This is a genomic window from Hymenobacter aerophilus DSM 13606, assembly GCF_000382225.1.
Classification (GTDB): Bacteria; Bacteroidota; Bacteroidia; order Cytophagales; family Hymenobacteraceae; genus Hymenobacter; species Hymenobacter aerophilus.
The window spans coordinates 1-56,670 of the sequence record NZ_KB907817.1 but is presented as its reverse complement, the minus strand read 5'-3'; the positions used below and the strand labels follow the sequence as shown (position 1 = coordinate 56,670).

Below are 56,670 nucleotides of genomic sequence, written 5' to 3'. Positions count from 1 at the left end.
TTTTTGAGGGCGCCCTTAGCATTCCGCTGCCCGAGCTGCGCGAGCGGGCCCACGAAATTCCGACCGACAAGCCCGTGCTGATTCACTGCGCCGGCGGCTACCGCTCGGCGGCCGGCACCAGCATTGTGGCCCCCGTGCTGGCCGGCACCCAGGTGTTCGATTTGGGCGAGGCGGTGAAGTCGTTTCAGTCGGCCACGGCCCGGCACTAACGGCCACTACTGATGCTGCCCATCTTTTTGCAGCGACGGCCGCTGGCTGTGGCCGCCGTGCTTTTCCTTCTCATTTCCAGTTTACTGATGCTCAACTTCTTTAAGTCCTCTCCCCCGGCCTACGATAACCTGACGCCGGCCCAGTTTGCCGAGGCCCTGCGCCAGCCCGGCGCGGTGCTGCTCGATGTGCGCCGCCCCGACGAGTTTGCCGGCGGCCACCTGCCCGGCGCCATCAACATCGACGTAACGGCGCCCGACTTTGCGCAGCGCGTGGCGGCGCTGGATAAAACCCAGCCCACCTACGTGTACTGCCGCAGCGGGGCGCGGTCGGCCAAAGCGGCGGGGCAGCTTAGCCAGGCCGGTTTCACGTCAGTAGCCAATATGCTGGGCGGCGTGCTCGACTGGTCGGAACCACTGGAGCGCTAACCGGATGGCTACTTCAACTTCGGCCGGCGGCAAGCAGCACTGGGAAACTGTGTACGACACCCGCCAGCCCCACCAGGTCAGCTGGACTCAGGAGGTGCCCGCCACTTCGCTCGAATTTATCCGCGGCTTTGCGCTGCCCCGGCAGGCGCCCATTATCGATGTGGGCGGCGGCGACAGTAAGCTGGTGGATTTTCTGCTGGCGGAGGGCTACGAGAACCTGACGGTGCTCGATATTTCGGGGGCGGCGCTGGCCCGGGCCCGGCAGCGGCTGGGGCCGGCGGCGGCCAGCCGCGTGCAGTGGCTGGAGGCCGACGTGCGCGACTTTCAGCCCCCCCAGACCTACGCCCTCTGGCACGACCGGGCCGCGTTCCACTTCCTGACGGCTGCCCCCGACGTGGCGCGCTACCTGGCGCTGGCCCGGGCGGCGGTGGTGCCCGGCGGCTACCTCACCATGGGCACGTTCTCGCCGGAGGGGCCCACCAGGTGCAGCGGGCTGCCCATCCGCCAGTACAGCGAGCAGCAGCTAACCGAGCAGTTGCACCAGGGTTTCCGGAAGCTGCGCTGCCGCACCGAAGACCACCACACGCCGTTTCAAACCACCCAGAACTTCCTCTTCTGCTCCTTCCGCCGCCAGTTGGCCGCCACGGGCTGAGGCTTCGCTTTCCTGTTTTCTTATGCTTGAATTACTTCGTCAGCCCTGGCCCTGGTACGTGGCCGGGCCGCTGATTGGCCTGACGGTGCCCGCGCTGCTGCTCATCGGCAATAAGGCGCTGGGCATCAGCTCCTCGCTGCGGCACGTGTGCGCCGCCTGCGTGCCCGCGGGCATCCCGTTTCTCAACTACAACTGGCGCGCCGAGGCCTGGAACCTGTTTTTCGTGCTCGGCATCGGCCTCGGCGGCTTCATCAGCTACCAGCTGATGGGCCACCCCGACACGGTGGCTATTTCGGCCGAAACCGTGCGCGACCTAAAGGCGCAACTGCACCTGACCGACTTTTCGGGTTTGCTGCCCCGCGAGCTGTTTGCGCTGGAAAACCTGGGCAACTGGAAGGGCTGGGTGTTTCTGGTGCTGGGCGGCTTTCTGGTGGGCTTCGGCACGCGCTACGCCGGCGGCTGCACCTCGGGCCACGCCATTTCGGGCCTCTCCAACCTGCAGTGGGTGTCGATGGTGGCAGTTATTGCCTTTTTTGTGGGCGGCCTTTTGATGACCTGGGTGCTGTTCCCGCTGCTGTTCTAACGCTTGTTGCTCGTCTGATGAAAAACCTGAAATACCTGGTGCTGGGCGTGCTGTTCGGCATCATCCTCACCAAAAGCGAAGTGGTCAGCTGGTGGCGCATCCAGGAGATGTTCCGCTTCCAGAGCTTCCACATGTACGGCGTCATCGGCTCGGCCATTGTGGTGGGCCTGCTTTCGATTCAGCTCATCAAGCGCAACCGCCTGAAAACCATCAACGGCGAAGAAATCAGGCTGGCCGATAAGCAGTACACTCACGGCACCTGGATTGGCGGCACTATTTTCGGGCTCGGCTGGGCCCTGACCGGCGCCTGCCCCGGCCCCATGTTTGCCCAGCTGGGCAGCGGCGTGGCCGGCGCCGCGGTGCTCATTCTGGCCGCGCTGGCCGGCACCTGGACCTACAGCGCCCTGCGCGAGCGGCTACCCCGGTAGGGTGCCCGTTGCCGGACTAACCTTTCTTTAAGCCTCGTATGCCTCCCCTCCCGCCACCCCTGCCGACCGTTACCGCCCCGGCCCACCCGGCCCGAAAAAAGCTCTCCGGCCTCGACCGGGGCCTCACGCTGTGGATTTTCCTGGCCATGGCGCTGGGCGTGGGCCTGGGCTATTTCGTGCCCGGCATCAACGAGGCGGTGAACTACTTTTCGGTGGGCACCGTGAACGTGCCGCTGGCTCTGGGGCTGATGCTGATGATGTACCCGCCGCTGGCCAAGGTGAAGTACGAGCAGCTGCCCACGGTTTTTCGCAACACGCGCATCATTGGCCTCTCGCTGGTTCTGAACTGGCTGGTGGGGCCGCTGCTGATGTTTGGGCTGGCCGTGTGGCTGCTGCCCGACAAGCCCGAGTACATGGTGGGCCTGATTCTGATTGGCATTGCCCGCTGCATTGCCATGGTGCTGGTGTGGAACGAGCTGGCCGACGGCAGCCGCGAGTACGCCGCCGGACTGGTGGCGCTCAACTCCATCTTCCAGGTGCTGTTTTATGCGGTGCTGGCCTGGTTGTTTATCACCGTGCTGCCGCCGTATTTCGGGCTGCCGGGCTATGCGGTCAATATCAGCATCGGCGATATTGCCCAGAGCGTACTCACGTACCTGGGCATTCCGTTCGCGGCCGGCTTTCTGTCGCGCGCGGTGCTGCGCCGCCTGAAGGGCGACGCGTGGTACGAACAGGTGTTCATTCCGGCCATCAGCCCCATTACGCTCGGGGCGCTGCTGCTCACCATTGTGGTCATGTTCAGCCTGAAGGGCGAAACCATCGTGCAGCTGCCGCTCGATGTGCTGCGCATTGCCCTGCCGCTGGCATTGTACTTCGGCATTATGTTTCTGCTCAGCTTCGCGGCCGGCAAGTACCTGGGCGCCAGCTACGCCGAGAACACCTCCATTGCCTTCACCGCCACCGGCAACAATTTCGAGCTGGCCATTGCCGTGGCCATCGGCGTGTTCGGCCTCAACTCGGGGCAGGCCTTCGCCGGCGTCATCGGCCCGCTCATCGAAGTGCCCGCCCTCATTGCTCTCGTGAACGTGGCCTTCTGGCTGCGGCGCCGCTGGTACCCGGCTACGGCACCCGGCCGCTAGCCTTTCTCCGGCCTAATCAGGCCAGAAACGCGGTCAGCGGGCCGGTGTGCGTGAGCGTGAGCTGGTGCATGGCGCGGGTGCAGGCCACGTACAGCATGCTCTGGTCCACTTCCGTCCGGTAGTTTTGGGCGGACACAAAGGGCACAATTACCTCGTCAAACTCCAGCCCTTTGGCCAAATGGGCCGTGGTGATGACGACGCCTTCCTTGAAAGCCGAGGACTCATCGGTCAGCAAATGCACGTCCGGGGCCTCCAGAGCCTCAAACACCAGCTCGGCCTGCGGCAGGGTTTTGCAGATGATGCCCAGCGACTGGTTGCCGGAGTTGCGGTAGGCCGCCAGCAGCTGCCCGAGCTGCGCCAGCTCGTCGGCGGGGCCGCTGCAGCGCACAATGGCGGGCGCGGGGCCGTGCCGTTCCAAGGGCAGGATGTGGGGATTGGGCACGATGCGCTGGGCGAAGGCCGTAATTTCCATGGTCGAGCGGTAGCTGCGGTACAGGCGCACCACTTCGGCCTGCGGAAACACCCGCTCGATGGTTTCGGCCGAGGACGCGCTGTAGGGGTTCACCGTCTGGCTCACGTCGCCCAGAATGGTTTTGCGGCAGCTAAACAGGCGCGACAGCACGGCGTACTGCACGGGCGTGTAATCCTGCATTTCGTCGATGAGCAGGTGCTTTACGTGGGCGTAGGCACTCACGCCTTCCAGCCGGATGCGCAGGTAAATCAGGGCAAACACGTCGGCGTACTCCAGCTTGAGGCTGTGGTTTAGCTTGAGCAGCTCGGGCCGGCCCACCCAGCGGTAAAAGTCGCGGTAGCTGTCGAGCACCGTGCGGAACGGGAACAGCCGGTCCAGGGCTTCGCTGATGGTGGATTTTTCGCGGCCGCTGAGCTTGCGGCCGACGGCGTGGCGCACGTAGTCGCGCACGTCCTGGGCGGCCAGCGCGAACCGCTTCAGCAGCGGCACGCGGTGGTAAGTGCGGAATTTCTGCTCGATAACCGCCTTCGGCACCACCGTGCCGCCCACCCGCAGGTCCTGAAACCGGAGGCCGTTGTTCTCAATATCCAGCAGGTACTGGTTGAGCTGGCTCAGGAATTCAAACGACGATTTGAACTGAATCCGCTCGATGAAGGCCGGGTCGGGCCGCTCCAGCAAAGCCGACACCTGCTCGAAAAACGTCTGGAACGGCTGGTTGTTTTCGAGCAGGTCGGCCGCCAGCTCCTCCATCACCAGCTCCGGAATGTGCTCCTCGCCCAGCTCGGGCAGCACGTTGGAGATGTAGTCGGCAAAGACCTTGTTGGGCGAGATGATAAGGATGTCGGAGGCGGCAATGGTTTCGCGGAAGCGGTAGAGCAGAAACGCAATGCGGTGCAGGGCAATGGAGGTTTTGCCCGAGCCGGCCACGCCCTGAATCACCATCACCGGGGCCTCCTCGTTGCGAATCACCGCGTTCTGGTCGCGCTGAATGGTGGCGACGATGTTCTTGAGCTTGTCGTCGGACGATTTGGCCAGCTCGCGCTGCAGCACGTCGTCGTGGATGTTCACGCCGCTGTCGAGCATGAATTCCAGCCGCCCGTCGCGGATTTTGTACTGCCGCTTGCGCCTGATTTCGCCCCGCACTTTGCCCCCGGGCGTGGTGTAGAAGCCTTCGCCCAGCTCAAAATCATAGAACATCGACGAGATGGGCGCCCGCCAGTCGTAAATCAGGTTGGCCCGCCGCTGCTCATCAAAAAACGAGTAGATGCCGATGTACACCGGCGCGGCCTCCTTACCGGCCGGCGCGAAATCTAGGCGGCCAAAGTAGGGCGACTGGCCCAGCTTGAGCAGCTTGCGCTTGCGGCCCACCGCCGCCTCGCCCGTAAACGCCATCCGGTTGATAGACTGGCCCGCGGCCACCATATCGGCCCCATCCATGCCCGACTGGTGCTCGTGGATGTACTCCTTTTTCTCGCGCAGCTCGTCGGAAAACTGCTTCACCGAGCCATCCACCCGCCGGATGGCCAGCGTGAGCTGCTCCTTGATTTCTTCCAGGTATTCTTTCTCGTCTTGCAGGGTTTCGTTCGTCACGGCCGGGCGCTTGGGGAATGAGCTGCAAAGGTCAGCGCAAATTCCGGCTCTTGGAAGCCGCCGCGGGTTTTAGCCGGCCGGCCAGCTCACCCCACAGGCCAACGCACCGCCCAAATGCTGCGTAAACCGGCAAACAGCCCGGGCCGCGCCGCCATCGGCACCTGACGAACATCATGCAATAGGCTGGTGAAAGTCAGGGCCCCGGGGCGGGCGGGGCGCCACCTTTGCGCAAGTGCAGCGCCCGGTGCCCCGCTGGCCCGCGGCTGCATTTGCTACTTTTTAACCCTCTACCGATGAAGCCCGAAACCCGTAAGAAAGCAACCGGCAAAGTATTGCTCACCTCCCTGGCCGGCGCCGGCGTTGGCGCCGTGGTCGGCATCCTGCTGTATTCCAAGCGCAGCACCGAGCGTCGCCGCCAGTTCCGCGACTTCCGCACCGACCAGCGCCTGCGCCTGCTCGGCGACTGGAACAAGCTCAAGGCCAAGCTCCAGCACGCCTACACCCAGCTCACCGACGAGGACCTGACGTATATAGAAGGCCGCGGCCACGAGCTGGTAGAGCGGCTGAAAGCCAAGCTCGGCAAAAGCAAGCGCAAGGTTTTCAAGCTGCTGATTTCGCTATAAGCCCTTCTGCGCGCCCCGGCGCGAATCAGCTGCTTGCTTAAAGCCCCACGGGCGGCCCCGGTTGTTTAAACCAACTGAGGCCGCCCGTGGGGCTTTTTCATTCAGAAAGCACCCTACTACCGCTCCGCCCCGGCGCGGCCGTCGGCAGAAACTGGCGCGTAGTCGGGATGGGAATTTAGCGGCACGGCGGGGTCCCCAATCGGCTTTTGGGCGGCGCGCAGGGCCAGCAGCAGCGCCCCGACGGGCAGCAGCAGCGTGGCCAGCAGCAGCACCGTGTGGTAGGCCGGAATGAAGCTCCAGTCGAGCCAGAGCATGAGGCCCTGCAGAAACAGCAGCAGCTCCGTCAGCACGAAGCCGGCCAGCAGCAACCAAGCCCCCAGCCGCGCCCCCCGGCCGCGCAACGAAAGCAGCCCCTGCCCGTGCAGCAGCGCCAGCAGCGTGAGCGTAGTGGCCCCCAGCGTTACGAGGTGCACAAACCCAATCACGAAGTTGCGCACCGTAAACGACATGATGGCCACGTAGGGCACCGCCACGGCCGCGTGCACCAGCGCCTTGAACGCCAGCGAGCCAATGCCAAAACCCCACAAGCCGCGCAGCAGCGGCGAGAGCGGGGCCATGAGTTGCTGCAATGCGGGCCACACTGCCCGCAGCCACTGCACCACGCCCAGCAGCTGCAGCAGCACGCCCAGCGCCGTAATGGCATACACCGCAGGATGCCGCTCGGCCCAGGCCACCGCCAGCCCATACGTTGGCAGCAGGCTGCAGAGCAGCAGCCCGAACGCCTGCCGCAGCCGGGCCGCGTGCAGGGGCAGCTGCCGCCGTTCCAGAAAAGCCACCACCAGGCCCAGCGTGCCAAACATAAACCAGCCGTTGAGCTGCCCGTGCAGGAAGAACTGGATGGCCAGGTAAAACAGCGTCATGTTGGGCGGCCGGGAGCTCATAATAGCCCCCAGCGCCCACAGCCCCAGCGTGGATAGCACAATGCTGCCCAGGCCCGCCAGCAGGTAGGGCAGCGCGGCCGTACCGGCCAGCCGGCGGCGCAAATCGGGCCAGAGCAGGGCCACGGCCACGTACGAGAGCAGCACGTGCAGGCAGGTAACGGCAATGGAAGCCGCCGAGTAGCCCTGCAGCGCAAACAGCCCGAAAATGGCCACCACCGTCAGCTGGGTGGCCCAGAACAGGTAGGTGTAGGCCCGCCGGGTGGGGCCGGCCAGCACCACGTAGCCCGCAAACAGCGCCAGATACACCCAGCCCAGCATGGCGCCGTGGCTGTGCGCGTGCATAATGCTGCGGTACTCCACGCCCGGCACTTCCCACAGGAAGATGTAGCGCATCAGCGCGCCCAGCAGCGCCGCCACGGCCAAGTTGATAAGCGCAATTTGGATCCACCGACGAGCGGGCGGCCAGGAATCGGGCATTGATTGCATGCGGGGCGGGATAAGGAGGGAAACGCTGGCAGTAAAACTATTCTGATTCCTGGACGGGGCTTCTGATTTCTATCATCCAACTGTATGATTTTCATCATAAGACGCCCGAGCCTCGCACCCTAGATTTGACGCATTACCCACTGCTCCTGGCTGCTGCCAGCGGGCCTGACCCGGGTAGCAGCCTTAAAATCAAGCATTCGACTCCTTCAGCCACTCCTTTGCTCAGCCGCCCGCGCCAGGGGCCAAATCGTTCGGTGAACGGTCGGGGCCGGGCAGCCAGAGGAGTGCCGACAGCCGCTTTTTTCTTTTCCATTCACCTTTTTTCCCCCTTACCCCTTTTATGGCATTTTCAACCACACCCCACTCCCTCCGCTCGCTGGTGCTGGCGGCGGCGCTGCTCGCGGGCGGCGCGGCGTTCAGCGCCTGCGGCGGCAGCGACGCCCCGGCCGAAGACACGACGGCCAGCTCGGGCAGCATCTACGACACGCCGGCGGCCAAGGACGCCATGGCCAAGGCCGACGCGGCACCGGAAGCCGGCGGGGCCGATGGCATTTTCACCGCCGACCAGGTAAAGCTCGGCCCCACCGTCGACCAGGATATGGCCGCCAAGGGCAAGGCCATTTCGGAGCTCAAGTGCCAGTCGTGCCACAGCATGGGCACCAACCGTGTGGTCGGGCCGGGCTGGGCCAACATCACCGAGCACCGCAAGCCCGAGTGGATTATGAACATGATTGTGCATACCGACAAGATGCTCGACACCGACCCGGAGGCCCAGAAGGCCCTGGAGCAGTGCATGGTGCGCATGCCTAACCAGGGCCTTTCGGAAACCGAAGGCCGCGAGGTGCTGGAGTACATGCGCACGCTGGTAGCCAAAAACTAAGCTCCGCCGACCAAACGCCCCTGCGGCCGGCGGGCCAGCCCGGCCCACTAGCCGCAGGGGCCCCGGACGTTACGCAGGCGCCCGCTTGCCGGCCTGGCCGCGGATAACGTCTTCTCTCTCTAAAGTTTACAGAACCCAACGCATGCGCTTCTTACCCGATTTCCCGCAAGTCCGAATCGGCCTTCTGCTGACGGCCCTTTCCGCGTCCACGCTCCTGTTTTCCTGCCAGGAAACGGGCCAGGACAAGGCCGCCGACACCGCCGCCGCCGTCGACCTGAATGCCCCGCTGACCGGCACCGTCACGGCCGAGCTCACCGATGCCCCGCTGGTGCCCAAGCCCCTGACGTACAACACGCCCAAAAAGGTGATGGTGGAGCTGGAGGTGATAGAGAAGGTGATGAAGATTTCCGACGACACCGAGTACACCTTCTGGACTTTTGGCGGCAAAGTGCCCGGCAAGTTCATCCGGGTGCGGGTGGGCGACTTGGTGGATTTCACCCTCAAGAATGCCCCCGACAGCAAGGTGGTGCACAACATCGACCTGCACGCCGTGAACGGGCCGGGCGGCGGCGCCGAAGCCACCAACGTGGCGCCGGGCCAGAGTGCCAACTTCCAGTTTCGGGTGTTGCAGCCGGGTTTGTTTGTGTACCACTGCGCCACCGGCCCGGTGGGCATGCACATCGCCAACGGCATGTACGGCCTGATTCTGGTGGAGCCCGCCGAGGGTTTGCCCAAAGTCGACCGCGAGTTTTACCTCATGCAGGGCGACTTCTACACCAAAGGCAAGTTTGAGGCGCAGGGCCTGCAGCCCTTCGACGAGGAAAAAGCCATCCGGGAGCAGGCCGACTACGTGCTGTTTAACGGCCGCGTGCGCTCGACCACCGGCAAAAACGCCCTGCAGGCCAACGTGGGCGAAAACGTGCGCCTGTTCGTGGGCAACGGCGGGCCCAACCTGGTGTCCTCGTTCCACGCCATCGGCGAGATATTCGACAAGGTGTACATGGAAGGCGGCAGCGCGGTAAATACCAACGTGCAAACCACGCTCATTCCGGCCGGCGGCTCCAGCGTCGTCGAAATGTCGTTGCAGGTGCCGGGCGTGCTCAACCTGGTGGACCACTCGATTTACCGGGCCTTCAACAAGGGCGCCATTGCCCAGATTAAGGTGAGCGGCGAAGAAAACCCGGCCGTTTTCAAGCGCACCAAATAAGCGGGCCGGTACGCGGCCTTTGGTTGATTGACGCAGTTGGCAGCATGGCACGCATCAAGCATTTACTTTTTCTGATTCTGCTGCTGGCGGCGGCTCCCGGCGCACTGGCCCAGGCCGGCCGGGCGCCGGCCAGGCCGGTCAAGCCCATGCACACGGTGCCGGGGGGCGTGTACGCGCCGTTTTTCCGGACGGAAGCCACCCGGCCCGTGCCGGTGGCGGCCTTCCGGCTTGATGAGTACGCCGTGACCAACGCCGAGTTTATCGAGTTTGTAAAGCGCAATCCGGCCTGGCGCCGCTCGCGGGTAAACCGGCTGTTCGCCGACAAAAACTACCTCCACCACTGGGCCACCGACACCACCCTGGCCCCTACCGATGCCCGGCTGCTGTCTGCCCCGGTCGTGAGCGTGTCGTGGTTTGCCGCCCAGGCTTATGCCCGATGGAAGGGCAAGCGCCTGCCCACAGTGGCCGAGTGGGAGCTGGCCGGCAACGGCAAGCCCCGCAACATCCGCTTCAACTCGCTCACCGACTACATTCTGGATTGGTACAAGCGGCCCAACCCCGCGGTGCTGCCCCCGGTCAAGTCTACCTACGTCAACCAATACGGCCTCTACGATATGCACGGCCTGATTTGGGAGTGGACTTTCGACTTCAACAGCTTCGTGGGCTCGACCGACTCGCGGGGCAACACCACCGATGAGGTGCAGGCCTTCTGCGCCGCCGGGGCCGTGAGCGTGAAAGACAAAACCGACTACGCGGGCTTCATGCGCTTCGGCTACCGCGGCAGCCTGAAAGGCAATTTCTGCATCCAAAACCTGGGCTTCCGCTGCGCCCAAAGCATTTAATTTCCTCCATGAAACAACTCCTTCTGCTGGCCGCCGCTGGCCTGCTGCTGGCCGGCTGCAACACCAACCCCGACGAAGCCGCCGCCACCGCCCCGGCAATGGCGGCGCCCGCGCCCACCACGACGCGCCCGGTTTCGGGGCTGCCGACGGAAAGCGTGTTTCAGCTGCCCGACACCTTCGAAACCCAGGACAAGAAGCCACTGCACCTGCCCGAGCTGGCCGGCAAGCCCACGTTGCTGGCCATGGTGTTTACCAACTGCGGCTACGCCTGCCCCCGCCTCACCGACGACATGAAGGCCATTGAAACCCGGCTGGCGGCCGACGGCCAGATCAACTACGCCCTCGTCAGCTTCGATGTGGCCCGCGACTCGGCCGCGCAGCTGAAAAAGTACGCCACCGAGAAGGATTTGGGCAAAAACTGGGTGCTGCTGCGCGGCTCCGAGGAAGCCGTGCGCACGTTGTCGGTGCTGCTGAATGTGCAGTACGAAAAGGCGGCCGATGGTAATTTCTCGCACGCCAACAAGCTCATTGTGCTGGACAAAAACGGCGTGCCGCGCTTTCAGCAGGAAGGCCTGGGCGTGAACCCCGACGAAACTATCCGCCAAATCAAAACCTTGCTTAAATGAGCCGCGGCTGGCCCAAACTGTGTAGCTGTTATGATGCAGCGCATACGCTGCTTCGCCGCGCCCGCCGTATCCTTGTAGTGCCGGCTGCTGCTGTTTGCGGCGGCCCTGAATAACCGCCCAAACCGCTTGCCCCATGGAAACCGTTGCCCTATCCGACATCACCAACCAGGAAGATATCCGGCGGCTGATTGACGCCTTTTACACCGTAGTGCGCCGCGACGAGCTGCTGGGGCCCGTTTTTGCCGCCCGCATCCCCGACGGCCACTGGCCCACCCACCTCGATACCATGACGCGCTTCTGGACGGCGGCCCTGCTGGCCCAGGCGGCCGGCTACCGCGGCAACCCCGGCGCCAAGCACCTGTACCTACCCATCGGTGAGGAGCACTTCGAGCGGTGGCTGGCGCTGTTCGGCGAAATCGTGGACAGCATGTTCGTGGGCGACAATGCCACCGAAATCAAGCTCCGCGCCCGCAAAATGGGCGACCTGTTCCAGGCCAAAATGGCTATGGCCCGCCAGAATGGCCTGTCCATTCTGTAGTCAGCTACGCTAGCCTGAATTTCCGGCCGCCCAGCAGAAATGAACCGTGTAGAGACGCGTCCTCGCGTCTCAATCGTTGAACGAAATCGGTGCAACGGTGCCGTGCAATAGTCCTGTTCAACGATTGAGACGCGAGGACGCGTCTCTACACGGTTCACTGACTCCAAAGCCGCTTTCGCTTTTTACAGGAAAACCTGCCGTCTGAATTGAGAGTTGAATAGTAAGCAGCATCTGCCGGCCGGCAGATTGTGCGGCTGTCGGCCCGGAAGCTAACAGCTACCCGCTTTCAGCTAACCGCTCAGACCCATGCACATTCTGCTCACCGGGGCCACCGGCTACATTGGCCAGCGCCTGCTGCCGCTGCTCGTTGAGGCGGGCCACCACGTTACCTGCCTCGTGCGCGACGCCCGCCGCTTCGAGTTTCCGGAGCGCCTGCGCGCCAGCATCACGGTGGCCGAGGGCGACCTGCTCAAGCCCGATTCGCTGGCCGATTTGCCGCTCGATATCGACGTAGCCTACTACCTGGTGCACTCTATGAGCGGGCACGACAAGGACTTTTTCCGGCTGGAGCAGCAGTCGGCCCGGCGCTTTGGCCGCTACCTCAGCCACACCAGCTGCCGGCAGATTATCTACCTGTCGGGCATCGCCAACGACCGGGCCCTGAGCGTGCACCTTCGCTCGCGCAAAGCCGTCGAGAAAGTGCTCCGCCGCGTTGAAACCGCCCAGCTGACGGTGTTGCGGGCCAGCATCATCATCGGCTCGGGCTCGGCGTCGTTTGAGATTATCCGGGATTTGGTGGAGAAGCTGCCCGTGATGGTGACGCCGCGCTGGCTGAACTCGCGCTGCCAGCCCATCGGCATCCGCGACGTGATGTTTTACCTGCTGCAGGTGCTCGGCAACCCCGCCTGCCTCGGCCGCTCGTTCGATATTGGCGGGCCCGACGTGCTGACCTACCGCCAGATGCTGCTGGGGCTGGCCGAGGCGCGCGGGCTCCGGCGCTACATCGTCACGGTGCCCGTGCTCACGCCCCGGCTCTCGTCGTGGTGGCTGTATCTGGTCACGAGCACCACGTTTTCGCTGGCCCAGAGCCTGGTCGAAAGCCTGCGCAACGATACCGTGGCCGACCCGGCCCGCAGCATCGGGGCCGTGGTGCCCCACCAGTGCATGAGCTACGATGCGGCCGTGCGGCTGGCCTTCCAGCGCATCGAGCAGAACGAGGTGGTGAGCAGCTGGAGCGACGCGCTGAGCAGCGGCGTGATGCCCAAGCAGTTCATGGACCACATCCAGATGCCCCAGTTCGGCCTGTTCCGCGACCGGCAGACGGTTTCGTTCACGCGCCCGCCCCAGCAGGTGCTGCAAAACGTGTGGAGCATCGGCGGCGAGCGGGGCTGGTACAAGGTCGACTGGCTCTGGCGCATCCGGGGTTTGCTCGACAAGCTGGCCGGCGGCGTGGGCCTGCGCCGGGGCCGCCGCTCGCCCACCGACCTGCGCGCCGGCGACCCGCTCGACTTCTGGCGCGTGCTGGTGGCCGACCGCGCCCACGGCCGCCTGCTGCTCTACGCCGAAATGAAGCTCCCCGGCGAAGCCTGGCTGCAGTTCCGCATCCTCCCCGACCCCGAAAACGAGGGCACCAATACGCTCGAACAGCTGGCCGCCTTCCGCCCCCACGGCCTGGCCGGCCGCCTGTATTGGTACGCCATGGTGCCCTTCCACTCCATCATTTTCAAGGGCATGATTGAGAACATAGTGCACTACGGCGGGCCTAAATCTCTGACCAAGTGAATCAGTTGCGAGATTCAGCATCTACAGCGCGAATCATTAGCCACTTGTGTCGTTGCTGACGGCTAGTGAGCATAACGCAACCGTTCAATGGCACAACCGCCCCTGCACCACCGCACCTAACCAAGCCCGGAACCCGAAGCGCCCTCGAAAGCGTGGAGTTTCCGCTGAAACGCTGTATACTTGAGGACCCGCTGGGGTGTGGTGGCCCTGCTTCTACTGCAAGCTAAGCATCCGACTCATCCGATTATATTCCTCATTCGGTAAGCTTGGATGCAGAAAGCTGGAGTTTCGGCAAGCATACCACCGTGGGTATGCTTGCCGAAGGTTACTTGCGTACATAGCGCGGGTTGCCGAAACTCACAGAGGTGCCGAGTTTCGGCAACCCGGATGTTAGTGGCAATTTTGCCGAACCGACTGTAATCATTAAATATGAAGAATAAAATAGGCTTTAACTTCGTCTTCGCATTACTTGCCTTTCCAATTGGACTTGCTTTGGTTCGAGAATTTGACTTTGAGACATTCACTTTCAAAAAAACTGCATTGGGTATTCTTTACCTAATTACATTTATTTTCTGCATATGCTTTATACTGAAAAAGAAACAACAACCTGAAAAATAAAAACTGCCACTAACACGGGTTTGGCAAAAGTGGCGGCTTGGTGCTCCGCAGGCACATTTGTAGTTAATCAAACATTGATTCTCCGCATCAACATTTGTGGTAAAAATTGCCACCTTCGCCAAGCCCGAAACCGTTGGACGAGGCATGCGCAAAAAAGCCTCTCCCAAAGCACTATGCTTCGGGAGAGGCTTTCGGTTTTAAGCGGCGGCTGGTGGCTACACCTCAGCCAGCATTTCCCACCGGTCGTTGAGCTGGGCCAACTCCTTTTTCACCTGCTCGAATTTGAGCGTGGCGTCCTTGAGTTGGGAAGCGTTGTCGTAGATTTTGGGGTCGGCCAGCTGCTTTTCGTACCCGGCCAGCTCCTTTTCGCGCTCGTCGATTTTCTTTTCCACTTCGGCCAGCTCCTTGAGGGCTTTTTTCTGGTCGGGCGAGGGGGTTTTGGCGGGTGCGTGGTCTACTTTGGGCTCCTCTTTGGGTAGCGGCTTGTTGGCCGAGGGGCTGGGCAGGCCGGCTTTTTTGGCGTCCCGCTCGCGGTCTTCCTGCCACTGCTCGTACTCGGCGTAGGTGCCGGGGTACTCCTTGAGCTGGTAGTCCTCGATAAACCAGATTTTGTTGGCCACGTTCTCCACGAAAAACCGGTCGTGGCTGATGACGATGTAGGTGCCCTCGTACTGCTCCAGCGCCTGAATCAGGATGTTGACCGACTGCATGTCGAGGTGGTTGGTCGGTTCGTCGAGCAGCAGGAAGTTGGCCTCCGAAATCAGGGTTTTGGCCAGCGCCACCCGGCTTTTCTCGCCGCCTGATAGCACCTTGATTTTCTTGTAGACCTCCTCGCCGCTGAACAGAAACGAGCCCAGCACCGAGCGCAGCTCCATTTCATTGCGCTTCGAGCCGGCCTCCACCATCTCCTGCAAAATCTCGTTTTCGATGCGCAGGCTTTCGAGCTGGTGCTGGGCGTAGAACGACATGATGACGTTGTGGCCCAGCTGGTGGTTGCCGGTGGTGGGCGCCTCCTGGCCCGCCACCAGCCGCATCAGCGTGGATTTGCCCTTGCCGTTGGCCCCGATGAGCGCGATTTTGTCGCCCCGCTCGATGTGCACGTGGGTGTCGCGAAAGATGATTTTCTCGCCGTACTTCTTGCCCACGTGTTCCATGCGCAGGATGTGGCGGCCGGGGTTGACCGTGAAGTTGAACTTCATGTTCACCTTGGCATCGGCGGCGGCCACGTCCTCCACGCGCTCCAGCTTGTCGAGGGCTTTCACGCGGCTCTGGGCCTGCTTGGCCTTGCTGGCCTTGGCCTTGAAGCGCTCAATAAACCGCTCAGCCTGCCGAATCTGGGCCTGCTGGTTCTCGAAGGCGCCCTTCTGAATGGCGTTGCGCTCCTCCTTTTCTTCGAGGTAGTAGCTGTAGTTGCCGGCGTAGGGCACCAGCTTGCCGCCGGCCACCTCCACGGTGGTGTTGGTGGTGCGGTCGAGGAATTCGCGGTCGTGGCTCACGATAATCACGGCGCCCTCGTAGCCGGCCAGGTAGTTTTCAATCCACTTGATGCTGGGCAGGTCGAGGTGGTTGGTGGGTTCGTCGAGCAGCAGCAGCGAGGGTTGCTGGAGCAGGATTTTGGCCAGCATCACCCGCATCCGCCAGCCGCCCGAAAACAGCTTCAGGGGCCGCTGCAACTCCTCGGTGGTAAAGCCCAGGCCCTCCAGAATTTCCTCGGTGCGGGCCTGCATGGTGTAGCCGCCCAGCGCCTCGAACCGCTCCTGGGCGTCGGCCAGCTTCTCCACCAGCTCGTCGGAATAGTTGGTTTCGAACTCCAGCAGAATCTCGTCAATCTTCTTCTGAATGTCCAGCGCGTCGCCGAAGGCCTGCATGGCCACCGTCAGGATGGGCTCGTGCGAGTCGTAGCTGAGCAAATCCTGGTTCAGGAAGCCCAGGCTCACGTCCTTGCTCATCGAGATGGAGCCACCGTCGGGCTTGTACTCGCCCACCAGAATGCGCAGCAACGTGGATTTGCCCTTGCCGTTGAGCCCAATCAGCCCGATTTTGTCCTTGGGCTTGATGTGCAGGCTGGCCTTGTCGTAGAGCGTACGGGAGCCGAAATGGAAATCGAGGTCAGAAATGGAAATCATCTACTATCTATGCGGAGGCTATGAAGCCGCAAAGGTACGGGTTTGGGCGCGCGTTACCATACCGCAGGGTGCGAGGCGGGTACGCGCCCGATGAGCAACGGCTCGGGGTTGAATCGTTCAACGGCGAGCAGGGGCAAGCGCCGCACCCTACACCGTGCTCCTACCCCACGAACGGCCCCTTGAATTCAGGAGCCGCGCGCTTCTTCGAGGCTTGCTCGTAGGCGTAGGCCAGGCCCAGCAACGGGCCTTCCTGCCAAGCCGCGCCCACGAACGACAAGCCCACCGGCAGCCCGTAGGCTTGGCCCATCGGTACCGTTACGTGCGGGTAGCCGGCCATGGCGGCCGGCGACGAAAAGCCTGGGCCGCCGCCCGAGTCGCCGTTTATCAGGTCGATGCAGCGGGCCGGGGCGTTGGTGATGGCCACGATGGCGGATAGCCGGTTCTTTTGCAGTACGCCGTCGAGGGCGGCGCGGGCGCCCTGGTGCGACTTTTTCAGGGCCGCCTGGTAGGCGGGCGTTTTCAGGTCGCCGAGCTTTTGGGAGGCTTCCAGGATTTCCTGCTGGAAGAAGGGCATAGCCTTGTCCTTGTTGGCGGTGTTGAATTGGATGACGTCGGCCAGGGTTTTGACGGGCGCGCCGGCCGTGGCCAGGTACTGGTTCACGCCGTCCTTGAACTCGTAAAGCAGCACGTCGTACTCGGCCTGTCCGAGCGGGTCGGTGAGCTTCTCCACTTCGACCTCCACGATGGTGGCGCCCTGGGCCTTCAGCACTTCCAGGGCCGCCAGCAGCAGCGGCACGGCTTCCGACGAGCCCGTCAGGTGGCCTTTTTCCACGCCCAGGCGCCGGCCTTTCAGCGCATCCGTTTTCAGGAAGGCAGTGTAGTCGGGGGCGGCTTGGCCGGTGCCGGCTTTGGTGGCCGGGTCGCGCGGGTCGGGGCCGGCGAGCGGGCCCAGCAGCAGGGCCGCGTCGTGCACGGTGCGCGTCATGGGGCCGGCCGTGTCCTGGGTGGCCGAGATGGGGATGATGCCGGCGCGGCTCCAGAGGCCCACCGTGGGTTTCACGCCCACCAGCCCGCTGCACGAAGCCGGCGACACGATGGAGCCGTCGGTTTCGGTGCCGATGGCGGCGGCGCAGAAGTTGGCCGCCGCCGCCGCGCCCGAGCCGGCCGACGAGCCGCTGGGCGTGCGGTCGAGGATGTAGGGGTTCTTGGTTTGGCCACCTACGCTGCTCCAGCCGCTGGTGGAGCGCGTCGAGCGGAAATTGGCCCACTCGCTGAGGTTGGTTTTGCCCAGCACCACGGCCCCGGCGGCCCGCAGCTTCTGCACAATAAAGGCGTCCTGCTTCGCCTTGTGGCCGGCCAGGGCCAGCGAGCCGGCGGTGGTGGGCTGCTGGTCGGCGGTGTCGATGTTGTCTTTGAGCAGAATGGGGATGCCGTGCAGCGGGCCGCGGATTTTACCCTCCTTGCGCTCCTGGTCGAGGGCGTGGGCCAGGGCGAGGGCCTCGGGGTTGGTCAGTAGCACCGCATTCAGCTTCGGGCCCTGGCGGTTGAGGGCCTGGATGCGGTTGAGGTAGAGTTCGGTAATGCCGCGGGAGGTCATTTCGCCGTGCGTCATCTTGGCCTGCAGCTCGGCCAGCGTGAGCTCCAGCAGCGGGAAGTCGGCCGCTTCGGGGGCCTCGGCGGCGGGCGCGGCGGGGCCGGTTTCGGGGGTGGCGGCACGGTCGGCGGGGGCGGGCGACGAGCAGGCAGCCAGCGAAAGCACGGACAGACTCAGGCCGGTGAGGGAGCCCTGGCGCAGGAAGATTCGACGGTTCATGGAAACGAGTGGGTTTGGGGCTTCAAGATAAGACGCCGCCGGCTTTTGGCGCGGCCCGAACGCGGCGGCGAGTATATTCGCTGTTGCCGGCCCGCCGTGGGCGGCGTGGCAAGGCCGCTTCCGGCCACGTCGCCGCATTCTGCGTAGTATGCGGTCAGCCACCTGTCTTCCTCCGCCCCTAAGCCGCCGGTCTCGTTCCAACCGTGTTTTCAGTTTCTTCGCCGATGCTCGCCATAACCTCGCTGCTTAATCCGCAGAACGCCGACCGCATCAATTCCATCATCCGCAGCCTGGAAACCGAGTTCGGCCTCGACGATGTGCAGGCCACGCCCGACCCGCACATCACCTACCAGCTGGCGGGCGTGCGCAAGGGCGCGGCTCTGCGGCAGGTGCTGCGCGGCGTGGCCCGCAACACCAGGCCGTTTGTGGCCCACACCACCGGGCTGGGCATTTTTCCGGGCCCCAACCCGGTTATCTACATCCCGGTGCTGCGTTGCGACGCGCTCAACCAGCTGCACCACCGCATCCGGCAGGCCACCGCGCCGCTGTGCCTGCGCACCGACAAGTTCAGCGGGCCCGACTGCTGGCTGCCCCATATTTCGCTGGCCCTGCACGACACCACGCCCGAGCTGCTGGGCCCGGTGATGCAGTACCTCAACCAGCAGACCTTCGATTTAAAGCTCAGCATCTCCAACCTGGCCATTCTGCGGCAGGAAGGCGAAAAGTTTACGGCCGAGAAAATACTGCCCTTCGAAGGCCACCGCCAGGAGGCCGCGCCCACGCTGTTCGGCCCCGAAAACCAGCCCCTGCCGGGCTGCAACTAGCTTTTTCCCCCGACTTAACCGGCCCGGCGCCGGCCAGCTGACACCAGGCGTGCAAAACTGCCCGCCAGCCCCGACCTTTGCCTTTCACCAATTCCCCGTTCTATGTACCCTACCCTGCTACTACTGCACTCCTGGACGCGCTGGCTCGTGCTCATTTTCGGCCTGATTGCCATTTTTCGGGCTTTCTCGGGCTGGCAGAACCGCCGCCCCTACGTGGGAGCCGATAACGGCATGGCTGCTTCCTTTGTGGGCTCGATGCACCTGCAGCTGTTGCTGGGCCTGATTCTGTACTTCGTGAGCCCGGTGGGCGCCAAGGCCTTCGAAACGGCCGGCAGCGCCGTGATGAAGGACGCCACGGGCCGTTTCTTCGCCATGGAGCATCTGGTGATGATGATTCTGGCTGTGATTATTGCGCAGGTGGGCCGCATCGTCTCGAAAAAAGCCACCGACCCGGTGCTCAAGCACAAGAAGGCCTTCATCTGGTTTTCGGTGGCGCTGGTTATCGTGCTGCTGATGATTCCGTGGGGCATCTGGAACCCCGAGCGGCCGTTGTTCCGCTTTTAGCGGCGGCACGGTTTCGCCCGTTTTAGTACCAGTGGCGCTCCGCGCCGGGCACCCGCGGGCGGCCCGGCGCGGAGCGCCCGTTTTACCCGCTGCCCGTTTGCTGCCCGGTTTTTGCGGCCGCGCAGCGTTTGGTTTCGTCTGTAAGGTTGCTGCTTTTGCGTTTCGTTGTTTTTTTCTGCCTGTTCTGTCTTTTCGCCGTCCCTGTTTTCAGCCAGCGCGGCCCCACGGCCGTGGCCCGGCCCGGCGAGGGCGCTCACTCCTTATTGCGCCGCCACGGCCTGCCCGATGCGCGGCACTTCCAGCAGTTTCTGCAGCTCAACCAGGGCCGCCTGACGGCCAAAAACGGGCTGATTGCGGGCCGCACCTACCGCCTGCCGGCCCGCGGTAAATCGGCGGGCCCTGCGGCCGCTTCGGCGTCCCACACCCCGGCCGGCAGCTCGGCCTCGGTGCTGCACGCGCCCATCTTCGGCCCCAAATACAGCCGCGTGCGGGTGCTCGACCGCACCATGCGCGGGGCCGTGTTCTACCTCTCGCCCGGCCACGGCGGCCCCGACCCGGGCGCGGTGGGCAAGTACGGGAAGCATCTGCTGGCCGAAGATGAGTACGCCTACGACGTAACGCTGCGCCTGGCCCGGGTGCTGATGGAGCACGGCGCCACCGTGTACATGCTGGTGCAGGACCCAAACGACGGCATCCGCGACGAGCAGTTCCTCAAAATCGACCGTGACGAGCTGACCTATCCGCGCCAACGCATTCCGCTCAACCAGCTGGCCCGCCTGCGCCAGCGCATGGTGCAGGCCAACCAGCTATACGCCCGCCACAAAGGCGCCTACCAGCGGCTGCTGTCGCTGCACGTGGATAGCCGCAGCCAGGGCCAGAAGATTGACGTGTTTTTCTACCACCACGCCAACAGCAAAGCGGGCCTGCGCACGGCTACCAACATCCACCGCGTGTTCACCAGCCGCTACGCCCGCGCCCAGCCCAACCGCCCCTACTCGGGCAACGTGCTGCCCCGCAGCTCGCTCTACGAAGTGCGCACCAGCCACGCGCCAGCCGTTTTCATGGAGCTGGGCAACATCCACAACGCCCGCGACCAACCCCGCTTCCTGCTCCCCGACAACCGCCAGGCCCTCGCCAACTGGATTTACGAAGGCCTGCGGGCAGATTACAAAGGGCGGTGATTTGGCAGTTTGGTGACCATGCTGTCATCCTGAGCGCAGCGAAGGACCTATATAGAGGCTATATCCATTGCTTGGCTTCTGTATAGGTCCTTCGCTGCGCTCAGGATGACAGCATGGTTTCACCAAATTACCAAATCACCGCCCCTTACGGGTTTATCAACAGAAACAGGAGGTTGTGGTAGAGGATGCCCTGCTCGCCGTCGTGGATGCCGTCGAGGCCGGCGTCTTCGAGCAGGGCTTCCACTTCTTCGTAGTCGCGCAGGAAGTCGATTTCGGGTTCGTCTTCGCCGGGGATTTGGGTGTGGGTGAGGTAGCGGCGGCGGGCTTCGAGGGTGATGTAGAGCTTCTGGTGCGCGGTTTGGGCGATGAGCAGGGCCGAATGCGGAATCAGGATTTCGTCGCCGTCCTCGTCTTCGCCGCGGGTGTACACGGTCGTCTTTTCGGCGTCGGTGGTGTGCTGCAGGAAGGTGTAGGTATCGAGGGACATGGCGCGGCGGGAAAGGTCGGTGGTAGGCCAAGATACGCGAATAGGGCCGAAAATGCTGGCTTTTCGGGGAAGGTTGGCAGAATCGGTACCTTTGGGCTACCCCCATTTCCCACCCATCCACCAAATCCCACCCCCATGACCAACCCCGCCGACCACGCCCACATCAACGGGCAGCGCCTGAACCCCGAGAGCCTGATGATGAGCTACGGCTACACGCCGGCCTGGAGCGAGGGCGCCATCAAGCCGCCCATTTTCCAGACGTCCACGTTCGTGTTCAAGAACGCCGAGGAGGGCAAGGCCTTCTTCGAGCTGGCCTACGGCTTGCGGCAGCAGGGTCCGGAGGAGGAAATGGGCCTCATCTATTCGCGCCTCAACAACCCCAGCCTCGAAATCCTCGAAAACCGACTCACGCTCTGGGACGAGGCCGAGGAAGCCGCCACCTTCGCCTCGGGCATGGCCGCCATCAGCACCACCCTGCTGGCCCTGTTGCAGCCCGGCGACGTGGTGCTGCACTCCGAGCCGGTGTACGGCGGCTCCGATTTCTTCCTGAAAAACGTGCTGCGCAAGTTCGGCATCGAGGCCGTGGGCTTCCGGCCCAGCGCCAGCCCCGAAGAAATGCAGGCCCAGGCCGCCGCTATTGCCCCCGGCCGCCTGGCCATGGTGTACGTGGAGACGCCCGCCAACCCCACCAACCACCTCATCGACCTGGAGGCCTGCGCCGCCCTGGTCCGCCAGTACAGCACGCCCGACAAGCCGGTGCGCTTCGTGGTCGATAACACCTTCCTGGGGCCCGTGTTCCAGCACCCGCTCAAGCACGGCGCCGACGTGGTGCTGTACTCGGCCACCAAGTTCCTGGGCGGCCACTCCGACCTCATTGCCGGCGCTGCGCTCAGCAGTCATGCCCTGATGAAGGAAATCAAGGCCATGCGCACGTTCATGGGCACCATGTGCGACCCCAACACCGGCTGGATGCTCATGCGCAGCCTCGAAACGCTGAAGCTGCGCATGGAGCGCGCCGCCCAATCGGCCCAAACCATTGCCGACTGGCTGCGGGCGCACCCGCTGGTAGCGCGCACGCACTACCTCACCCACCTCGAAGGCAACCCCGCCCAGCAGGACATCTACCGCCGCCAGTGCCTCTCGCCGGGCTCCATGATTTCGTTCGACATCAAGGGCGGCGAGGCCGAAGCCTTCCGGTTCCTGAACGCCCTCAAGCTCATCAAGCTGGCCGTAAGCCTGGGCGGCACCGAGAGCCTGGCCGAGCACCCCGGCACCATGACCCACTCCGACATCACGCTCGAAGACCAGAAGGAAATGGGCATCACCCCCCAGATGATTCGCCTGAGCATCGGCGTGGAAGACCCGCAGGATTTGATGCTGGATTTGGGTCAGGCCTTTGAAGCCGTGGGCGTGGGCAAGGGTGTGAAGGTGGCGGAAATGGCATAATCCGCCAGCTTCTCCGGATACTAAGGGTCTCGGGTTCGCCTGTTAAACAATTTGGGCCTAAACAATTTGAAATTGTTTAGGCCCAAATTGTTTAAGTTCACCAACTCATCTTGATTCTCTGTCATGGATACGCTCCCGCTTCGTACCCGCTTCGGGCTTTCGCAGGAAATGATGGCCGGCTGGCTGGGTGTGCCCCGGTCGAGTCTGGCCCTGACCGAGCGGGGCTACCAATCGACTACCGATACTACGGGGGTACAGCAGGCGCGCCTGACGCTGGCCGCCCAGGGCCTTGTGTACGATGGCGCGGGCGGCAGCTTCCCCGCCCCGTCGGCTTTGCCCGAGCCGCCGCCGGACCTGCAGGAGCTGGAATACCGCCTGCGCCAGTGCCGAGCGAAGATGCAGCACCTGGAGTTACAGTTGGCTACCCTGCATCGGCGGGCGGCTCCGTACCTGGCCCGGCTGGCCATTGCGCCGGCCCTGCGGGCTTACCCCGGTCCGGTCGCCAGTCCGGAGGACGAAGCGGGCTGGCTCACTGTTTTCGAGCTGGAAGCCCGCCGCCAGCTGCGCGAGCATTGCGGGGCCACCGCCCGGCTGCTGTTGGAGACCAGCCTGGCCGGCGTACGGCGCGAAGCCGAGTTGCTGGCCGAAATTGTGGAGGCGTCAGCGACACCATGATTTTTATTTGCCGTTGTCCGGAATCAAATCACTTTATTCCAGCTATCTGCTACTTAAAACTACCGAAAAAGGCCCGCCGCTGATGTTCAGCGGCGGGCCTTTTTGATTTGATTGCGGTGACCGGTCAGTAACGCGAACTTTGTAGTTCGCGTGTCAGAACGCCCCCTAATGGCGCGGGGACACGAACTACAAAGTTCGCGTTACTGCCCCAGCACCATGGCGAACACCAACGGGGCCACAATCGTAGCGTCCGATTCGATGATGAACTTGGGCGTGTCCTGGCCCAGCTTGCCCCAGGTGATTTTCTCGTTGGGCACGGCGCCCGAGTAGCTGCCGTAGCTGGTCGTCGAGTCCGAAATCTGGCAGAAGTAGCCCCACAGCGGCACCGAGGTGCGGCCCAGGTCCTGGTGCAACATGGGCACCACGCAGATGGGGAAGTCGCCGGCAATGCCGCCGCCAATCTGGAAGAAACCGACCGGGCTTTCGTCGGTGGCCTGCTCGGTGTACCACTCCGAGAGGTAAATCATGTACTCGATGCCGGTACGCACGGTGTGCACGTTTTTGATGTCGCCCGAAATGACGTGGCCGGCGAAGATGTTGCCCAGCGTGGAGTCTTCCCACCCGGGGCAGATGATGGGCAGGTTTTTCTCGGCGGCGGCCAGCATCCAGCTGTCCTTGGGGTCAATCTGGTAGTACTGCTCCAGCTCGCCCGATTTCAAAATCTGGTAGAAGAACTCGTGGGGGAAGTACTGCTCGCCGGCCTTGTCGGCCTGCTCCCAGAACTTGAGCACCGAGTGCTCGAGGCGGCGCATGGCCTCCTCTTCCGGAATGCAGGTGTCGGTTACGCGGTTCATGTGGCGCTCCAGCAGGGCCTGCTCATCGGCGGGCGTCAGGTCGCGGTAGTGGGGCACGCGCTCGTAGAAATCGTGGGCCACCAGGTTGAAGATATCTTCTTCGAGGTTGGCGCCGGTGCAGCTGATAATCTGCACTTTATCCTGCCGAATCAGTTCGGCCAGCTGAATGCCCATTTCGGCGGTGCTCATGGCGCCGGCCAGCGTAATCATCATCTTGCCGCCGTCGGCCAGGTGCTTGTTGTAGCCCTCGGCCGCGTCAATCAGGGCAGCGGCGTTGAAGTGGCGGTAGTGGTGCTTGAGGAAGTTGGTTACGTTCATCGAATCGTAGGTCAGAAAGGTTGGGTGTCGGTTTTCTATCAAAAAAGGCCCCTGAATCGTTCAATATAAAAAGCGTACATCGAAGATTCTGTATAGCGTTCTATTGCGGCTGGGTTGCTCACAACAGTCGGGGCACTACGCCCTACTGGTCGAAATGCTTTTTTAGAAGCGCGGGCGGAATTGTAGCGTTCCACTCGTCGTAATCCTCGTCCATCGCATCGGCGTGGAAGATGAAATCGTCGGTTTTCGGCACCTTTTCGAAAGTCAGCTGCTGCACAATGCCTGTAATCATCTGGTGAAACTGCTGGATTACCGCTTCATTTTCCTCTTCATCGGCCTCATCGTCCCAGAACACCTCTTCATACTCACTCAGCAATTCTTCAGTGCGCTCCGAGAAAGGCGCCTCCACGTGGTCAGCATACTTAAACCAAGTGGCCGTATCGTCGATGGTTATGTCTTTGCTCACCGCCTTCTGCGGTAACACCAAGCTGTGAATGCCACCCTGCGAGTCAAAGTACAGGCAGAAAGCCAGTAGCGGGCCGTCGTTGGGGTATGTTGTAGCGTAGGTGTCAAGAAATTCCTGCGTGTCGGCCCGCACCAATTCACCCAGGGCCTCAAAATCAAATCTTTTCTTCTTTTTCATGCGCACACAAACTTTTAGAGCAAGCTGATTTCACCTTTGAACAGGGGTCCTAACGGTTGATTGGCCAATACCTATACCGGCTGCTCAATCATGAGGTTGTGGTTGGTGTAGATGCAGATGTCGGCGGCGATGTGCAGGGCCTCCTCTACCATCTGGCGGGCCGAGAGGTGGGGGGCGTGCTTTTTAAGGGCCAGCGCGGCGGCCTGAGCGTACATCGAGCCCGAGCCGATGGCGGCCACGTCGTTGTCGGGCTCCAGCACGTCGCCGGTGCCGGCAATGATGAGCAGCTCGTCCTTATCGCAGACGACCATCATAGCTTCGAGCTTGCGCAGGTACTGGTCTTTGCGCCACTCCTTGGCCAGCTCGATGGCGGCGCGGCGCAGCTGGCCGTTGTAGCCCGAAAGCTTCTCCTCGAACTTATCGAGCAGCATAAAGGCATCGGCCGTAGAGCCGGCAAAGCCGGTAACCACTTTGCCGTCGTGCAGCTTGCGCACTTTGCGCACGTTGCTTTTGGCCACGTGCTTGTCCATGGTGGCCTGGCCGTCGGCGCCGAGGGCCACTTCGCCGTTGTGGCGGATGCCCAGGACGGTAGTTGAGCGGATTCTCATGTCGGTTATCGGTTAAAAGTATGTCATCCTGAGCAGCGCGAAGGACCTTATCGCGTGAGAACAGCCGTTATAACGACTCTTTTTACGTGATAAGGTCCTTCGCGCTGCGGCCGCAAGATGGAGGATGACGGTGGGTTGAAATTAAATCAGCATCCGCAACGGGTCTTCGAGCAGGCTCTTGAGCGTCTGCAGGAAGGCCGCACCGGTGGCGCCGTCCACTACGCGGTGGTCGCAGCTGAGCGTTACTTTCATGATGTTGCCCACGGCCAGCTCACCGTTCTTCACTACGGCCGTCTGCTTGATGCCGCCCACGGCCAGGATGCAGGCATCCGGCGGGTTGATGATGGCCGTGAACTCGTCGATGCCGAACATGCCCAGGTTGGAGATGGTGAAGGTGCTGCCCTCCCACTCGGCGGGCTGCAGCTTCTTGCTCTTGGCCTTGCCGGCCAGCTCCTTCACCTCGGTGGCAATCTGCGACATGCCCTTACCGTCGGCGTTGCGCACCACCGGCACCAGCAGGCCCTCATCCACGGCTACGGCCACGCCGATATTCACGACTTTATTCTGGCGGATTTTGTCGCCCAGCCACGAGGAATTGACGGCCGGGTGCTGCTTGAGCGCCACGGCCGCCGCCTTGATAACGAGGTCGTTGAAGCTGAGCTTGACGGGCGAAAGCTCGTTGAGCTGGGTGCGCACTTCCATGGCCCGGTCCATCAGAATTTCCATCGTCAGATAGAAATGCGGGGCCGTAAACAGGCTTTCGGAGAGGCGGCGGGCAATTACCTTGCGCATCTGCGACACCGGCGTATCGGTGTAGGTGCCCTCGGCGGGCTGGCCAGCCGAAGCAGCCGGCGCGGCGGCTTTCGGGGCGGCCTGTTCGGGCAGCGCGGCCTTGATGTACTCGGACTGCGGGGCAGCCGCCGCCGGCGCCGAGGCAGCCGGAGCGGTAGCGGCCGGCGCAGCCTGGGCTGGCTGGGCTGAAGCGGTTACGTCCTCCAGATCGCGCGACACGATGCGGCCGTTTTCGCCCGAACCTTTGATGGTTGCCAGGTCGATGCCTTTATCCTTGGCAATGCTTTTGGCCAGCGGCGAAGCGAAAATGCGGCCACCGTTGGCGGTCGGCGCCGAGGCGGCTTGGCTGGTGCTTACGCTGCCCACCGGCTGGCCGGTGGCCTTGGCCTCGGCCCGGATTTCGGCGGGGCGCTCGGCGTTTTCGGTTTCCGAGCGCTCGGTGGCCGACTCGTCGGCGGCCGAAGCGCCGGCCGCGGCATCCTGGCCGCCGAGCAGGGCCTGCACGTCGGCGCCTTCTTCGCCAATGATGGCCAGCACGCCATCCACGGCCACGGCCTCGCCTTCTTTCGGGCCGATGTAGAGCAGGGTGCCGTCTTCGTAGTTATCCAGCTCCATGGTGGCCTTATCGGTTTCTACTTCGGCCAGCACATCGCCCGATTTCACCTTGTCACCTACCTTTTTCAGCCAAGCGGCAATGGTGCCCTCGGTCATAGTGTCGCTCATTTTGGGCATCCGGATAACCGTGGCCTTTTTGCCGTTGCCGGCCGGGGCCGCCGCGGCTTTAGGAGCCTCAGCCTTGGGAGCAGCCGAGGCAGCAGCCGGGGCCGGCGCGGCAGCTTCCGGCTTAGCGGCCGGAGCGGGCGCCTCGGCGGCCGGAGCATCTTCCGATTCGCCGGCTTCGAGCTGGGCGGTTTCGGCCTGGGCGTCTTTCAGCAGGGCCGTAATGTCCTCGCCTTCCTTGCCCACCACGGCCAGCAGGCCGTTTACTACCACGGCCTCGCCTTCCTTGGGGCCGACGTAGAGCAGGGTGCCATCCTCGTAGTTTTCGAGCTCCATGGTGGCCTTGTCGGTTTCCACCTCGGCCAGCACGTCGCCGGATTTTACTTTATCGCCTACTTTTTTGAGCCACGCCGCAATAACCCCTTCGGTCATTGTGTCGCTCATCTTGGGCATTTTTATGAGTTCGGCCATCTGCGTCGTCGTCGTTGAATAGAATAGGGCCAAAATTAGCCCGAATTTTCGGGGGAGCAAACCAAACCGCTCCGGCCGAACCAGCCGGCGCCGGGGCGAATTTTCGCCCCGGCAATTGCCGGCAGCCACTTTCCTGCCTGTTTTGGTTCACGCCGTGTTTTGCAGTGGGTGGCGCAGGGTGTCGCAGGGTCGTTCAACGGCCACCCCAAAACCCTGCGCCATCCGCCCCGGATCACTGCGTGAAATGGCAAAAGGCTTCAGCTACATGAAGGCCCGCATTCACCTATAAAGCGCCCGGGTTAAGCCAGATGGCGCACGTCGAGGAAATTGCGCACCGTGAACAGCGAGCCGGTAAATTCCAGCTCGTAGAGGCCCAGGTTGTGGTGCTCGAAGTTTTCCATCTGGCTGAGCGGGTAGTGCAGCAGCTGGCACAGCAGCACCCGCATGGCCCGGCCGTGCATGCACACGAGCACCGTCTGCTCGTGGGGCCGGCCGGTGAGCAGCTCGATAAACGGGCGCTGCCGGGTGGCTACTTCATCGGGACTTTCGCCGCCTTCGAGGGCCGTGGTTGTGTTGCCCGCGCGCCAGCTCTGGAGCACGCCGTGGTATTCCTCGTCTTCTTCGGGCGTGATGCGGGTGCCCTCGCGGGTGCCCCAGCCGATTTCGTTTAGAGCCCCGTGCGCCTCGTGCGGCAGGCCCAGGTCCAGGAAACCCGCCACCGACTCGTGGGTGCGGCGCAGCAGCGAAGTATATACCTTATCGAAGGGCACGTGGCCGTAGGCGGCGAAAAAGCGCGCCGCCTGCCGCCGCCCGGCTTCATTGAGCGACGAGTCGACGCCGCTGCCCTGCACGATGCCGCGCACGTTGAAGTCGGTTTGGCCGTGCCGGATCAGGTATATTTTTTTGACGCTCACTTTCCCCCTAGTTTTGCGGTTTACGCTTAAAGTGCTTCTAAAGCTACAAGCTTTCGGCTATAAGCTGCAAGCTACTTGAACGGGCTTGCAGCTTGTGGCTTGTCGCTTGAAGCTTAAAAATTCTTTCCTGCTCCCGATGACTCTCGACCAACTCAACCACTGGGTAAGCACCCGCCCCACCCTGGCCGACGCGCTCGGCATCGAGCTAACGGCTTTCACGGAGGACTACCTCGAAGGCCGCATGCCGGTTGATGGCCGCACCCACCAGCCGATGGGCCTGCTGCACGGCGGCGCCTCGGTGGCGCTGGCCGAAACGCTCGGCAGCATTGCCGCCCACACCCGCCTGCCCGACCCCACCAAACAAGCCTGCGTGGGCCTCGAAATCAACGCCAACCACATTAAAGGCGTGCGCGACGGCCACGTCGTCGGTCGGGCCACGGCTCTGCACGTGGGCCGCCGCACCCAGGTCTGGGAAATCCGCATCACGCACGAGCAAACCGGCGCCCTGGTCTGCATCAGCCGCATTACCATGGCGGTGATTGATATCTAGTAGCGAGAAAAAGAACGTCATTCAGAGCATGTGGCGCATAGAGCCAGGGACGAAGAATCTCACGCGCTGATGTTACACGAGCCCTTTAACGTCAGCACGCGAGATTCTTCGTCCCTGGCTCTATGCGCCACATGCTCTGAATGACGCCCCCTTATACTTCTATCAACCCTCCCAGTCACCCCACTATGCTCCAAACCGTTGCCTGGAACCCTGATTTGCCGCCGGCCCAGCGGCTGCGGCGGCTGGTGGCGCTGGCCCTGAGCAGCGGCCGGCCGGTGGCGCTGTGGCGGCTGCCGGGCGAGGCGGCGGCCCGGCTGTGCCTGAGTTTGCGGGTGGAGGCGGCCTACGTGGGGTTGCCGCCGGCGCTGGAGGCCAGCGCCCCGGCCGGTTTCGCCTTTTTCCCCTTTCAGGATTCCGACCACAACCCGCCGCTGTTTCTGCCCGCCGACCTGTATTTCGACCTGGCCCGGCCCGACGAAGTGCGACTGAACGCGGCGGCCATCAGCCGGCTGCCCGAGCTGCGGCAGCGGTTTGCCGAGCTGTCCGACCCGGCCCCGCTGCCCTGGCACGTGCGGCCCCGCCACGCCCCGCGGCCTGCCACGCAGCCCGAATACGAGGCGCTGGTGCAGGCCGGAGTGGACGCCATGCGGGCCGGCACGGTGCAGAAAGTGGTGTCGAGTCGGGCCGTGCACCGGGCGCTGCCCGATGGGTTCGATGCGCTGCGGGCCTTCGAGCAGCTGCAGGCACGTTACCCCACGGCATTCGTGTCGCTGGTGAGTGCGCCGGGCGCCGGTACCTGGCTGGGGGCCACGCCCGAGGTGCTGGCCGAGGTGGGCGAAGACCAGGTATTCCGCACCATGGCGCTGGCCGGCACTCAGCCGCTGCTGCCGGGCCACGCCCCTAGCGAGGCTATCTGGCGGCAGAAGGAAATTGAGGAGCAGGCGCTGGTGGCGCGCTACATCGTGAACTGTTTCAAGCAAGTGCGGCTGCGCGAGTACCACGAAACCGGTCCGCGCACCGTGGCCGCCGGCGACGTGCTGCACCTGCGCACCGATTTTGCGGTGGATTTGCGCAACGTGCCCTTCGCTACGCTGGGCACCGATATGCTGCGGCTGCTGCACCCCACTTCGGCCGTCAGCGGCATGCCCCGGCAGGCCGCCCTCGACTTCATCAAGCAGCACGAGGGCTACGACCGGGCCTACTACGCCGGTTTCCTGGGCCCCGTAAACCTGCCCGAACCCGGCGCGGCCCGCCTCTACGTAAACCTGCGCTGCCTGCAACTACGCCCCGAGCAGGCCGTGCTCTACGCCGGCACCGGCCTCACCCCCGACTCCGACCCCGCCAAAGAGTGGCAGGAAACCGAGCTAAAACTCCGGACCATTGGGGCGGTTCTGGGTTAACCAGCACTTATTGAACTGTCATGCTAAGGTCACGAAGCATCTCGCTTGCTGATGTTGCCAAGCTTCCAAGCGAAAGAATTACTACTGCACGCGAGATGCTTCGTAGCCTCAGCATGACAGTTCTTTTCTATCCTTACCTAATCAAGTCCGTTCCCTGTGTCTACCCTGCAAGCCGTTCATAATATCCCCGAAATCTGCGCGCAGTTGGGCATTACCGATGTGGTGCTTTCGCCGGGCAGCCGGTGCGCGCCGCTGACCATTGCCTTTGCGCGCCACCCGGCCATTACGGTGCGCACGGTGCCCGATGAGCGGGCCGCCGCCTTTATCGGCTTGGGGCTGGCCCAGGCCCAGCGGCGGGCGGTGGCGCTGGTGTGCACCTCGGGCACGGCCGGCCTCAACTATGCCCCGGCCGTGGCGGAGGCATTTTTCCAGCAGATTCCGCTGGTGGTATTCACCGCCGACCGCCCCCCGGAATGGATTGACCAGCTCGACGGCCAGACCATCCGCCAGACCGACCTCTATGGCCGCCACGCCAAGGGCTCGTTCACTTTCCCCGCTGACACCAGCCACCCCGACGCCGAGTGGCACGCGGCGCGCCTCGTGAGTGAGGCCATCAACCTGGCCGAGCAGTTTCCGGCCGGGCCGGTGCAGGTGAATATTCCGCTGCGGGAGCCCTTCTACCCCAAGCCCGGCGAGGAGTTGGCGTTTGGGACGGTGAAGGTGACGCGCGAGCTGCCCGGCCGTCCCCAGCTGCCCGCCGCCGCGCTCCAGGAGTTGCGCGAAACCCTGCGCGATACCGGCCGAATGCTGGTGGTGAGCGGCCAGCACCCGGCCGAGGCGCCGTTGCGGTTGGCGCTGCGCCAGTTTGCCACCGCCTGGCAGGTGCCGGTAGTCGGCGACCTGATTGCCAACCTGCACCAGCCCGCCGCCACCGGCCACAACCAGCACCCGCGTTTTGTGGGCCGGCAGGATGTGTTTCTGGCGGTGCCCGAGCCGGGCCTGAAGGAGGCGCTGCGGCCCGAGCTGCTCATCACTTTCGGCCAGTCGCTTATTTCCAAGGCCCTCAAGCTTTTTCTGCGCCAGCACCGCCCGGCCCAACACTGGCACATCCAGGCGGCCGGCCCGGTGGCCGACACGTTCCAGTCGCTCACCCAGGTTATCCGCATGGAGCCGGCTGATTTCTTTGCCGCGCTTAGCGCTAAGCGTGAAGATGCTGACAAACTGCATGATGATGCGGCCTTTGCTGCCGGGCCAACCGGGCCGAACCGCAACGTGCTGCCCGCCGACGCCACCCGCGTGGCGCCGCGGCCCCGCCTGAGCTGGCCCGCGCCGACTGAGGCTGACACCGCTAAAACCTCTTACCTGCGGCCCTGGCTGGCGGCCGAGAACTGGGCCGGCGGCTTGCTGGCGGGCTTTATGCAGCAGCCCGAGCCGCCCTTCAACGAGTTCACCACCATCTTCCGGGCCCTGCAGCAGCTGCCCGACGGCGCGGCGCTGCACCTGGCCAACAGCATGGCCGTGCGCTACGCCAACATTCTGGGGTTGCCGGCCGGGCACGGGGCCGAGGTGTTTGCCAACCGCGGCACCAGCGGCATCGACGGATGCACGAGCACGGCCGTGGGTGCGGCCTTGGCCCAGCCCGACCGGCCGGTGGTGCTGCTCACCGGCGACGTGGCCTTTTTCTACGACCGCAACGCGTTCTGGCACAACTACCCCACGCCCAACCTGCGCGTTATTCTGCTTAACAACCACGCGGGCGGCATCTTCCGCATCATTGATGGGCCGCGCCAGCAGCCCGAGCTGGAGGAGTTCTTCGAGACGCGCCAGACGCTGACGGCCGCCAATACGGCGCGCGATTTTGGGTTGCGCTACTTCCCGGTTTCAACTTTTGCTGAACTAGATGCCGCCTTGCCGGTTTTCTTTGCAGCGGAAGGCGGCGCGGCCCTGCTCGAAGTCTTCACCGACTCGAAAACCAACGCCGCGTTTTTTGAGCAGTACCGTACCTTCGTCCGCACCTCATTGTAGAACCGCTTCCGCGCCCATCAGCGAAGGCAAAACCTCTCTTATATGTCAGAAAAAATTGACTGGACCCCCATCAAGGAGTTCAAGGAAATCCTGTTCACCCAGCACGGGGGCATCGCCAAAATCAGCATCAACCGGCCCGAGGTGCACAACGCCTTCACCCCACTCACGGTGCAGGAAATGATTGAGGCCATGCACATCTGCCGCGACCGGACCGATATCGGCGTGGTGGTGTTCAGCGGCGAGGGCGGCAAGGCCTTCTGCTCGGGCGGCGACCAGAGCGTGCGCGGCCACGGCGGCTACGTGGGCGAGGACGCCGTGCCCCGCCTCAACGTGCTCGATCTGCAGAAGCTGATTCGGTCCTTGCCCAAGCCCGTAATTGCCATGGTGGCCGGCTGGGCCATCGGCGGCGGCCACGTGCTGCACGTCGTCTGCGACCTGACCATTGCCGCCGAAAACGCCCGTTTCGGCCAGACCGGCCCCAAGGTGGGCTCGTTCGATGGCGGTTTCGGCGCCTCGTACCTGGCGCGCGTGGTGGGCCAGAAGAAGGCCCGCGAAATCTGGTTCCTCTGCGACCAGTACGACGCCCAGGAAGCCCTCGACATGGGCCTGGTAAACAAAGTAGTGCCCCTCGATAAGCTCGAAGAAACTACCGTCGCCTGGTGCAACAAAATTCTGCAGCGCAGCCCGCTGGCGCTGCGCATGCTCAAGTCGAGCCTCAACGCCGAGCTCGATGGGCAGGCCGGTATTCAGGAGCTGGCCGGCAATGCCACGCTGCTCTACTACCTCTCGGAGGAAGCCAAAGAGGGTCGCAACGCCTTCGTAGAGAAGCGCCAGCCTGACTTCGACAAGTACCCCAAGTTCCCGTAACGGCTGCGGGCGCTGCCCGGCCTCGGGCGCCTTGGTTCAGCCTGAAAAACGTCCGTTGCTTCTGCCATTCCGGCCGGGGCGGCGGACGTTTTCTTGTGCCTGCACATTTGACTTATGGGCATTACGTGACCCTGGATGTTATCTGGAAAAATTCCTTTGGCAACCAGTTTGCCAGGCAGCGCGAAGAAGTTGACAATCTGGACTAAAGCAGTTGCGCCACTTTCAGAATTCGGGCGGATTGGGTGCAGAATAGCGGAGTATTTCGACAAATGCAGGCGGGGCTACGTAGCAGAAATACTACGTTTTTATCGACCCATTATCGTTTCCGATGGAACAGAAAAACCCCTACCCCCGCTTTTTCCTGATGCTGGCCGTGTCGTTCGTGGTGATGTACATCGTGATGTACCTCAATATTTACGAACTCGACCACGTCTATTTCAGTCTCACGCGCTTTTACATGACGATTCTGATGATTACGCCGATGGCGCTCATCATGCTGCTGTTTATGCAGCACATGTACAAAAACGGGCGCCGCAACGGGCTCATCATTGCGGGCAGCATTTCGGTGTTTATTGCCGCGCTGCTCATGGTCCGCTCGCAGACCTTCGTGAACGATACGCGCTGGATGAAGGCCATGATTCCGCACCACTCCATCGCCATTATGGTAAGCAAGCGGGCCGACATCCGCGACCCCGAGGTGCGGCAGCTGGCCGACAGCATTATTGCGGCGCAAGAGCGCGAAATCGGGCAGATGAAAACGATGATCCGGCGGCTGGAGAAGTAAGGTTGGCGCCCTATGGCTACGGGCCGCCGGCGTTCCGTAGCAGGCTAAAAGATGGAACCCAGCCCGCGGCAGGCCTCGCACCAGCTATAGAAGCTGCGCATCCGCTCGTCGTGGCGCTCCTGCCGGCGCCGGCGGCGGGCCTCGCGCAGGTGCCGGGCCGATTCGCGCATGTGCGACAGGCGGTGGCGAACAGTGATGTAGCGGCGAAAAACAAACGTTTTGGCCAGCACAAACGGACTGGTAGCGGCTGGAGCAGACATGGCAGTGGGCGTTGGTGAATACCTTAATTTACGAAATCGGCGGGGTATTTCCAAGCCGATGTTGTTCTTTAGCCGCCACCAGGGCGGCTGCAAACGGGGCCGGCAAGTTGAAAACAGGACGGATTTCCAGCCGTATTATTGCCACATCCTCCCCGCTGATATCCCCCCTTATCTGGTTCAACCAGCCCTTGCTGATGCTGGCCGACTCTTTCCTAACCTCGCCTTTTCGGGCTTTACACGCGATGCACGTCCCTCCTCCCTCCTCTCAGCCCTCAATAATGCCCGCCAACCGGCTGCCCGATTCGCTGCTGCTCAACGGCCGCGAGTTCCGCTACGCCGACATTCAGCAGTACCCCGCCCTGGCCCCAGCCGAGTTGAACGGCTACGAGGCCCGGGTGCTGGATTTTGTGCGCGAATGGCTGAACGGAGTCCAGGAGTTCAGCCTCACCACCTCGGGCTCGACGGGTCCGCCCCAGCCGGTGCATTTCCGGCGCCGGCAGCTCGAAGCCTCGGCCCGCCGCACCGGCGACTACTTCGACCTGGGCCCCGGCGAGCGGCTGCTGGTGTGCCTGAACTGCGAGTACGTGGGCGGGCTGATGATGCTGGTGCGCGGCCTGGAGCGGCGCATGCACCTAACCATTGTGGAGCCCCAGGCCGACCCGCTGGCGCTGGTTTCGCCCGAGGCCATGTTCGATTTTGCCTCCTTCGTGCCGCTGCAGCTGCGGGCGGTGCTGGCGGCCGGCGGGGCCCCGCGCCTCAGCCAGATGCGCGCCATTCTGGTGGGCGGCGCGCCGGTAGATGCCGGTCTGGCGCACGAAATCGGGGAGCTGACGGTGCCGGTGTACCTGACTTACGGCATGACGGAAACGGCCTCCCACATTGCCCTGCGCCGCCTCAATGGCCCCCAGGCCGGCCCCGTCTACCAGGTGCTGCCCGGCATTGCGGTGGGCCAGGACGCGCGCGGCTGCCTCACGGTGCGCGCCGACGTCACCAATGACGAGCTCATCACCACCAACGACCTCATCCGCCTGGCCCCCGACGCCCGCAGCTTTGAGTGGCTGGGCCGGGCCGACTTCGTGATAAACAGCGGCGGCGTGAAAGTGCCGGCCGAGAAGGTGGAGCGGGCGCTGGAACTGGCGTTGATGGAGCTGGGCCTGAACCGCCGCGCCTTTGTGGCCGGCCGCCCCGATGCGCGCCTGGGCCAGCAGGTAACGGCCTTTATTGAGGGCGAGCCGTTGCCAGAAGCCGGCCAACAGCAGCTACAGCAACTGCTGGCCCAGGGCCTGGGCCGCTACGAGGCGCCCCGGCAGCTGGTCTTCGTTCCCGAATTCCAGACCACCGCCTCCGGCAAGCTCGACCGCAACGCAACGCTTGGCAGTGTGCCGATTAATGAGTGAGTTGATGAAGTGTTCTGTCATCCTGAGCGCAGCGAAGGACCTTATCCACTAGCACGGCTGATACAACAGTTCGTCTTAGCAGGATAAGGTCCTTCGCTGCGCTCAAGATGACAGGACGGTTCTCTCATTCCCCAACCACTCACTGCCAATCCTTATCGAGCAGCCGTTCGTGGCCGCGGACTACTTTATATAAGTCGCCGAGAAAGAGCTTGGCGCGGGCAAAGAAGATGTAGCCGCTGATTTCATCCTTGGGCTGCTGACCGGAGGCGAAAATCTGCCGGTAGCCGGTGCCGGCCCCGATGCCCACCCAGCGAAAAATGCGGTAGTGCGCCGCCACCGAGGGCTCGACCAGGTACAGCACCCGCCGGCTGCTGCGCTCGTTGTGGCCGTCGGGGAAAAAGACCCGGGTGTAGTAGTAACCCACGCCGGCCTGCAGCGGCGTGCTCAGCTCCCAGCGCCGGTTGCCGATGAACACATACTCGCCGTAGCCGGCCACGTAGCGGAAGCGCACCTCGTCGCGGGTGCCGGGCGGCAGGCCTTCGGGCAGGGCCTGGCGGGTGAGCAGCCCGCCCGACAGACGGTACACGCCCAGGCCGGCCCGCCACCGCCCGCGCCACTCCACCCCGCCGCGCAGCCCATTAATGCCCACTACTTTGCCGTTGATGATGGAGAAGCGCTGGTCAATCTGGAACACGGCCCGGCGGTGGCTCTGGCGCACAAAGCCGGTGTCGGGGGGCGCGGGAGTTCCGGCCCGGGCCGGCCGGCCGGCTGATATTCCGGCCCACAGCAGGCACCCGGCAAAAACAAAGCGGACTTTCACAGCCTAACGATACGGCGCAGGCGGGGCGCTGGTTGGCCGCCCGGCGTCACGGCTCACCCCGCCAAGTAGGTGTTTCACTGCCCCGCGGCTCCGGTTCACCCTTAAGCAGGTAGGGTTCAAGGCTTCCGATGAGCATCATTATGCAGTAGATTTCAGCCATTAGCAACTCACCACCTCACCTATCCAGCCACTCCTTGAAGGTGCTGACTTTTTCGCGGCTGACCAGCACCGTGTCGTTGTCGGGCGGGGCGGGCTGGAGGATGGTTTGCAGGCGCGAGTTGGTGTAGTGGATGATGTCGCGGATGGCGGTGGCGCGGGCCAGGTAGGCGCGGTTGAGGCGGAAGAACTCGCGCGGGTCGAGCAGGCTTTCGAGCTGCTCCAGGGTGTAGTCGACCACCAGCCGGCGGCCCTCGTGGGTGTGGAGCAGGGTGGCTTTTTCGAGGCTGGCGAAGTAGGCAATGTCCTCGACCGGCACGGCCTTGAGGTGCTCGCCCACCCGCACCACAAAGCGCGACTTGTACTCGCGGGCCGGCTGCCGCACTTGCTCCAGCACCTGGGCCAGCAGCGCCACATCGAACGCCGGGGCCGCTGCCGGCGAGGCCGTTTCGCGGCGCTGCACCAGCTTTTGCAGGGCCGCGGTCAGCTCTTCGGGGTCAATTGGTTTGAGCAGGTAGTCGATGCTGTTCACCTTGAAGGCCCGCAGCGCGTACTTGTCGTAGGCCGTGGTGAAAATGACGGGGCAGCGGATTTCCAGCCGCTCGAACAGCTCGAAGCTCAGCCCATCGGCCAGGTGAATATCGAGCAGCAGCACGTCGGGCGCGGGGCCGGGGGCCCGCAGCAGGGCTTCGGCCTCGGCCACCGATTCGGCGGTGCCCACGACTTCCACCGGCATCGGCTGTTGCGCCAGCAGCCCGGCCAGGCGCTTAGCGGCCAGCGGCTCGTCTTCGATAATCAGGGCGCGGAGCGGGACAGCAGGTATCATTTCAGGCGGAAGTTGGGCAAGGATCAAATGAATATGTGCTACCGCAGCTCCAGCACCGGCAGCGCCACGGCAAACTCCGTTTCCGAATCGGTAATGAGCACGGGGCGGGGCGTGAGGAAGGCGTAGCGGGCCTGTAGGTTGGCAAGGCCCAGGCCCGTCGATTCGCCCTCGGCCAGGCGGCGCGGGCGGCGCGAATTGCGCACGACCAGCTGGCGCGTGGCCGCATCGAACTCGATGACGAGGCGCAGCGGATTGTGGCGGGAGGTGGCGTTGTGCTTGAGGGCGTTTTCAAGTAGCAGCTGCAACGCCAGCGGGGGCACCAGCAGTTCTTGTAGCTCGGCAGCCGGGGACAGGCGCATTTCCACCTGCATGCCCTCGCCGAGGCGGGTGCGCTGCAGAAACAGGTAGCTTTCGGCGAAGGCCAGCTCTTCGGTTAGCGGTACCAGTTCCTGATTCTGGTGGTCGAGCACGTAGCGGTACACCTGGCTGAGCTGGCGGATGAAACGGCTGGCGCGGGCCGGGTCGCGCTCCTCCTCGACCAGCGAGGTGAGGGCGTTGAGCGAGTTGAACAGGAAGTGCGGGTCGAGCTGCCGGCGCAGCGAATCGGCCTGGGCGCGGGCGTTTTCGGTTTGCAGCCGCTCGGCCCGGATGGCGGTTTCGCGCCAGCCCATCAGAAACGCCCGGCTGTGCAGAAACAGCGACACAAACAGCGTAATCAGCAGCGGTATTACGAACGGCCGCCAGGTAAGCGAGCTAAGCGGGCGGTGGTGGTAGAGCACCCGGAAGCTGCCATCAACCAGCAGAATCACGAGCAGCGACATCACCAGCGAGAAAGCCAGCGTGAGCAGAAACCGCCGGATGGGGTGCTGGGTCCAGTCGAGGTAGCGCCCCAGCCACTCGGCCGGGTAGCCATTGGCCAGCCACAGCCCGCTGGTATAGAAGAAATTGTAGCCGAACGTCACCAGGAAATCCTCACTCCAAACCGGCCCGCCACCGTTGAAAATCAGCGCCAGCCCAAACGACACCACCGTCATCAGCCCCAGCCCTTTCCACACGTTGCGGTGGGGGTAAAACCGGCAGATACTCCGCTTGGCGCCGGAAGCCGGCAAGTCGGCCGCCGGGGCAGCTAGTGCAGAAACAAAGGCGGATTTCACGAGCGAGGCCTGAGAAAAATGGAGGTCGGAAGGTATCAAAACTACACGAATGCCGCACCGCAAGGCGTGGAGTTGGCCGAGGGGCCGCAGCCGAAAAGCCGTGGCCCCGACCGTGGCAGCTTACTTAACAGCGGCCGTTTCATACTTTTTCAGGCGGCCCTTCAGCTGGCCTTCGCCCCAGTTGGGCGACAGGCTGGTAGCGGGCCGAAAGGCGGCGTAGCGCGCCTGGGCCTGCAGGTACAGGGGCTTGGCCGCCTCGGCCCCGCCGCCGAACATGGCGGGCGTGTAGTACACGTTGTTGGCCTGCACGAGGTAGGCGCGGGGGTTGGCGGGGTTGAGCTTGATGGCCTGGGCCACGGCCTCGTTCACCAGGCCCGAGTATTTCAGGCCCCGCAGCATGGGCGAAATGCCCATCCGGGCCTGGTAGATGTAGGCCTGCAACACGAGTAGCTCCGACTCGTCGGCCCCGGCCAGCTTGCGGGCCTGCGCCAGAGCAGCCTCGGCTTGGTCGAGGGTTTTGTCCTTGGCGCCACCGTCTTCCTGGCTCTGGAACACGTTGATGAGCAGCGCGTAGGCCTGGTAGTAGCGGGGCAGCCAATTCTGGGGTTTCACGGCGGCGGCCCGCTCCATTTTGGCGGCGCTGGCCCGCAGTGTGGCCGGGTCGCCGGTGTTCAGCAACTCGGCAATAGCGGCCGCCATCAGGGTAGTGTAGGCGTCGGCCGGGGCGGCAGCGGCCGCAGCCGGGGCGGCGCCCGAAATAGCCGGCTGTTGGGCCAGCGCGGCGAAAGAAGCGGCAAGCAGGGCCAGGGTGAGCAGGGGCTTTTTCATAACTGAAAGACAGTTAGGGGTTGAAAAGGAAGTTGCTGGCGGTCTGATGATTCAAAGGTGCCCACCGCCGGCCGCTGCTGAAAATTGCCGTTGACGAAGCGTCAGATAAGCCGGATGAAGCGTCGGGTTTAGTTGACAGTCATTAATAGGCGAACGTCATTCAGAGCGCAGCGAAGAATCTCGCGTGCTGACGTTGCCATAGTAACTCAACGTCAGCACGCGAGATTCTTCGCTGCGCTCTGAATGACGTTCGCGCACTGCCGACTGTCAACTGACCGCTGGAAACTACCTTTGCCCTCATGCCCGTCACCACCTGGACCCTTAAGCCCTTCGCCGACCTGACCACCACCGAGCTGTACACGCTGCTGCAGCTGCGCTCCGAAGTGTTTGTGGTGGAGCAAACCTGCCCGTTTCAGGACATCGACGGGCTCGACCAGGCCGCCTGGCACCTACTGGGCCACGCGCCCGACGGCGGCGAGCTGGCCGCTTATGCCCGGCTGTTCGGGCCCGGCATATCGTACCCCGAGGCCAGCATTGGGCGGGTGGTGAGCAGCCCGCGCCACCGCCGCACCGGCGTGGGCCGCGAGCTGCTGGCCGAGGCCATCGGGGGCATAGCGCGGCTGTTCGGCCCGCAACCCATCCAGATTGGGGCCCAGCTGTACCTGCAGAAGTTCTACGAAAGCTTCGGCTTCCGGCAGGTGGGCGAAGGGTATCTGGAGGACGATATTCCGCACATCCACATGGTGCGGCAGGCGTAGCCCCGGAGCCGCTGACCGGCCGTGCGGCCGGGCCCTTTTTTCCGCAAAAGTACCGCCCCAAACTGCACCACGGCCGGCCGGTTGTATATTCGCCGGGCGGCCCGCCGGCGTTGGTGCGGGCTGCGTATCCCTCGTTCTGCCTTCCCCCTCGCCCATGCCCACCGCTGCCTCCCCGATTGATTACCATCAGTTATTCCGGGCCCTGCCCGACAACTTTCTGCTCATCGGGCCCGACGCCGACGCCACCATCCTCGACAATACCGACAGCCACGTAGCCGCGTCGCTTACACCGCGCGAACAGGCCGTGGGCAAGCCGTTTTTCGAGGCCTACCCGGCCACCGATGCCGAGTCGGCCCGCATTATCCGCGAGTCGCACGAGCACGTGCGCCGCCACTTAGCGCCGCATACCATGCCCCTGATTCGCTACGACCTGGCGCACACCGCCGGGCAGGGCGACCTGCAGGAGCTGTACTGGGAGGCCACGCACTTTCCGGTGCTCGACGCCGAAGGCCGGCTGGCCTATATTCTGCAGCGCACCCACGACGTAACCGAGCGCCACCACGCCGAGCGGCGGGCCGCCGAGGCCCAGCGGGCGCTCAACGAAACCCAGAACCGGATGCGCTTCGTGCTCGACTCGCTGCCCATTCTGGTCTGGACGGCCCGGCCCGACGGGATGCGCGACTACTTCAACCCCCGCTGGCTGGAGTTTACAGGCCGCCCGCCCGAAGCCGGCCTGGGCGACGGCTGGCGCGAGGAAATCCATCCGGACGACTGCGCGAAGCTGGACCAGGCCTGGCAGCAGGCCAGCGCCACCGGCCAGGCCTACCAGGTGGAGTACCGCCTGCGCCGCCACGACGGCCAGTACCGCTGGCTGCTGATGCGGGCCCTGCCGCGCCACGACGAGCACGGCCAGCTTACCATGTGGATTGGTGCCGGCACCGACATCCACGACCAGAAGCTGCTGGTGCAGGAGCTGCTCGAAGCCAACGAGCAGCAGGCCGCCCTCTCCGACCAGGCGTACCTGGCCCAGGCCGAAGCCCAGCGCCAGCGCGAAACGCTTTATAACCTGTTTATGGAGGCGCCGGCCCTGATTTCCATTGCCCGCGGCCCCGAGCACCGCCACGAGTTCGTCAATACGCTGTACCAGCAGCTGTTTCCGGGCCGCGAGCTACTGGGCCGCACCGTGGCCGAAGTGGTGCCCGAAGCCGAAAGCCAGGGTTTTATTGCCCTGCTCGACCACGTATACCAGACCGGCGAGCCCTACTACGGCTCCGAAGTGGTGTTCCGCATAACCGACCCTGAAACCGGCCAAAGCCGCGAGCAGTTCTTCAACATCACCTACCAGCCCCTGCGCGAAACCGGCCGGATTGTGGGCATTTCGCACTTCGCCTACAACGTAACCGAGCTGGTGCTGGCCCGCCAGGCCCTCGAAAACCCCGGTTTCGATGCGTAACCATCTCCGTTTCGCCCCCGCTTCCGGTACGCTGTTTTCCTTTTTCCGCCAATGGAGCTGACCAACCTCGATTTCCAGCAGGCCCGCATCAAGCAGGTGCTGTTTAAGTCGCGGCTGCGCTCCGTGCTCTACGGCGTGCGCGAGCCCGACGACAGCCTGTTTGCCATCCGCGAAAACCCGCTGGGGCAGTGGCTCTACGCCGTTATTCAGCCCCAGTACGGCAGCACCAGCCAGTTTTTGCGCCTCGAACGGGAGTTGCAGCAGATGCTGCTGACGGGCCAGAGCCTCGTGCGCCAGTACCAGCGCGGCCAGCTCGAAGAGTCGCGCGCGGGCCTCGAACGCCTCGACGCCCACGCCGCCCGCATCGAAACGCTGCTGCTGGAGCTGGAGCAGGCCGTGTAAGCGGCAGCCTGTGGCGGGTCTTGTATCGGAATGAAAACACCGGCGGCCAGTGGCCTGCTGATGTAGCGTGAACTTTGTAGTTCGCGCGACTGAACGGCGGAACAAGTGAACAAGTGTCGACCAGCTACGCGAACTACAAAGTTCGCGCTACAACCCGAGAACTGCAGTAGCTTAGCTCCATGAAGCTCTTCTCTCTGTTGCTGCTGCCGGCACTCGGGCTGTTGTCCCTGGCGGCCTCTCCCCCCAACTCCCTCCAGCTGCCCAAGCCCGTGCGCCGGGCGATGGCCCAGGTGCGCCCCGACGCCATGCGCGCCCACGTAGCCTACCTGGCCGACGACCGGCTGCTGGGCCGCAAGCCCGGCACGCCCGGCTACCAGCTGGCCGTCGATTATGTGGTGGCCCAGCTGAAGAAGCGGGGCGTGGAGCCGGCCGGCGAAAACGGCGGCTTCACGCAGCGCGTGCGCCTGCGCCGCGCCACGGTGCGGCCGGGCGCCAGCGTCAGTTACCAGTCGGGCACCGGTGCGGCCGGGTTGCCGCTCGATGCCCTCCATCTGCTGCCCCACCCCGAGCAGCCCACCGCCCAGCTGCCCGCCACCGGCCTCGTGTTTGCGGGCTACGGCATCTCGGCTCCCGCCGAAAACTACGACGACTACCAAGGCCTCGATGTCCGCGGCAAGGTGGTAGTGGTGCTACGCGGCGCCCCGCCGGCCTTCCCCAGCACCGTGGCCGCCGCCAGCCAGGACCAGACCCAGCTCGTGCGCACGGCCGCGGTCCACGGCGCGGTGGGTGTGCTGTTTGCCACGCTGCGGCCCGCGGTGGGCAACCCGGCCCGGCTGCTTTCCACCACCAGCGTGCTCGGGGCCGATGGCAAAGTGGCCGCCGCCCGCGGCTTCGTGAGCGGGCCCGCCGGGGTGGCCCTTACCGGCACGCTCTCGGCCGCCGGCCTGCAAACCCTGCTGCGCGCCGCCGCCTCCGACACGGCCCAGGTGATGCAGCGCCTGCGGGCCAGTCAGCCGGCCCCGCTAGCGCTGCCCGGCACGCTTTCGGCCCGCTGGGAATCGGCTTACCAGGATTTCGACTCCTACAACGTGGTGGGCAAAATCACGGGCTCCGACCCTAAGCTGCGCGATGAATACGTGGTGCACTCGGCCCACCTCGACCACCTGGGCGTGGGCGCGCCCGTGCGCGGCGACTCCATCTACAACGGCGCCCACGACAACGCCACGGGCGTGGCCTCGGTGCTCGAAATTGCCGGCATCTATTCGCAGCTCAAGCAGAAACCCGCCCGCAGCATCCTGCTGGTGCTGCAAACCGGCGAGGAGCTGGGGTTGCTGGGCTCGGCCTATTTCGCGGCCCGGCCCACCGTACCCGGCACCAGCCTCGTGGCCAACGTCAATACCGACATGCCCACCCTCATTGCCCCGCTGCTGTCGGTGGTGCCGCTGGGGGCCCAGCACTCCACGCTGGCCGCGCCGGTGGCCCAGGCGGCAGCGTATTTGGGTTTATCAGTGGAAGAAGACCCCGAGCCCGAGCAGAACCGCTTCATCCGCTCCGACCAGTACAGCTTCGTGGCCCAGGGCATTCCGGCGCTGCACCTCAAGTACGGTAACCGCACGCCCGACGGCCGCAACAACCTCAGCGAGCAGGTGAAACAGTGGCGCGCCCTCACCTACCACAAGCCCCAGGACGACATGAGCGGCACCTTCGATTTCGCGGCCGGCCGCACCTACGTGCAGCTCAACTTCCTGGTCGGCTACCTGGTGGCCCAGGCCCCCGAGCGCCCCCGCTGGAACCCCGGCGACTATTTCGGCCGGCAGTTCGGCGGGCAGAAATAACCGCCGTTTTCAGCCCCAGCGGGGCGGCATATCGGTAGAAAAACGAGTGGTAGCAAAGCAAGAGCCCCAGCGGGGCGACACCGACCGTTGAACGATTGGTGTCGCCCCGCTGGGGCTTTGATTTTCCTTACGGCTGTTTTGCTACCGATATGCCGCCCCTCCGGGGCTGAAATCAGTTTAAGACGCTGATTATTCAACGTAAAACGGCCTCGCCCACAATTTGGGCGAGGCCGTTTTGCATTAGACAGCGGGCTGTTACTTCGTGCCGTTGCCAGCCTGGCCAACCGATTTTTCGGTGCCGGCGGCGGGGGCGTTTTTCACGAACTTATCGAGCCAGCTGTTCATCTCCCAGAGCATGTGCAAAAGCGACTCTTTGGCCGTGTAGCCGTGGCTTTCGTAGGGCAGCAGCACCAGCCGGGTGCTGGCCCCAAAGCTCTTGAGGGCCGTGTAGTAGCGCTCCGACTGCATCGGGAAGGTGCCGGTGTTGTTGTCGGCCTCACCGTGGATGAGCAGCAGCGGCGTCTTCATTTTGTCGGCCTGCTGGAAGGGCGACATAGTGTTGTACACCTCCGGGGCCTACCAATAGGTGCGCTGCTCGTTCTGGAAACCGAAGGGCGTGAGCGTGCGGTTGTAGGCGCCGCTACGGGCAACGCCGGCCCGGAACAGCTTGCTGTGGGTGAGCAGATTGGCCGTCATGAACGCGCCGTAGGAGTGGCCGCCCACGCCCACGCGGTTGGCATCGACCACGCCGCGGCGCACGCCTTCCTCAATGGCGGCCTGGGCGCTCGAAACGAGCTGCTGCACGTAGGTGTCGTTGGGCTCCTTGTCGCCCTCGCCCACAATCGGGATGCTGGCATTGTCGAGCACGGCGTAGCCCATCGTCACGAAAGCGGCGGCGCCCCAGTAGCTGATGCGGTTGAACTGGTAGGGCGAGCCGTTGACCTGGCCGGCAGCGGCGGCACTCTTGAATTCGGCCGGGTAGGCCCACAAAAAGGTCGGCAGCGGACCGTCGGATTTCTTGTAGCCCGCGGGCAGGTACAGCATGGCCGTCAGCTCCACGCCATCGGCGCGCTTGTAGCGGATTTGCTCCTTCTGGATGCCTTTGAGCTGCGGGTAGGGGTGCGGGAAGTTGGTGACGCGCACCGGCGCGCTGCGCTTGGCCAGGTTGCGGATGTAGTAGTTCGGGTTTTCGTCGGGCTGCTCCTGGGTGGTCAGCAGCACGCGCTTTTTAGCGTCGAGCACCGCCACGGGCCGCTCGAAGCGCGGGGCCTGGGAGCGCCAGATTTCCTGGCTTTTGCCGGTTTTCAGGTTGAGCACGCTCACGAAGGGCCGGTCGCCGGTACTGGAAGCGCCCGTGCCGTTAATCATCAGCACCTCGCCGTTGGGCAGCAGGTTGAGCACCTCGCGGCCGTACTGGTTGCGGCGGGTGTCGGGCTGGCCGGGGTCGGAGTAGCGGTCCTCGTACGAGCGGTCGAACAGCGTGCGGGTCTGGCCGGTGCGCGGATTTACCACCTTGGTCAGGCTCTTGCGCGACTGCCACCACCGCTCGGAGGCCAGGGCCACGTCCTCGTCGCCCCAATCAAAGCCCCGAAAACGGTACTGCGCCGCGTAGATTTCCTTGGGCGAGCCGGCAAATGGCGCATCGAGGGCAAATACTTTGTCGCGGATATCGGCTTTCTTTTTGGGGTCGCCGCCGTCCTGGGCCTCGGTGTAGTACACGGTGGCCGGCACGTCGGTGCGCCAGGCGTAGTCGCGCGGGCCGGTGGGAGCACCGTCGGGGCTGTAGGGCACGTTTTCCTGGGCGGGCGTGTCGGCCAGCGTTTTCACCAGCGTGCCATCGATGTTGAACACATCGGTGCGAAGCGGGAAGCGGTACACGGGCACGAGGTAGGAAAACGGCGCGTGTACCGTTTCCGTCAGCACAAAGCGGCCATCGGGCGAGGCCTGCGCGCCGGTAATAATGCCGGGCTGGCCGATGGCTTTCGTTTGGCCATCGAGCCCCAGCCGCATTACCTGGGCCGTGGCGTAGTAGTTGAATTGCGCTTCGTCAGACGGGTTTTTGAGCAAATCCTGGTAGGTGGGCGCCTGGCCCGAGCGACCCAGATTCTGCTGCACCGTGGGCCCTTTGGGCACCCGGCCGGGGGCCGGGGCTGCCCCGCGACCGGCCGGCACGGCCCGCACAATAAAGCCCTGGCCGTCGGGCAGCCAGTTGTAGGGCGTGCCCAGCACGGCGTTCAGGGCCACGGTGCCCACGCGCCGGGCCGCGGCCGTGGCTACGTCGGCCACGTACAGCTCCAGTTGGGTGTCGGTGGTGTTGGTGAAGGCAATTTTGGTTTCATCGGGCGACCATTGCAGGTAGCTGAGCTGTGCCTCGGCGGGCAGGCCTGTAACGGCCGTTTCGGTACCGTTAGGCAGCTTTTTCAGCTTGAGGCCGGTCAGGTAAGAAGCCCGGCTGGGGCCGTTGGTGGCGGGGTTAAGCCGCACGCCCGCCAGCCGCAACTCGGGCTGCGACAGCTCGGCGATGGTAGGGTTGGCGGCGCGCTCCAGAATCACCATGTACTGGCCTTTCGAGTCCACGCTCACGCCGGGGGTAGGAGCCACGGTTACGAGGTCGGCCAGGGCCTTAGGAGGCGTCTGGTAGGTGGCGGCATCCTGGGCCAGCCCGGCGTGGGAGCCGAGCAGCAGGAGCCCAAACAGCAGTTTTTTCATAACGGATTCTTTTCGGATGGGAAGCGGTGAAGTTCGCTTAAAATGCGCGGAAAGCAAACCCCACCCCCGGCCCCTCCCCTCCGGGAGAGGGGTGCGTTCAATAAATCGTTAAACTCGCAGCTGGCACCCCTCTCCCGGAGGGGAGGGGCCGGGGGTGGGGTTGGCCGGGGTGGGCGTATGCAGAGCAGTACAGCTGGTTCCTCAAAACTGCCCCCAGGCGGCCAGTTCGCGGCGGTGCAGCGCGGCGGCGTAGGCCAGAATGGCGGCATCAGGGTGGGTGCCGAGGCGGATGCGGGTGCCCTGCTCGCGGGCGTAGGGGTTGCGCACCTCCCCTACCGTCTGCAGGGTTTGGAAGTGCTTTTCCAGGCCGGTCGTGGGGTCGTCCTCAACCAGCAGAATATACTGCCAGCCGCCGGGCGGCGCGGGCGGCTGCCAGAGCAGGTAGCTGCCGTTGAAGCTGTTGGCGGGCGGCAGGTTGCGGCGGCGGTTGTAGTAGTTGATGGCGCCGGCCTGGCCGTAGTTGCCCGCCAGGATGAGCGTGCGGCCCCGCGCCTGGGGCGGAAGCGCCGCGTAGGCGGCCCAGGTTTTATCGGCCAGTTCGCGCCAGCCCTGCATGTCGGCGTAGTCCTGGGGCAGCAGGTGGTTTTGGCCGTCTTCCCAGCGGAGCGCGCCCACCCGCTCGTAGCGCGCCCAGTGGGCCAGCATACCGTCGGGCGGCTCGATTGGGAACAGCAGCGGCAGCATCCGGAGGCTGAGGGCCAGAGGCAGCACCAGCAGCGCCGGTTTTAGCACCCACCCCAGGCGCGGCCAACTGCTGAGCCGCTGTTGCCACCACGCGGCCCCGGCGGCCAGCAGCAGCGGGTAGTAGCCCAGGGCGTAATAGTCTTTGCCGTGCAGTAGCGTAAGCAGAAGCAAACCAAACACGTACACCAGCCCCAGCACCCGGTAGGGCCGCAGCCGGCGGCTCAGCAGCAGCGCCAGCAGGCCGGGCACCCACACCCAGAGGCTCAGCGCATTCATCGTCAGCTGGCCCTGCCAGAACCCGGCTGCCGACACGTGCACCAGTTGGCTTTCGCGCAGCAGCGCCATATGGTGCAGCACCGGCAGCCCGTGCCCGATTTGCCAGGCCAGGTTGGGCAGCCACAACAGCAGCGCCAGCCCGACCGCCAGCCAGAAGTGCCGCGTCGCCAGCACCCGCCGTAGCGGCGTGAGCAGCAGGGCCAGCAGCAGCGCGGCAATAAAAAACAGGGCCGAATACTTGTTCAGCAGCGCCAGTCCCAGCACGGCCCCAATGGCGTACAGCCAGCGCGGGGCCGGCTGCTGTCCGTAGCAAATCAGGCAGTAGCCAACGGCCGTGAAGGCCAGCACCTCGAAGGCATTGGGCTGGAACAGAAAGTTGAGGCGGGCGTAGGCGCTCAGCAGGTAGCCCAGGCCGGCCAGCGCCACGGCCCAGGGCCCGCCGCCCAGCCGCTGCACGGCCCGGCCCACCAGGTAAATAGTGAGGCTGCCCCAAAGCAGGGGCCAGAACTTCACCCAAAACCAGCTGCCACCCAGCGCCAGCGTAAGCCAGCTTTGCAGGGCCGTGAGGGGCGGCACTTCGAGGTAGCCCCAGGCCAGATGCCGGCCGTAGTCGAGGTAGAGGTACTCGTCGCGGTGCAGCTCGTAGGCGCTGCTGGCCAGCCCGTAGCCGGTGGCAAACTTGAGCAGGGCCAGCAGCACCGGCAGCAGGCGGGGGCTTTTCATGCCTCAATATAGCCTGTTGCGGATACTTGCTACCAGTCGCGGGGCAGGCGGATGGCGGGCAGGTAGTCGCGCAGGCCGGCTGTATGCTGAAACAGGTGGATGAAGAGCAAGTGCTCGTTGTCGTACTCACACCACTGCTCGGCGTAGAAATCGGCCACCGCGAACAGCTGCAGCCGGAAGCTGTCTTCGCGCCGCTCGGCCAGCAGCCGGCCGTGCTCGGCCAGGTACGCCTGCTGGCGAAACATATTCAGCGCTTTGAATTCGGCGTATTTCATGGCGGGGCTGGCGGTGAGATGGTGAAATAGTGAGATGGTGAGTTTTATGTTTCGGGGGCCTACTGGCGCGAATGGTGTTGGTAAAACAATTTGCGCAATTAGGATTGCAGAACGTCAAACTCACTATTTCACCATCTCACCATTTCACCGCTGCTTACCTTCGCCCCATGAAGACGATTCGCTTTCCGCACCCGCTAGTTTTGCTGGTGGGCTTTATTTTGCTGGCCTGCGCGCTGAGCTACATCCTGCCGGCCGGCGTGTTCGAGCGCATCCCCGACGCCGCCACCGGCCGCGACGTGGTGGTGCCCGGCTCCTACCACCGCGTGCCGGCCACGCCCGTCAGCCCGTTGCAGGCCCTGGTCGATATTCCGAAGGGACTGGTGGACGCGGCCTCCGTAATTTTCCTGGTATTCCTGGCCGGCGGAGCGTTTACGGTCGTGGACCTGACGGGGGCCCTGCGCCGGGGCGTGGACTGGCTGCTGGAGAAGTTTCGGGGGCGCGAGGCGGTGGTCATTCCCATTATTTCGGTGCTGTTTGCCACGATGGGCGCGCTGGAAAACATGCAGGAGGAAATCGTGCCGCTGGTGCCGGTGCTGCTGATTCTGATGCGCCGCATCGGCTATCCGGTGGTTACGGCGGCGGCGGTCAGCATCGGCTCGGCGGCGGTGGGCTCGGCGTTTAGTCCGCTCAACCCCTTCCAGGTGGGCATTGCCCAGAAGCTGGCCCAGCTGCCGCTGCTCTCGGGCGGCGGCTTCCGGCTGGTATTCCTGCTGCTGGCCCTCGTTATCTGGATTGGCGGCACCGTGCGCTACGCCCAACGCCACCGCATAGCGCCTGAGACGACCGAAATAACAACAGTTGCCACAGGTAGCCAGAATGTTCCGAAAAGTATTGGCCTGCTAATATTGGTAGCTAGCGCCTTACTTTTCTATAGTTTTCTAGTGCCCTATTTCACGGAATCAGTTTTTCGTACAGAATTTAAGTTTGATATACCTACTGCCACCTCTTTTACTTTATTATTTCTTCTAGGCACGTACATTCTGCTGAAGGGAGTGAGCCGGGAAGCATTTGTACTGATTTTGCTGCTGGGTGGCTTCGCGTTTTTCGCTTACGGAGTGCTGGAACTGGGCTGGGATTTCGAGCAGATGGCCGCCCTGTTCTTCACCATGGGCGTGCTGGCCGGGCTGGTGGGCGGCCTCGGCCTCACCGGCACCGCCGAGGGCTTCATTGCCGGCTTCCGCGACATTGCCTTTTCGGCGCTGCTGATTGGTTTTGCCCGCGCCATTTTCGTGGTCCTGGAGCAGGGCCAGATTGTCGATACCATCGTCAACGCCCTTTCGGCCCCGCTGGCCGGCCTGCCGGCCTGGGTGGCGGCCATCGGCATGATGGGCGTGCACACGGCCCTGCACCTGCCCGTGCCCTCGGTCAGCGGCCAGGCCGTGCTGACGATGCCGCTACTGGTGCCCCTCTCCGATCTTATCGGCCTCTCGCGGCAGGTTACCGTGCTGGCTTACCAGTACGGCGCCGGCCTCTGCGAGCTGATAACGCCCACCAACGGCGCCTTAGTAGCCATCGTAGCGGCCTGCGGCGTGCGGTTTGACGAGTGGTGGCGCTTCGTGTTTCCGCTGTACCTGCTGCTGGTGGCCCTGGGCGTGGTGGCCGTGGTGGTGGGTATTGCGGTGGGAATTTAGCGCCTGACGTTACGCCTCACCCCCTAGCCCCCTCTCCTTGGGGAGAGGGGGAACTAGCTTGTAGTTTTAGAACTAGCGCAGCCATTGCTAAACTAGAAATCAGAAGCTAGTCCCCCTCTCCTTTTTCGGAGAGGGGGCTAGGGAGTGAGGCGCCCGCCAGAACGACCAGAAGCGTTACGCCTCCGCCAGCTCATCGGCCTCGAATACGCGCTGCACTTTGCGCTTTTTTTCCACCAGCTGAAACTGGAACGCATCGGCGCGCTCGTCAAAATACACGTCGGAGATGAGGCCCTGGTGGGCGGGCGGGGCGCTGGTTTTCACGGTGTCGCCGAAGCTGAAGGCGGGTTTGCGGTAGAGCTCCTTGAACAGCTCGGCGCTGACGTAGAACTGCTGCTCGTCGTAGCGCAGGATAATCCAGTCGTCGGTTTCGTCGATTTTCTCGAACACCTTGCCCAGCGGCTCCAGCCACTCGAAGGAGCGGCGGTTGGCGGGGTGGATGTAGGAGTAGCCGTATTCGGGCGTCCAGCCGTAGAGGCCGAACACCACGGGTTTGGGTCGGGGCACGGAATCGGAAGTTAAAAATGAAAGGCCAAGGGCCTGTATAACCACGGCTGGGGCCGGCGGGTTTCCGGCAAAGCTACGCGCCCCGGCGGGCCGGCCAGCAACTTTCCCCCAACCACGGCAGTAAAGAAGCACCGGCCGCCCCGCTTTCGGGGAGCGGCTTTTCCGATGTATTTATGCCAGTAATTGCCAATCCTTCTGCTGCTTTAGCCTCCGAGCCCACGCCCACCCTATGGGGCGGCATGGGCGCCCGGCCCCACGCCGGCGGCACCACGTTCCGGGTGTGGGCGCCGGCCGCCACCGCCGTATCCTTGGTGGGCCCGTTTAACGACTGGAATGCCACCTCGCACCCGCTGGCGGCCGAAGCCGACGGCTACTGGGCGGCCGATTTTGCCGACCTTGGCCCCGGCACCGAGTACAAATTCCACCTGACCACGGCCCACGGCGAGCTGACCAAAAACGACCCCTACGCCCGCCAGGTAACCCACTCGGCCGGCCACTCGGTGGTGTTCGACCCCAATTTCGACTGGGAAGATGACGCCTTTCAGATGCCGGCCTGGAACGAGCTGGTGATTTACGAGCTGCACATCGGCACCTTTTACGCGCCCGACCCGGAGCGGCCCGGCACCTTCTACGACGCCATCGAGAAGCTCGACTACCTGCGCGAGTTGGGCATTAATGCCGTGGAGATTATGCCCGCCGCGGCCTTCCCGGGCCGCCTGAGCTGGGGCTACAACCCCGCCCATCCGTTTGCCGTCGATGGCGACTATGGCGGGCCGGCGGGCTTTCAGGAGTTCATCAAGCAGGCCCACCGCCGCGGCATTGCCGTCATTCTGGACGTGGTCTACAACCATTTCGGACCCGGCGACCTGGATTTGTGGCAGTTTGACGGCTGGCAGGAAAACGACGGCGGCGGCATCTACTTCTACAACGACTGGCGCGCCGAAACGCCCTGGGGCCACAACCGCCCCGACTACGGCCGCGAAGGCGTGCGCCGCTACATCCGCGACAATGCCCTGATGTGGCTCGAAGACTACCGCCTCGACGGGCTGCGCTGCGACGCCATTGCCCACGTGCGCAACGTAAACGGCACCACCGACCCCGCCCACGACCTGCCCGACGGCTGGAGCCTGATGCGCTGGCTGAACGAGGAAGTGCGGGCCAAAATGCCCTGGAAAATCATGATTGCCGAGGATTTGCTCGGCGACGCCTACATCACCCGCGCCCCCGAAGACGGCGGCCAGGGTTTCTCCACGCAGTGGGACGCCCGCTTCGTGTACCCCATCCGCGACGCGCTGACCACGCCCGACGACGCCGACCGCAGCATGGCCGCCGTGGCCGAAGCCGTGCTGCACCGCTACAACCACGACTCGTTTCAGCGGGTAGTATACACCGAAAGCCACGACGAAGTGGCCAACGGCAAGGCCCGGGTGCCCGAAGAAATTATGCCTGGCGAAGCGGCCTCCTGGTTCCCGAAAAAACGCTCGACGCTGGGCGCGGCGCTGGTGCTCACGGTGCCCGGCATCCCGATGATTTTCCAGGGCCAGACCATGCTCACCGACGGCTCGTTCTCCGACGACCAGCCCCTCGACTGGGCCCGCGCCGACGAGCACGCCGGCCTCGTGCGCCTGTACCGCGACCTGATTGCGCTGCGCCGCAACCTGGCGGGCCGCACCCGCGGGCTGCTGGGCCAGCACGCCGAAGTGCACCACCTCAACGACGAGCAGAAGGTGCTGGCCTTCATCCGTCGCGACCAGGGCGGGCCCGCCGACACCACGGTGGTGCTGTGCAACTTCGCCGACCAGAGCCACGCCGCCTACCGCATCGGCCTGCCCCGCGCCGGCCGCTGGCACGTGCGCTTCAACTCCGACTGGCAGGGCTACGACCAGGAATTCGGCAACTTCGAAAGCGTGGATTGCGAGGCCGAAACCGGCATCTACGACGACCAGCCCTTCCACGGCAGCTTTGGTTTGGCGCCCTATTCGGTGCTTATCATCTCGCAGGAACCTTGATTTTTTAGCTGCAAGCTACAAGCTGCAAGCTGCAAGCCGCAAGCTGACGTTCAATATCAGCCTGCGGCTTGCAGCTTGTAGCTTGCAGCTCAATTTGCCGCTCAAACCCAAAGCTTGTAGCTTGCGGCTCGTAGCTTGTAGCTCAATGCTTGTAGCTCACTGAAAGCTTAAAATCCGTTGCCCATGCCCCTTTCTACCCCGCTTTCTGCCGCCGTTACAGCCACCGTCGCCGATACTCTGCTGGTGGAGGTGGCCTGGGAAGTCTGCAACCAGGTGGGCGGTATTTACACCGTTATCCGCAGCAAAGTGCCGGCTACCCGGCAGGTGTGGGGCGGGCAGTACTGCCTGCTGGGGCCCTACTTTCCGCAGCAGGCCCAGGGCGAGTTTGAGCCCTACGACGAGCAGCAGCTGGCTGCCTCGGCCTCCGACGACCCGTTTGCCGCCGCCGTGCGGGCCATGCGGGCGCTGGGCTACCAGGTGCAGCTGGGCACCTGGCTCGTGACGGGCCGCCCCCGCGTGGTGCTGATTGACCCGTTTCAGGCCTACGAGCGGCTCGACGCCATCAAGAGCAGCCTCTGGAACGACCACCACATTCCGACGCCCGCGGCCGACGATTTGCTGCACCAGGTGGTGGCGTTTGGCGAGCTGGCCAAGGTGTTTCTGCAGCTGCTGGCCGCCGAAACCGTGCCGCCGCGCCGGCTCATTGCCCACTTCCACGAGTGGATGACGGGCGTGGCCATTCCGGCGCTGCGCCGCGAGCAGGTGCCGGTGCATCTGGTGTTCACCACCCACGCCACGCTGCTGGGCCGCTACCTGGCCATGAACGACCCCAACTTCTACGACCACCTGATGCAGGTGGACTGGCAGGCGGAGGCCCGGCGCTTCAACATCGAGCCGGCCGTGACGATGGAGCGCGCCGCCGCCCACGGTGCCCACGTGTTCACGACGGTGAGCGAGCTGACGGTGCGCGAGTGCATCTATCTGCTCGACCGGATTCCGGACGCGGTGCTGCCCAACGGCCTCAACATCGAGCGGTTTGTGGCGCTGCACGAGTTCCAGAACCTGCACCAGCAGTACAAGGCCAAGATTCACGAGTTCGTGATGGCCCATTTCTTCCAGAGCTATTCCTTCGACCTCGACAAGACGCTTTACCTGTTCACGAGCGGGCGCTACGAGTACCACAACAAGGGCTTTGACCTCACGCTGGAAGCCCTGGCCCGGCTCAACTACCGGCTGCAGCAAAGCGGCCTGGAAGGCCAGGTAGTGATGTTTTTCATCACCAAGCGGCCCTTCACCAGCATCAATCCGCAGGTGTTGCAGAGCCGGGCCGTGCTGGAGGAAGTGCGCGAAACCTGCGAGGCTATTGAGCAGCAGGTGGGCGAGCGGCTGTTCTACGCCGCCGCCGCCTCCGACGACAACCGCCTGCCCGACCTGAGCACGATGGTAGACGACTACTGGCGTCTGCGCTACCGCCGCACGCTGCAAAGCTGGAAAACCAGCGCCCTGCCCCCCGTCATCACCCACAACCTCGTCGACGACCAGACCGACGACATCCTCGACTTCCTGCGCCGGGCCAACCTCGTCAACAACCAGCACGACCGGGTGAAAATCGTGTACCACCCCGATTTCGTGTCGCCCACTTCGCCGCTGTTTGGTATGGAATACGGCCAGTTCGTGCGCGGCTGCCACCTGGGCGTATTCCCGAGCTACTACGAGCCCTGGGGCTACACGCCCCTCGAATGCGTGGCCCGCGGCGTGCCGGCCATCACCTCCGACCTCTCGGGCTTCGGCGACTACGTGCTGCAAAATGTGCCGGCCCACGATGAAAAGGGTATCTTTGTGGTACACCGCCAGGAAAAAAGCTTCGACGAAGCCGCCGAGGAACTAACCGATATGCTCTGGGAGTTCGTGCAGCTCAACCGCCGCGAACGAATCATGCAGCGCAACAACGTGGAAAGCTCGGCCGAAATGTTCGACTGGAAAAATCTGCGCGTGTACTACGATCAGGCTTATCAGCTAGTCCTAAACAAGGGATTGGCAGTTCTTTAAGGCACTTAAATGACATAGCAAAATACGTGTGCATTATCAACGAGTAATGCAATGAGGCTATTGATCTGACTTCACTCCACTACTAATTTTTTAATATGTTTGAAATAAGAATACAAGTAAACATTGCTAAAATCACCGTAGTGTTGACTAGGATTGTGCTCTTTCTAATTGCAATGGGAACCATTGTAGTCCTATTTCAGGTTTTTACATCTTATAGAACAATGATGGGATTTATCCCCCTATTTGACATGGACGAGGAACGCACGATCACCGCATACTTCTCTTCGATTAATTTATTATTTTCAGCCGCTTTGCTCGGGCTTATTTTTAGTATTAAGCAAGATTTGAACGACGTTTATCGATGGCAATGGGCTGGGTTATGCTTAGGTTTTATTTATCTTTCAATGGACGAAATAATCAGTCTTCACGAGCTAGCTACAGGGCTTATTAAAGATCACTTACATGTGGCATTAGCAGCTCCTCATTACATGACAGCTATTCTTGGGCTTACAGCTTTATTTTTCTTATTGATATTTTACGGCCGATTCCTTTTGAATTTATCTGCTCCTCATAAGGCGCGTTTTATTTTAGCCGGAACAATATTTGTGACTGGTGCTTTTATTATAGAGTCTCTAGGGGGGTATATTGTTCTTCACCACAATCAGTGGATTAATGGCCTTGCTTATCACATAGCAGTGATAGTTGAAGAATCATTAGAGTTGATTGGCGTTTTGCTTTTCGTTAGAGCACTTCTTATGTATATAAGAGATTTAGGTCATGTAAGTACTATGACAGAAATAATACCCAGGGCAAACGCATGAAGCTGCGTGGGGGCTAGCTTTGGGCCATGAGTCACCCGATTCGCGACTATAGCAGTTTCGTAAACGGTTTACCCCATCGTTATGCGGGTTGTGTGTGGTAATCACAGTGGTCAAACCAGTTGTGGGCATCTTGGCTGGTAATCCAGTTGATGGCCTGCTCCAGCGCCTGCCGGGTGCGGGCCTGGGCGGCTCGTAGGGCTGTTTTGCGCTTGCTCTAGGCCTGCTCCATCGGGCTGAAGTCAGGGGAGTAGGGTGGCAGAAACACCACCACCACACCCCGCTCGGCCAGCCAGTCGACCACGCCTGGCAGTTTATGCACCGAGAAATCATCCAGCACCAACACATCGCCCCGCCGCAACGTGGGGGCCAGACATTGGGTCACGTACTAGGCAAAGTTCGTAGTTGAGGCCGCTCTCCAGCTGTTGCTCTACCCCCAAGCCCCGTACCGGCAGCGCCCCGATCAGCGTCAGGCAGCGCCCCCGCGTCAGCGGCACGCAAGTGCTGGTCTGGCCCATGGGGCGGCCAAGAGGTGTTCAACTCGGCCAGCGTGGCATCGGCGTGCTAGAGCGTGAGGACAATTGGAGATTTGCCCCTTAGTTTTGGGGGTGCATCGCTACGAAATTACAGATAAAGAAGCTGTTTAGGAAGTAGTCAGTCAGGCGCAAAACAGAAAAGACTCCCACAAAAGCGGGAAATTTGAGGTGCGACCCATCTCCTTTCCCTCCCTCATGGAAGTCTTGAGCAAAGATATAATTACCCGCTGGATACTGCCCTTGTTGCCGGCCCGTGCTGGTGGCCGCCGCGCAAGCGTCGACC

At 63.4% G+C, this 56,670-nt stretch carries 52 protein-coding genes and 1 pseudogene (1 of these 53 only partly in view); 32 read left to right on the top strand and 21 right to left on the bottom strand.

The features are described 5' to 3' along the window. The 6 genes from H145_RS0113375 to arsB all read left to right on the top strand — a co-directional run. Nucleotides 1-209: the 3' end of an MBL fold metallo-hydrolase gene (locus tag H145_RS0113375; RefSeq protein ID WP_019948667.1), read on the top strand. It extends 1,147 nt beyond the left edge of the window; 209 of the gene's 1,356 nt are visible here — the last part of the coding sequence; the start codon falls outside the window, past its left edge; it ends in the stop codon at nt 207-209. Nucleotides 210-296: 87 nt separating this feature from the next. Beyond that, nucleotides 297-635, top strand: a complete 339-nt coding sequence (locus tag H145_RS21305) for a rhodanese-like domain-containing protein (protein ID WP_033426249.1) — start codon at nt 297-299, stop codon at nt 633-635. A 4-nt stretch (nt 636-639) separates the two neighbouring features. Further along, complete coding sequence (locus H145_RS0113365; RefSeq protein ID WP_019948665.1) at nt 640-1,287, top strand: class I SAM-dependent methyltransferase; 648 nt, start codon at nt 640-642, stop codon at nt 1,285-1,287. Nucleotides 1,288-1,309: 22 nt separating this feature from the next. Continuing rightward, nucleotides 1,310-1,870 (top strand): YeeE/YedE family protein, encoded by a 561-nt coding sequence (locus H145_RS0113360; protein ID WP_026351503.1) that lies wholly within the window; start codon nt 1,310-1,312, stop codon nt 1,868-1,870. Between the two features lie 17 nt (nt 1,871-1,887). Beyond that, a complete protein-coding gene (locus H145_RS0113355; protein ID WP_019948663.1) occupies nt 1,888-2,298 on the top strand; it encodes a DUF6691 family protein in 411 nt (136 codons plus the stop codon). Between the two features lie 38 nt (nt 2,299-2,336). Continuing rightward, a complete protein-coding gene (arsB, locus tag H145_RS0113350) occupies nt 2,337-3,437 on the top strand; it encodes an ACR3 family arsenite efflux transporter (RefSeq protein ID WP_019948662.1) in 1,101 nt (366 codons plus the stop codon). A 16-nt stretch (nt 3,438-3,453) separates the two neighbouring features. Here the strand turns inward: arsB and H145_RS0113345 are convergent, their stop codons facing one another. After that, entirely contained in the window at nt 3,454-5,499 is a 2,046-nt protein-coding gene (locus tag H145_RS0113345) for a HelD family protein (RefSeq protein ID WP_019948661.1), read from the bottom strand. Between the two features lie 293 nt (nt 5,500-5,792). Between H145_RS0113345 and H145_RS24775 the strand changes: the two genes are divergently transcribed. Further along, the gene (locus H145_RS24775; RefSeq protein ID WP_019948660.1) at nt 5,793-6,122 is read left to right on the top strand and encodes a CsbD family protein; all 330 of its coding nucleotides are present in this window, start codon (nt 5,793-5,795) and stop codon (nt 6,120-6,122) included. Between the two features lie 116 nt (nt 6,123-6,238). On the opposite strand, the gene H145_RS21295 is transcribed toward H145_RS24775, so the two are convergent. Further along, the gene (locus tag H145_RS21295) at nt 6,239-7,549 is read right to left on the bottom strand and encodes a hypothetical protein (protein ID WP_157541549.1); all 1,311 of its coding nucleotides are present in this window, start codon (nt 7,547-7,549) and stop codon (nt 6,239-6,241) included. A gap of 340 nt (nt 7,550-7,889) precedes the next feature. On the opposite strand from H145_RS21295, the gene H145_RS0113330 reads away from it, so the two are divergent. The 6 genes from H145_RS0113330 to H145_RS0113305 all read left to right on the top strand — a co-directional run bounded on the left by H145_RS0113330 (nt 7,890) and on the right by H145_RS0113305 (nt 13,424). Next, nucleotides 7,890-8,429: a c-type cytochrome gene (locus H145_RS0113330; RefSeq protein WP_019948658.1), complete on the top strand. Its 540-nt coding sequence runs from the start codon at nt 7,890-7,892 to the stop codon at nt 8,427-8,429. A gap of 142 nt (nt 8,430-8,571) precedes the next feature. Continuing rightward, nucleotides 8,572-9,636 carry a copper-containing nitrite reductase gene (gene nirK, locus H145_RS0113325; RefSeq protein ID WP_019948657.1) on the top strand — a complete coding sequence of 355 codons (1,065 nt, stop codon included), beginning with the start codon at nt 8,572-8,574 and terminating at the stop codon, nt 9,634-9,636. A 44-nt stretch (nt 9,637-9,680) separates the two neighbouring features. Continuing rightward, the gene (locus H145_RS0113320; protein ID WP_019948656.1) at nt 9,681-10,478 is read left to right on the top strand and encodes a formylglycine-generating enzyme family protein; all 798 of its coding nucleotides are present in this window, start codon (nt 9,681-9,683) and stop codon (nt 10,476-10,478) included. An 8-nt stretch (nt 10,479-10,486) separates the two neighbouring features. Next, entirely contained in the window at nt 10,487-11,104 is a 618-nt protein-coding gene (locus H145_RS0113315) for an SCO family protein (protein WP_019948655.1), read from the top strand. Nucleotides 11,105-11,237: 133 nt separating this feature from the next. Beyond that, complete coding sequence (locus H145_RS0113310; protein ID WP_019948654.1) at nt 11,238-11,642, top strand: group III truncated hemoglobin; 405 nt, start codon at nt 11,238-11,240, stop codon at nt 11,640-11,642. 306 nt (nt 11,643-11,948) lie between these two features. Beyond that, complete coding sequence (locus tag H145_RS0113305; protein ID WP_019948653.1) at nt 11,949-13,424, top strand: SDR family oxidoreductase; 1,476 nt, start codon at nt 11,949-11,951, stop codon at nt 13,422-13,424. 833 nt (nt 13,425-14,257) lie between these two features. On the opposite strand, the gene H145_RS0113295 is transcribed toward H145_RS0113305, so the two are convergent. Together H145_RS0113295 and H145_RS0113290 are read right to left on the bottom strand one after the other, a co-directional pair. Continuing rightward, nucleotides 14,258-16,168 carry an ABC-F family ATP-binding cassette domain-containing protein gene (locus tag H145_RS0113295; RefSeq protein WP_019948651.1) on the bottom strand — a complete coding sequence of 637 codons (1,911 nt, stop codon included), beginning with the start codon at nt 16,166-16,168 and terminating at the stop codon, nt 14,258-14,260. A gap of 160 nt (nt 16,169-16,328) precedes the next feature. Further along, a complete protein-coding gene (locus H145_RS0113290) occupies nt 16,329-17,981 on the bottom strand; it encodes an amidase (RefSeq protein WP_019948650.1) in 1,653 nt (550 codons plus the stop codon). Nucleotides 17,982-18,205: 224 nt separating this feature from the next. Between H145_RS0113290 and H145_RS21290 the strand changes: the two genes are divergently transcribed. The 3 genes from H145_RS21290 to H145_RS0113275 all read left to right on the top strand — a co-directional run bounded on the left by H145_RS21290 (nt 18,206) and on the right by H145_RS0113275 (nt 20,550). Further along, nucleotides 18,206-18,805, top strand: coding sequence for a 2'-5' RNA ligase family protein (locus H145_RS21290; RefSeq protein WP_019948649.1), 600 nt, complete (start codon nt 18,206-18,208; stop codon nt 18,803-18,805). 102 nt (nt 18,806-18,907) lie between these two features. Beyond that, complete coding sequence (locus H145_RS0113280) at nt 18,908-19,369, top strand: hypothetical protein (RefSeq protein ID WP_019948648.1); 462 nt, start codon at nt 18,908-18,910, stop codon at nt 19,367-19,369. A 155-nt stretch (nt 19,370-19,524) separates the two neighbouring features. Further along, nucleotides 19,525-20,550 (top strand): N-acetylmuramoyl-L-alanine amidase family protein, encoded by a 1,026-nt coding sequence (locus H145_RS0113275; protein ID WP_240471703.1) that lies wholly within the window; start codon nt 19,525-19,527, stop codon nt 20,548-20,550. A 145-nt stretch (nt 20,551-20,695) separates the two neighbouring features. Here H145_RS0113275 and H145_RS0113270 read toward each other — a convergent pair whose 3' ends face one another. After that, on the bottom strand, nt 20,696-21,037 hold the full coding sequence (locus tag H145_RS0113270; RefSeq protein WP_019948646.1) for a hypothetical protein: 342 nt from the start codon (nt 21,035-21,037) through the stop codon (nt 20,696-20,698). Between the two features lie 135 nt (nt 21,038-21,172). Between H145_RS0113270 and H145_RS0113265 the strand changes: the two genes are divergently transcribed. Further along, a complete protein-coding gene (locus H145_RS0113265) occupies nt 21,173-22,483 on the top strand; it encodes a cystathionine gamma-synthase family protein (RefSeq protein WP_019948645.1) in 1,311 nt (436 codons plus the stop codon). Between the two features lie 123 nt (nt 22,484-22,606). Next, nucleotides 22,607-23,158: a hypothetical protein gene (locus H145_RS0113260; RefSeq protein ID WP_019948644.1), complete on the top strand. Its 552-nt coding sequence runs from the start codon at nt 22,607-22,609 to the stop codon at nt 23,156-23,158. A 200-nt stretch (nt 23,159-23,358) separates the two neighbouring features. Here the strand turns inward: H145_RS0113260 and H145_RS0113255 are convergent, their stop codons facing one another. From H145_RS0113255 to H145_RS0113235, 5 genes are all read right to left on the bottom strand, one after another. Continuing rightward, nucleotides 23,359-24,330, bottom strand: coding sequence for a deoxyhypusine synthase family protein (locus tag H145_RS0113255; protein WP_019948643.1), 972 nt, complete (start codon nt 24,328-24,330; stop codon nt 23,359-23,361). A gap of 142 nt (nt 24,331-24,472) precedes the next feature. Then, complete coding sequence (locus H145_RS0113250; RefSeq protein WP_019948642.1) at nt 24,473-24,973, bottom strand: hypothetical protein; 501 nt, start codon at nt 24,971-24,973, stop codon at nt 24,473-24,475. Nucleotides 24,974-25,044: 71 nt separating this feature from the next. Continuing rightward, the gene (gene hslV / locus H145_RS0113245; protein WP_019948641.1) at nt 25,045-25,581 is read right to left on the bottom strand and encodes an ATP-dependent protease subunit HslV; all 537 of its coding nucleotides are present in this window, start codon (nt 25,579-25,581) and stop codon (nt 25,045-25,047) included. Nucleotides 25,582-25,722: 141 nt separating this feature from the next. Continuing rightward, nucleotides 25,723-27,564, bottom strand: a complete 1,842-nt coding sequence (locus tag H145_RS0113240) for a pyruvate dehydrogenase complex dihydrolipoamide acetyltransferase (RefSeq protein ID WP_019948640.1) — start codon at nt 27,562-27,564, stop codon at nt 25,723-25,725. Nucleotides 27,565-27,863: 299 nt separating this feature from the next. Further along, a complete protein-coding gene (locus tag H145_RS0113235; RefSeq protein ID WP_019948639.1) occupies nt 27,864-28,478 on the bottom strand; it encodes a histidine phosphatase family protein in 615 nt (204 codons plus the stop codon). A gap of 136 nt (nt 28,479-28,614) precedes the next feature. Between H145_RS0113235 and H145_RS0113230 the strand changes: the two genes are divergently transcribed. The 5 genes from H145_RS0113230 (at nt 28,615) to H145_RS0113205 (ending at nt 34,104) form a co-directional block, all read left to right on the top strand. After that, a complete protein-coding gene (locus H145_RS0113230; protein ID WP_019948638.1) occupies nt 28,615-29,028 on the top strand; it encodes a hotdog fold thioesterase in 414 nt (137 codons plus the stop codon). Nucleotides 29,029-29,213: 185 nt separating this feature from the next. Beyond that, a complete protein-coding gene (locus H145_RS0113225) occupies nt 29,214-30,428 on the top strand; it encodes a chorismate-binding protein (protein WP_019948637.1) in 1,215 nt (404 codons plus the stop codon). A gap of 156 nt (nt 30,429-30,584) precedes the next feature. After that, nucleotides 30,585-32,453, top strand: coding sequence for a 2-succinyl-5-enolpyruvyl-6-hydroxy-3-cyclohexene-1-carboxylic-acid synthase (gene menD, locus H145_RS24770; protein WP_019948636.1), 1,869 nt, complete (start codon nt 30,585-30,587; stop codon nt 32,451-32,453). A 42-nt stretch (nt 32,454-32,495) separates the two neighbouring features. Next, nucleotides 32,496-33,320: a 1,4-dihydroxy-2-naphthoyl-CoA synthase gene (menB, locus tag H145_RS0113215; RefSeq protein ID WP_019948635.1), complete on the top strand. Its 825-nt coding sequence runs from the start codon at nt 32,496-32,498 to the stop codon at nt 33,318-33,320. A gap of 328 nt (nt 33,321-33,648) precedes the next feature. Then, nucleotides 33,649-34,104, top strand: a complete 456-nt coding sequence (locus H145_RS0113205) for a DUF305 domain-containing protein (RefSeq protein ID WP_019948634.1) — start codon at nt 33,649-33,651, stop codon at nt 34,102-34,104. 44 nt (nt 34,105-34,148) lie between these two features. Here the strand turns inward: H145_RS0113205 and H145_RS0113200 are convergent, their stop codons facing one another. Next, nucleotides 34,149-34,364 carry a hypothetical protein gene (locus H145_RS0113200; protein WP_157541547.1) on the bottom strand — a complete coding sequence of 72 codons (216 nt, stop codon included), beginning with the start codon at nt 34,362-34,364 and terminating at the stop codon, nt 34,149-34,151. Between the two features lie 278 nt (nt 34,365-34,642). Here H145_RS0113200 and H145_RS0113195 point away from each other — a divergent pair, with 278 nt between their 5' ends. Continuing rightward, nucleotides 34,643-35,761 carry an AMP-binding protein gene (locus tag H145_RS0113195; RefSeq protein ID WP_019948632.1) on the top strand — a complete coding sequence of 373 codons (1,119 nt, stop codon included), beginning with the start codon at nt 34,643-34,645 and terminating at the stop codon, nt 35,759-35,761. A 139-nt stretch (nt 35,762-35,900) separates the two neighbouring features. Here the strand turns inward: H145_RS0113195 and H145_RS0113190 are convergent, their stop codons facing one another. The 4 genes from H145_RS0113190 to H145_RS0113175 form a co-directional block, all read right to left on the bottom strand. Next, a complete protein-coding gene (locus H145_RS0113190) occupies nt 35,901-36,581 on the bottom strand; it encodes a hypothetical protein (protein ID WP_019948631.1) in 681 nt (226 codons plus the stop codon). Nucleotides 36,582-36,756: 175 nt separating this feature from the next. Then, nucleotides 36,757-37,563, bottom strand: coding sequence for a LytR/AlgR family response regulator transcription factor (locus H145_RS0113185; RefSeq protein ID WP_019948630.1), 807 nt, complete (start codon nt 37,561-37,563; stop codon nt 36,757-36,759). Nucleotides 37,564-37,601: 38 nt separating this feature from the next. Beyond that, entirely contained in the window at nt 37,602-38,717 is a 1,116-nt protein-coding gene (locus H145_RS21285; RefSeq protein WP_157541545.1) for a sensor histidine kinase, read from the bottom strand. Between the two features lie 120 nt (nt 38,718-38,837). Continuing rightward, complete coding sequence (locus H145_RS0113175; protein WP_019948628.1) at nt 38,838-39,545, bottom strand: hypothetical protein; 708 nt, start codon at nt 39,543-39,545, stop codon at nt 38,838-38,840. 299 nt (nt 39,546-39,844) lie between these two features. Here H145_RS0113175 and H145_RS0113170 point away from each other — a divergent pair, with 299 nt between their 5' ends. The 4 genes from H145_RS0113170 (at nt 39,845) to H145_RS0113155 (ending at nt 43,993) form a co-directional block, all read left to right on the top strand. Further along, complete coding sequence (locus H145_RS0113170) at nt 39,845-40,303, top strand: GNAT family N-acetyltransferase (protein WP_019948627.1); 459 nt, start codon at nt 39,845-39,847, stop codon at nt 40,301-40,303. 154 nt (nt 40,304-40,457) lie between these two features. After that, nucleotides 40,458-41,756 carry a PAS domain-containing protein gene (locus tag H145_RS0113165; protein ID WP_019948626.1) on the top strand — a complete coding sequence of 433 codons (1,299 nt, stop codon included), beginning with the start codon at nt 40,458-40,460 and terminating at the stop codon, nt 41,754-41,756. 51 nt (nt 41,757-41,807) lie between these two features. Beyond that, nucleotides 41,808-42,158 carry a CZB domain-containing protein gene (locus H145_RS0113160; RefSeq protein WP_019948625.1) on the top strand — a complete coding sequence of 117 codons (351 nt, stop codon included), beginning with the start codon at nt 41,808-41,810 and terminating at the stop codon, nt 42,156-42,158. A 179-nt stretch (nt 42,159-42,337) separates the two neighbouring features. After that, nucleotides 42,338-43,993, top strand: coding sequence for a M28 family peptidase (locus H145_RS0113155; RefSeq protein WP_019948624.1), 1,656 nt, complete (start codon nt 42,338-42,340; stop codon nt 43,991-43,993). Between the two features lie 255 nt (nt 43,994-44,248). Here H145_RS0113155 and H145_RS22280 read toward each other — a convergent pair. From H145_RS22280 to H145_RS0113140, 3 genes and pseudogenes are all read right to left on the bottom strand, one after another. Next, nucleotides 44,249-46,702, bottom strand: a pseudogene (locus H145_RS22280) (S9 family peptidase). A gap of 201 nt (nt 46,703-46,903) precedes the next feature. Beyond that, complete coding sequence (locus tag H145_RS21275; RefSeq protein ID WP_019948621.1) at nt 46,904-48,445, bottom strand: glycosyltransferase family 39 protein; 1,542 nt, start codon at nt 48,443-48,445, stop codon at nt 46,904-46,906. Nucleotides 48,446-48,474: 29 nt separating this feature from the next. Further along, nucleotides 48,475-48,720 (bottom strand): hypothetical protein, encoded by a 246-nt coding sequence (locus H145_RS0113140; protein WP_019948620.1) that lies wholly within the window; start codon nt 48,718-48,720, stop codon nt 48,475-48,477. Nucleotides 48,721-48,887: 167 nt separating this feature from the next. On the opposite strand from H145_RS0113140, the gene H145_RS0113135 reads away from it, so the two are divergent. Continuing rightward, entirely contained in the window at nt 48,888-50,411 is a 1,524-nt protein-coding gene (locus tag H145_RS0113135) for a YfcC family protein (RefSeq protein ID WP_019948619.1), read from the top strand. A 174-nt stretch (nt 50,412-50,585) separates the two neighbouring features. Here H145_RS0113135 and H145_RS0113130 read toward each other — a convergent pair whose 3' ends face one another. Continuing rightward, complete coding sequence (locus H145_RS0113130; RefSeq protein WP_157541543.1) at nt 50,586-50,975, bottom strand: DUF6960 family protein; 390 nt, start codon at nt 50,973-50,975, stop codon at nt 50,586-50,588. A 173-nt stretch (nt 50,976-51,148) separates the two neighbouring features. Between H145_RS0113130 and H145_RS0113125 the strand changes: the two genes are divergently transcribed. The 3 genes from H145_RS0113125 (at nt 51,149) to H145_RS0113115 (ending at nt 55,854) form a co-directional block, all read left to right on the top strand. Next, nucleotides 51,149-52,984 carry an alpha-amylase family glycosyl hydrolase gene (locus tag H145_RS0113125; protein ID WP_071595190.1) on the top strand — a complete coding sequence of 612 codons (1,836 nt, stop codon included), beginning with the start codon at nt 51,149-51,151 and terminating at the stop codon, nt 52,982-52,984. 183 nt (nt 52,985-53,167) lie between these two features. After that, a complete protein-coding gene (locus tag H145_RS0113120; protein WP_019948616.1) occupies nt 53,168-55,033 on the top strand; it encodes a glycosyltransferase in 1,866 nt (621 codons plus the stop codon). A 173-nt stretch (nt 55,034-55,206) separates the two neighbouring features. Continuing rightward, nucleotides 55,207-55,854, top strand: coding sequence for a hypothetical protein (locus H145_RS0113115; RefSeq protein ID WP_205619317.1), 648 nt, complete (start codon nt 55,207-55,209; stop codon nt 55,852-55,854). A gap of 214 nt (nt 55,855-56,068) precedes the next feature. On the opposite strand, the gene H145_RS24170 is transcribed toward H145_RS0113115, so the two are convergent. Together H145_RS24170 and H145_RS24640 are read right to left on the bottom strand one after the other, a co-directional pair. Further along, a complete protein-coding gene (locus H145_RS24170) occupies nt 56,069-56,236 on the bottom strand; it encodes a transposase (RefSeq protein ID WP_157541541.1) in 168 nt (55 codons plus the stop codon). A gap of 211 nt (nt 56,237-56,447) precedes the next feature. Then, the coding region (locus H145_RS24640) for a hypothetical protein (RefSeq protein WP_033426240.1) at nt 56,448-56,670 on the bottom strand (223 nt) is incomplete at its 5' end.

Coding starts and splice junctions, on each gene's coding strand:
- H145_RS21305 (WP_033426249.1), top strand. CDS start 297: ATGCTCAACTTCTTTAAGTCCTCTCCCCCGGCCTACGATAACCTGACG.
- H145_RS0113365 (WP_019948665.1), top strand. CDS start 640: ATGGCTACTTCAACTTCGGCCGGCGGCAAGCAGCACTGGGAAACTGTG.
- H145_RS0113360 (WP_026351503.1), top strand. CDS start 1,310: ATGCTTGAATTACTTCGTCAGCCCTGGCCCTGGTACGTGGCCGGGCCG.
- H145_RS0113355 (WP_019948663.1), top strand. CDS start 1,888: ATGAAAAACCTGAAATACCTGGTGCTGGGCGTGCTGTTCGGCATCATC.
- arsB (WP_019948662.1), top strand. CDS start 2,337: ATGCCTCCCCTCCCGCCACCCCTGCCGACCGTTACCGCCCCGGCCCAC.
- H145_RS24775 (WP_019948660.1), top strand. CDS start 5,793: ATGAAGCCCGAAACCCGTAAGAAAGCAACCGGCAAAGTATTGCTCACC.
- H145_RS21295 (WP_157541549.1), bottom strand. CDS start 7,549: ATGCAATCAATGCCCGATTCCTGGCCGCCCGCTCGTCGGTGGATCCAA.
- H145_RS0113330 (WP_019948658.1), top strand. CDS start 7,890: ATGGCATTTTCAACCACACCCCACTCCCTCCGCTCGCTGGTGCTGGCG.
- nirK (WP_019948657.1), top strand. CDS start 8,572: ATGCGCTTCTTACCCGATTTCCCGCAAGTCCGAATCGGCCTTCTGCTG.
- H145_RS0113320 (WP_019948656.1), top strand. CDS start 9,681: ATGGCACGCATCAAGCATTTACTTTTTCTGATTCTGCTGCTGGCGGCG.
- H145_RS0113315 (WP_019948655.1), top strand. CDS start 10,487: ATGAAACAACTCCTTCTGCTGGCCGCCGCTGGCCTGCTGCTGGCCGGC.
- H145_RS0113310 (WP_019948654.1), top strand. CDS start 11,238: ATGGAAACCGTTGCCCTATCCGACATCACCAACCAGGAAGATATCCGG.
- H145_RS0113305 (WP_019948653.1), top strand. CDS start 11,949: ATGCACATTCTGCTCACCGGGGCCACCGGCTACATTGGCCAGCGCCTG.
- H145_RS0113295 (WP_019948651.1), bottom strand. CDS start 16,168: ATGATTTCCATTTCTGACCTCGATTTCCATTTCGGCTCCCGTACGCTC.
- H145_RS0113290 (WP_019948650.1), bottom strand. CDS start 17,981: ATGAACCGTCGAATCTTCCTGCGCCAGGGCTCCCTCACCGGCCTGAGT.
- H145_RS21290 (WP_019948649.1), top strand. CDS start 18,206: ATGCTCGCCATAACCTCGCTGCTTAATCCGCAGAACGCCGACCGCATC.
- H145_RS0113280 (WP_019948648.1), top strand. CDS start 18,908: ATGTACCCTACCCTGCTACTACTGCACTCCTGGACGCGCTGGCTCGTG.
- H145_RS0113270 (WP_019948646.1), bottom strand. CDS start 21,037: ATGTCCCTCGATACCTACACCTTCCTGCAGCACACCACCGACGCCGAA.
- H145_RS0113265 (WP_019948645.1), top strand. CDS start 21,173: ATGACCAACCCCGCCGACCACGCCCACATCAACGGGCAGCGCCTGAAC.
- H145_RS0113260 (WP_019948644.1), top strand. CDS start 22,607: ATGGATACGCTCCCGCTTCGTACCCGCTTCGGGCTTTCGCAGGAAATG.
- H145_RS0113255 (WP_019948643.1), bottom strand. CDS start 24,330: ATGAACGTAACCAACTTCCTCAAGCACCACTACCGCCACTTCAACGCC.
- H145_RS0113250 (WP_019948642.1), bottom strand. CDS start 24,973: ATGAAAAAGAAGAAAAGATTTGATTTTGAGGCCCTGGGTGAATTGGTG.
- hslV (WP_019948641.1), bottom strand. CDS start 25,581: ATGAGAATCCGCTCAACTACCGTCCTGGGCATCCGCCACAACGGCGAA.
- H145_RS0113240 (WP_019948640.1), bottom strand. CDS start 27,564: ATGGCCGAACTCATAAAAATGCCCAAGATGAGCGACACAATGACCGAA.
- H145_RS0113230 (WP_019948638.1), top strand. CDS start 28,615: ATGACTCTCGACCAACTCAACCACTGGGTAAGCACCCGCCCCACCCTG.
- H145_RS0113225 (WP_019948637.1), top strand. CDS start 29,214: ATGCTCCAAACCGTTGCCTGGAACCCTGATTTGCCGCCGGCCCAGCGG.
- menB (WP_019948635.1), top strand. CDS start 32,496: ATGTCAGAAAAAATTGACTGGACCCCCATCAAGGAGTTCAAGGAAATC.
- H145_RS0113205 (WP_019948634.1), top strand. CDS start 33,649: ATGGAACAGAAAAACCCCTACCCCCGCTTTTTCCTGATGCTGGCCGTG.
- H145_RS0113200 (WP_157541547.1), bottom strand. CDS start 34,364: ATGTCTGCTCCAGCCGCTACCAGTCCGTTTGTGCTGGCCAAAACGTTT.
- H145_RS0113195 (WP_019948632.1), top strand. CDS start 34,643: ATGCCCGCCAACCGGCTGCCCGATTCGCTGCTGCTCAACGGCCGCGAG.
- H145_RS0113185 (WP_019948630.1), bottom strand. CDS start 37,563: ATGATACCTGCTGTCCCGCTCCGCGCCCTGATTATCGAAGACGAGCCG.
- H145_RS0113175 (WP_019948628.1), bottom strand. CDS start 39,545: ATGAAAAAGCCCCTGCTCACCCTGGCCCTGCTTGCCGCTTCTTTCGCC.
- H145_RS0113170 (WP_019948627.1), top strand. CDS start 39,845: ATGCCCGTCACCACCTGGACCCTTAAGCCCTTCGCCGACCTGACCACC.
- H145_RS0113165 (WP_019948626.1), top strand. CDS start 40,458: ATGCCCACCGCTGCCTCCCCGATTGATTACCATCAGTTATTCCGGGCC.
- H145_RS0113160 (WP_019948625.1), top strand. CDS start 41,808: ATGGAGCTGACCAACCTCGATTTCCAGCAGGCCCGCATCAAGCAGGTG.
- H145_RS0113155 (WP_019948624.1), top strand. CDS start 42,338: ATGAAGCTCTTCTCTCTGTTGCTGCTGCCGGCACTCGGGCTGTTGTCC.
- H145_RS21275 (WP_019948621.1), bottom strand. CDS start 48,445: ATGAAAAGCCCCCGCCTGCTGCCGGTGCTGCTGGCCCTGCTCAAGTTT.
- H145_RS0113140 (WP_019948620.1), bottom strand. CDS start 48,720: ATGAAATACGCCGAATTCAAAGCGCTGAATATGTTTCGCCAGCAGGCG.
- H145_RS0113135 (WP_019948619.1), top strand. CDS start 48,888: ATGAAGACGATTCGCTTTCCGCACCCGCTAGTTTTGCTGGTGGGCTTT.
- H145_RS0113125 (WP_071595190.1), top strand. CDS start 51,149: ATGCCAGTAATTGCCAATCCTTCTGCTGCTTTAGCCTCCGAGCCCACG.
- H145_RS0113120 (WP_019948616.1), top strand. CDS start 53,168: ATGCCCCTTTCTACCCCGCTTTCTGCCGCCGTTACAGCCACCGTCGCC.
- H145_RS0113115 (WP_205619317.1), top strand. CDS start 55,207: ATGGGAACCATTGTAGTCCTATTTCAGGTTTTTACATCTTATAGAACA.